The following is a 57671-nucleotide window of genomic DNA, read 5'->3' on the forward strand; positions in this document are numbered from 1 at the left end:
CGTCCGGCCGCACGTCCGTCGGCGCCTCCGGCATCGCGTCCGCCGTCCCGCCCGGCCACCGGTCCGTCAACCGGCACGTCCGCCGACGCCCCCGGCCACCCGATCCGCCGTCCCGCCCGGCCACCCGATCCGTCGGCCCGTCAGCCTGTCAGCCGGCACGTCCGTCGGCGCCTGCGGACGGCGGGCGCCCCCGTCGCCCGAGCGGCCGGCGCGGCGGTCGGGCGCCGTGGTGGGCGGGCCGTCGACGTGCCCCGGGCGGGCGCGCCCCGTCAGTCGCAGCCGCAGCCGCTGCCGGTGGCCACCGGGAGCGGGGCCGGGGCGCCGATCCGGGGCAGGCCGAGCATGACGCCCGCCGGCTTGGCCGCCTTCTCCGCGGTGCGCTTCTCCCAGGCGTCCCCCGCGCGGGTGCGGCGCACGCCGAGGACGGTGCCCTCGGCGAGGAGGTGGTGCGGGGCGGCGTAGGTGACCTCGACGGTGACCACGTCGCCGGGGCGCACCTCCTGGTCCGGCTTGGTGAAGTGGACCAGCCGGTTGTCGGGGGCCCGCCCGGAGAGGCGGTGGGTGGCGCCGTCCTTGCGGCCCTCGCCCTCGGCGACCATCAGCTCCAGGGTGCGGCCGACCTGCTTCTTGTTCTCCTCCCAGGAGATCTCCTCCTGGAGGGCGACGAGCCGCTCGTAGCGCGCCTGGACGACCGCCTTGGGGATCTGGTCGTCCATGGTCGCGGCGGGGGTGCCGGGACGCTTGGAGTACTGGAAGGTGAACGCCTGCGAGAAGCGGGCCTCGCGCACGACGTGCAGGGTCTGCTCGAAGTCCTCCTCGGTCTCGCCGGGGAAGCCCACGATGATGTCGGTGGTGATCGCCGCGTGCGGGATGGCGGCGCGGACCTTCTCGATGATCCCGAGGTAGCGCTCCTGGCGGTAGGAGCGGCGCATCGCCTTCAGGACGGTGTCCGAGCCGGACTGGAGCGGCATGTGCAGCTGCGGCATCACGTTGGGCGTCTCGGCCATGGCGGCGATCACGTCGTCGGTGAAGTCGCGCGGGTGCGGGGAGGTGAAGCGGACGCGCTCCAGGCCGTCGATGCTCCCGCAGGCGCGCAGCAGCTTGCTGAAGGCCTCGCGGTCGCCGATGTCGGAGCCGTACGCGTTGACGTTCTGGCCGAGGAGGGTGATCTCGGAGACGCCCTCGGCGACCAGGGCCTCGACCTCGGCGAGGACGTCGCCGGGGCGGCGGTCCTTCTCCTTGCCGCGCAGCGCCGGCACGATGCAGAAGGTACAGGTGTTGTTGCAGCCGACGGAGATCGAGACCCAGGCGGCGTACGCGCTCTCGCGGCGGGTCGGCAGGGTCGACGGGAACGCCTCCAGCGACTCGGCGATCTCGACCTGCGCCTCCTCCTGCACGCGCGCGCGTTCCAGCAGGACCGGCAGCTTGCCGATGTTGTGGGTGCCGAAGACGACGTCCACCCAGGGCGCCTTCTTCACGATGGTGTCGCGGTCCTTCTGCGCGAGGCAGCCGCCGACCGCGATCTGCATGCCCGGCCGGCCCGCCTTCTTCGGCGCCAGCCGGCCGAGGTTGCCGTACAGCCGGTTGTCGGCGTTCTCGCGGACGGCGCAGGTGTTGAAGACGACGACGTCCGCGTCGCCGTCCGACCCCTCGGGGGCGCGGACGTAGCCGGCCTCCTCCAGCAGTCCGGACAACCGCTCGGAGTCGTGGACGTTCATCTGGCACCCGTAGGTGCGGATCTCGTAGCTCTTGGGTGCGGGAACGTCCACTGCCGGGCTCCGGTCGCTGCTGCTGGTCATGGCTCAAGGGTAGGCGTTCCGGGGAGCGGGCCCGCTGCCCGGCCGTGGACCCGTGCGGGGCCCTCTTCCGCGTCCGGCCGGCCGTTCAGCCGCTCAGGGCGTCGACGGCGTCCTGGACGGCCGGGTGCAGGGGGAACAGCTCGTCGAGTCCCGCGATGCGGAAGAGCCGGTCCAGGGCGGGGGTCAGCGCCGCGACCGAGAAGGACGTGCCCGCCGCCTCGGCGCGGTGGAAGGCCCTGATGATCTCGGTCAGTCCGGTGGAGTCGCAGTAGTCCAGTCCCGACAGATCGGCGACGACGCCCGCGCCCGGGTTCCGCAGCGCCTCGTCCACGGCCCGGCGCAGGCCGGGGCCGGTGTAGTGGTCCAGATCACCGGTGACGCGCAGCACCACCGGACCCGCGGGGTCGGGCCGCGGAGTGATCTCCACGGCCAGCGGGCCCTCTTCCTCGGTCACCCTGTCTCCTGCCCGGCCGCTGCGATGGGGTACGCCGGGGGGCGGGTCCGGTGGCCGGGGGGCGGCGCACGGTCCGGGGAGCACATGTCCCTGGTTCCCTGCGGATCGGTCGTCCCCCCTTGACGCGCACCGGGTTCCCCGACCGGCTGGAATACTCTATCGGTCGTCAACAGCCCGCACAGAGCCTCGCCGAGATCTCCGGCAGCACGACGTCCGAGGCCACGGTGACGGTGCGGGCCCGGGCCGGAGCGAGGAGCCGTCGGCCGGGCGGAGGGGCGGGGTGGCTCTCCGTCAGGGGCAGGACGCGGCGGTGCGGCGGTGCGGCGGTCCGTCGCGGGCCGGCCGGGGCGGGCGCGGTCGGCGTCCCCGCGCGGTCGGTACGGCGAGGGTGCCGGGGGTGGACCGGCAGGACGGGAGGGTGTCGCGTGGCACGTTCGGACGACGCTGGGCCCAGGCCGCCGACGGCGGCCGGAGGCGATGTGTTCGCGGCCGACCGGGAGGTCGGCGAGGACCTCGCCCGGGTGGACTGGGCGGCGACTCCGCTCGGCCCGCCCGCCGGGTGGCAGCAGAGCCTGCGGACCGCGGTGAGCATCCTGCTCTCCTCCCGGTTCCCGATGTGGATGGCCTGGGGCGAGCGGCTGACGTTCTTCTGCAACGCCGCCTACCGGCGCGACACGCTGGGCAGCAAGTACCCGTGGGCGCTGGGACGTCCGGCGAACGAGGTGTGGGCGGAGATCTGGGACGACATCGGCCCGCGCATCGACTCGGTGCTCGACACCGGCGAGGCCACCTGGGACGAGGGCCTGCTGCTGTTCCTGGAGCGGTCCGGCTACCCCGAGGAGACCTACCACACGTTCTCCTACAGTCCGCTGCGGGACGACGCCGGTGACGTGGTCGGCATGCTGTGCGTGGTCAGCGAGGACACCGAACGGGTGATCGGCGAGCGGCGGATGGCCACCCTGCGCGACCTGGGGTCCGACCCGAGCGTCATCCGCACCGAGCAGGAGGTGCTGGCCTTCGTCGACCGGCAACTGGCCCGCAACCGGCAGGACCTGCCCTTCACCCTGACCTATCTGTTCGACGAGGAGGGGTCCGCCCGGCTCGCCGGTGCGGCCGGTGTCCCGGCCGGCCACCCGGCCGCGCCGGCGGTCCTCGCCGACGACGCCCCGGACACGGTGTGGCCGGTCGCGGCCCTGGCCGAGAGCGGGACGAGACTCGTGCCGCTCGCCGGTGACGCGTTCGCCGGCCTGCCCCGCGGCGACTGGCCCGAACCGCCCGTCCAGGCGCTCGTGGTGCCGCTGATCCAGCAGGGCGGCACGCCCTACGGCTTCCTGGTGGCGGCGCTCAACCGCTACCGCGAACTGGACGCGGGCTACCGCAGCTTCGTCGAGCTGACCGCCGGTCACATCGCGTCCGGCATCGGCAGCGCCCGCAGCTACGAGGCGCAGCAGCGACGGGCGGAGGAACTGGCCGAGCTGGACCGGGCGAAGACCGCGTTCTTCTCCAACATCAGCCACGAGTTCCGCACCCCGCTCACGCTGATCATGGGGCCGGTCGAGGAGCTGCGCGGCCGGCTGGCCGACGCGGCCGACGGGCCGGTGCGGCAGGAACTCGACGTCGTCCACCGCAACGGGCTGCGGCTGGGCAAGCTGGTCAACACGCTGCTGGACTTCTCCCGCATAGAGGCCGGCCGGATGCAGGCCCGGTACGAGCCGGTCGACCTGGCCGAGGTGACGGCCGAGCTGGCCAGCGTCTTCCGCTCGGCGGTCGAGAAGGCCGGGCTGGACTACGACGTCGACTGCCGGTCGCCGGCCGAGCCGGTGTACCTCGACCGCGGCATGTGGGAGAAGGTGGTCCTCAATCTGCTCAGCAACGCCCTGAAGTTCACCTTCGACGGCGGGATACGGGTCGGTGTGCGGGGTGAGGGCGCGCAGGCCGTGGTCACCGTGGCCGACAGCGGCACGGGGGTGCCGGAGGCGGAGATGCCCCGGCTGTTCGAGCGGTTCCACCGCATCGAGAACGCCCGCTCGCGTTCCGACGAGGGCAGTGGCATCGGGCTGGCCCTGGTGCAGGAGCTGGTGGGTCTGCACGGCGGCACCATCACCGCCGAGAGCACCGAGGGCGCGGGCACCCGCTTCACCATCCGGCTGCCGTTCGGCAGCGCCCATCTGCCGGCCGAGTCGGTGGTGCCGGAGACGGGCGGTGCCGTCGACTCCGGGACCGTCGGCTCCGGCACCGCCGGCTCCGGTGCCACCGAGGCCGGTGCCACCGAGTCCGGTACCGCCGCTCCATACGTACTGGAGGCGCTGCGCTGGCTGCCCGGCCACGGCTCCGGCGCTCACTCCGGCGGGCCGGCCGGCGGCGCCACGGCGGAGGCCGGGGGAAGGGCCGGCGCGCCGCGGGCCGCGGGGCCGGGGGGCCGGGCCCGGGTGCTCGTCGCCGACGACAACGCGGACATGCGCGAGTACCTGACGCGGATGCTCACCGGGGCGGGCTACGACGTCACCACCGTCACCGACGGTCTCGAGGCGTTCCGGTCCGTCCGCCGCGACGCCCCCGATCTCGTCGTCAGCGATGTGATGATGCCGGTTCTGGACGGCCTGGGGCTGGTGGGCAGGCTGCGCGCCGATCCGCGCACGGCCTCCGTGCCCGTGCTGCTGCTGTCGGCCCGGGCCGGGCAGGAGGCGTCGATCGAGGGCCTGCGGGCGGGCGCGGACGACTACCTGGTCAAGCCGTTCGCCGCCGCGGAGCTCCTCGCCCGGGTGCGGGCCAACGTCGAACTGGCGCGGCTGCGCACCCATCACGCCCGTTGGCGCACCGCGCTCGTCGACTCCCTCCAGGAGGCGTTCTTCGTCTGCGACGAGGCCGGGGCCGTCGTGGAGATCAACAGCGCGTTCGCCGACATCCTCGGCTACGGCCCGGAGGGCCTGCCGTACCCGCCGGTCCACCCGTGGTGGCCGGACGCCGCCGCCGATCCCGAGGCGCACCGGCGGACCCGGGAGGCGTTCGCCGGACTGCTGGAACGCGCCCGGGGCTCCTGCACCGTCCCGGTCAGCCACCGCGACGGCCACCGGCTGTGGGTGACGGTCACCTTCGCCCGGGTCGATGACCCCGACTCCGGGCGCGGCGTCACCGTCGGCACCTTCCGCGACGTCACCGCCGAGCACTACGCCGTCCAGCGCGAGACGGCGCTGGCCGCGCTGAGCACCTCCCTGTCCCTGGCGTCGAGCCTGCCGCAGGCGCTGTCGGGTGCTTTGGAGGAGCTGAAGGGGCTGTGGCGGGCCAGGGGTGTCGTGGCCGCGGTCTTCGGCAAGGGGGCCGTGCCGGCGCTGACGGCGACGGACCCGCCGCCGCGGTGGGAGGACCTGCCGGCCGCGCGGCGGGAGGCGCTGGCCGGTCTGCGCGACCGGACCCCGCTCACCCCCGTCGCCGAGGGCACCGGGGCCGGCGTCCTGCTGGAACACCCCGACGGCCCGCTGGCCCTCTGGGTCGACCTGGGCGAACACCGGCCCTTCACCCGTGAGGACCACCTGCTGCTGTCGCTGCTGGCCGGCCGGCTCGCGCAGGGGCTGGTGCGGGCGCACCAGATCGACCAGCAGCGGGAGACCGCGATCGCCCTGCAGCGCGCCATCCTCGGGCCGTCCCGGCTCCCCGACGGCTTCGCGGTCCGCTACGAGCCCGCGACTCCGCCCCTGGAGGTGGGCGGCGACTGGTACGACACCGTCACGCTGCCGGACGGACGGATCGGCATCGTCGTCGGCGACTGCGTCGGGCGCGGTCTGGAGGCGGCGACCGTCATGGGCCAGCTGCGCAGCGCCTGCCGTGCCCTCGTGCTCCAGTACTCCAGCCCCTCCCGGACGCTGATGGCCCTCGACCAGTTCGCCGCGGGCATCACGGGCGCGATGTGCACCACCGTCTTCTGCGGTGTGCTCTCCCCCGAGACCGGGCTGCTGACCTACTCCAGCGCGGGGCACCCGCCGGGCATCCTCACCCACCCCGACGGCACGATCCGGCTCCTGGACGACGGGCGTTCCCTCCCCCTCGCGGTACGTCCGGGCCGGCCGCGTCCGGAGGGCGAGTGCACGCTGCCGGCGCGGGCCACGCTGCTGCTGTACACCGACGGGCTCGTCGAGCGCCGCCGGCGCTCGCTCAGCGTCGGCATCGACCTGGCCGGCCAGGCGGTGCAGCAGGGCCGCAACGTGCCCGTCGACGAACTCGCCACGCAGGTGATGGCACAGCTCGCACCGGCCGGGGGCTACGACGACGACGTGGCCCTGCTGCTCTACCGTCACCCGTCGCCGCTGGAGATGACCTTCCCGGCCGAGTCGTCGCAGCTCGCGCCGGTCCGCAAGGCGTTGCGCGGCTGGCTCGCCCAGTGCGGCCTGCCGCCGAGCACCGTGCAGAACGTGCTCGTCGCCGCCGGGGAGGCGTGTGCCAACGCCATCGAGCACGGCCACCGGCACTCCCCGGGGGAGGCGGTGCGCCTGCGCGCCGAGGCCTGCGTCGACGACCTGCGCCTGACGGTCGCCGACAGCGGCCGGTGGAAGACCCCGCGGCCCGAGCTCAACCCCCACCGCGGCCGTGGTGTCTCCCTGATGCGCGCCATGATGCAGCACGTCACCATCACGCCCGGCCCGTCCGGCACCACCGTCGACATGCAGATGCGGATCGCCTGATGACCACCCCTCTGATCCTCACTCCCGGCCGGAACCCGGACGGCACCGCCCGGCTCGTGGCCGCCGGGGAGATCGACATGAGCAACATCGGTTCCCTGGCCGACGCCCTCGACGCGACCTCCGGCCCCCTCGTCCTGGACCTGACTGCGGTGGAGTACCTGGACAGCGCCGGGCTGAGCGTGCTCTTCGCGCACGCGGACCGCCTGGTGCTCGTCGTCGCCCCGCTGCTGGAGCCCGTCCTGAGCGTCTCGGGTCTCGCCGCGCTGACCACCGTCCGAGGCCCGGACCCGGACGACGCGCCGCCGCGGTGACCGGGGCACGGGCACGGTCCGGCGCGGCCGCCGGCGCGCCGGACGGGCCGAACGGCTCCCGCGGCCCGTGCCGGGCGCCCGGGACGAGCACGCCCGGACCGCGACGGTGCGCCGCCACCGCCCACACCACCGCGGCACCCACACATCCCGGCCGGGAGTGATGTGCATGCCGACGATCCCGGGCGCCATCGGCGCGTTCCGCCGGGACGCCGTCCTGGAGGTCGTGACCGACACCCTCCAGGTGACCGCCCAGCACCTCGACGAAGGCCGCGCCCGTCCTCTCCGTCACCGGAGACGTCGACCCGCACACGGGCCTCGACGCTGCGCTCGCACGCCCTGGCCCTCCACGAACGGGGCACCGTGCACCTCGTCCTGGACCTGGCGCAGGTCGACTTCTTGGACTCCACCGGTCTCAGCACGCTCATCGGGCTGTGGCACGCGGCCGAGGGGGCGGGCGGCTCGCTCGTCCTGGCCGCGGTGCCCAACCGTCTGGAGCGCAGGATCACCACGACCGGTCTCTCCTTGATCCTGCCGGTCCACGCCACGGTGGCCGACGCGCCGTCAGGGCGCGGCACCGACGGTTCACCCGGCGGTGCGGACGGCGGGGGCGGAACCTCCTGACGGCGCGGCCGCGCCGGGGCGGTCGGCGGTGGTGGGCGCCGTCGGTGCGGCGGCCGTCCCCGCGCGGGTCAGCCCGGCGACGTCACCTCCAGCCGCCGGACGAAGGCGTCGCTCATCGGGCGCCTCCGGCGACCGGTCCGGCGGCGGACGCGGTCCCGGCCCCCGCGCCGAGGTCGGCGGAGGCGGCCCCGGTCGCCGTGCGGAGGTCGGCGGAGGCCAGCGGGATGGGCGTGAACATGGCCGGCTCCTCGTCGGGGGTGAGGGCGGTCGGGCCGTACACCCAGTCCGTGAAGCCGTAGTCGTAGGTGTCGCGCTCCGCCATGATCGCGTTGCGCTGGAGGCGCTCGGTGCCGTCGAGGTGCCACAGCTCGCCCCAGGCGCGGGCGGTCTCCACCACGCGGCGGCAGTGCTCGACGCGGACCGCCTCGTAGGCGGCGAGGGCGGCGTCCCAGTCGGGCACGGCGGCGGCCCCGGCGCCGGACTCCGCGCGCAGCCGGGCGACGTGCCGGGCGAGCACCCAGCCGTCCTCGATGGCCATGATCGCGCCCTGGGCCATGTACTGGAGCGGCGGGTGGGCGGCGTCGCCGAGCAGCGCGATCCGGCCGTGCACCCAGGTCGCGACGGGGTTGCGGTCCAGCATCTGCCACCAGCGGTCGCGCCACATCAGCGGGATGCCCTTGCGCACGGTGTCGCAGGTGGGGGCGAACGCGGCGTCCAGCTCATCCGGTGTGCCCCAGTCGTCCCGGCCGGCCAGCGCCTTCGGCGACTCGAACACGGCGACCTGGTTGAACATGTCGCCGCCGCGCAGGGCGTACTGCACGAAGTGGCAGCGGGGGCCGACGTAGACGGTGACGTCCTTCTCGGCGATGCCGTTGTCGCGCACCTTCTCGATGGGGACGGCGGCGCGGTAGGCGACGTAGTCGGAGCTGACGACGTCGTCGCCGACGAGCTGCCGGCGGGCGACGGAGTGCAGGCCGTCGGCGGCGACGACCAGCGGGGCGGACTCACTGGTGCCGTCCTCCAGCCGGACCAGGGCGCCGCCCTCGGTGTGCTCGTAGCCGGTGACCGTCTTGTCGGTGACCAGCTCGACACCGGCCCGGCGGCAGGCGCGCAGGAAGATGCCGTGCAGGTCGCTGCGGTGGATGACCATGTACGGGAAGCCGTAGCGGCGTTCCAGGTCGCGCAGGTCGAGGCGGGTCAGCTCGCGGGCGTCGACGGCGTCGCGCATGACCATGTTCTCGGGGAGCACCCCGAGGTCCTTGGCCTCGTCGAGCAGGCCGTACTCGTGGAGGATGCGGGTGCAGTTGGGGGCGATCTGGATGCCGGCGCCGACCTCGCCGAACTCCTTGGCCCGTTCGAGGACACGCACGCGCAGCCCCTGTCGGGCGAGGGCGAACGCGGAGCTGAGACCGCCGATGCCGCCGCCGATGATGAGGACGTCGGGCTGGTCGCCGGTGGAAGGGGTGGCAGGTTTCATCGTCTTTCCTCGATCGAGTCGCATGGGTCATCGGCGGCGTTGCCGTCGACTCGGCGGTGCCCGTCGGGCGGCGGGCGCGTCGAAGGGCGGGGCAGTCGGAGCGGGGAGGCGTACGACGGCGCGGGGGCCGGCGCCGGTGCGCGGGCGCGGCACGGCGCGGCGGGCTGTCGCCGGGCGGGGGCCGGTGCCCCCGGGGAGGGCCGGCGGTGGGTGAACGGACGGCCGTTCCTCCGGTGGCCGGCCGTGGGTGGGCAGGTGGGTTCCGGGCCGCCGGCCGGCGGCCCGTCAGCAGATCGCAGGCCGGCGGTCCGACGGGAGATCGCCGGCCGGCGGTCCGTCGGGAGATCGCCGGCCGGCGGTCCGTCGGGAGTTCGCCGGCCGGCCCGCGCGGGCGATGGCGGAGCCCGCGCGGGAGTCGGCCCTGGCGTACCGGGCCGGCGGGGAGCCGGTCCGGACGCGGCGGGTCAGAGCCAGGGGCCGATCTCCGGCGCGGGCGCGCCGGCGGCGGTGGTCAGGGCGTGGGCCCGTCCGGTGAGGTAGGCCGTGACCTGGAACAGGGGTCCGGCCAGCACGGTCGGGGTGCCCTCGCCGGGCAGGTCCCAGCTGTCCGCGGTGTCGGTGGCGTCCAGCCGCAGGGCGGGCCCGGCGGTGTTCCGGGAACGCTTGCCGACGACGTCGTCGCAGAGGGCGGCGAGGAAGCCGTCCGGCAGGTCGGCGAAGGAGAGGCCGGTGCCGAGGTCGACCGCGTGGACGCACACCTCGCGCGAGCGCATCCAGGGCAGCTCGGTCGCGGGGACGGTGCGGCCCTGGACGGTGACGACCTCGTTGTCCCACTGCTCGTCGTCGAGGGCGGCGGTGGACGCGGCCAGCTCGCCGGCGGAGCGGCGCAGCCACTCGGTCAGCTCGGCGGCCGGGAGGACGGAGCCCTTCTCGATCCCGGCGGCGCGCTCGTCGGGTGAGGCGTACATCGGGGTCGGCTCGCCGGTGGCGGCCCAGTGGACCAGGTTGCCGAGGGCGTCGGCGTTGGCGGCGACGTGGGCGATCACGTTGCCCCGGCTCCAGCCGGGCAGCGCGCCGGCCTCGGCGATCGCGGCGTCGTCCAGGCCGGCGGCGCCGAGGAACAGCTCGGTGCCGAGGCGTTCCCAGGCGCGGGCGTCGTCGAAGGTGCGGGCCGGGCGGCCCATCAGACCGCACTCTCCTTGACGACCTTGTTCTCCAGGCGGCCGATGCCCTCGACCTCGGTGACGACGGTCTCGCCGCCGAGCAGGTAGCGCGAGGGCCTGCGGGCGTGGCCGACGCCGCCGGGGGTGCCGGTGGCGATGACGTCGCCGGGGTTCAGGCGGATGACCGTCGACACGTACTCGACCAGCGCGACCGGGTCGAAGAGCAGGTCGCCGGTGTTGTCGGACTGCATGACCTCACCGTCGACGGTCAGCGTGACGTCGAGGGCGGGGCGGACGCCGCCGGGCAGGTCGTCCGGGGTGACCAGGTAGGGGCCGACCGGGGTGGAGGAGTCCCACATCTTGCCCTGGAGCCACTCACGGGTGCGGAACTGCCAGTCGCGGCAGGTGATGTCGTTCAGGACGGTGAAGCCGGCGATGGCCGCCTCGGCCTCGGCGCCCCGGGCGCGGCGCACCCGCTTGCCGACGACGACCGCGAGCTCGACCTCCCAGTCGAACTCCTCCGTCTCGTCGGGGCGCAGGATGTCGTCGCCCGCGCCGATCAGGCAGTCGGCGAACTTGGCGAACAGGGTGGGGTGCTCGGGCAGGTCGCGGCCCATCTCCTGGATGTGGTTGCGGTAGTTGAGACCGACGCACACCACCTTGGAGGGGGCCGGCACGACCGGCGCGAAGTCGGCGTCCGCGACGGCGTATGTGGTGGCGGCCCCGGCGGTGACGGCGGCGGCGCGCTCGGCCCAGCCGTCCTCGGCCAGCAGTGCGCCCACGTCGGGGACCCCGAGGTCGACCAGGACGTCACCGTCGAGCCGGACGGCCCGGGTGGTGCCTTCGGTACGGATGGTCGCGAGCTTCATCGGGTGGTTCCTTCCACATGGGTGCGGTCGAGGCGCAGCGCTTCGAGGATCGGGGAGTCGCTGAAGCGGAACAGGTCCAGTGCTCCGGAGTCGGAGTCGGTGGCGCCCGCCTCGGAGCGGACCGAGAACGGCTGCCAGGACGGCACGACGAACAGGTCGCCCCGGGTGACGGACCAGGAGGTGTCGCCGACGGTGACCGTGCCGGAGCCGTCGAACACCTGGTAGACCGAGGAGCCGGTCTCCTTCGCCGGGGCGGTCTCGGTGCCGCGGGCGACGCGGTGCATCTCGGCGCGGATCGTGGGGAGCACGTCGGCGCCGGTCGCCGGGTCGGTGAACCGGACGGCGGCGTGACCGTGTTCTACGGTGCCGCCGAAGCCCTCGGCCTCCAGGGCGAGCTGGTCGGCCAGGGCGCGGTCGGTGTGCTCCCAGCGGTACGCGAGCAGCGGTGAGCCGGGGGTGGGCTCGCCCGCGGCAACGGGGCGCAGGCCGGGGTGGCCCCACAGGCGCTCGGCGCGCGACCGGTCGGGGGTGGTGCGCTCGGCGTCGCTGATCTCGTCGCGGCCGAACTCGAAGAACTGGGCCTCGGTGGCGCACTGGAAGGGGATGTCCAGGCCGTCGATCCACGCCATGGGCTCGGCGGTGGCGTTGTGGTGGGCGTGCCAGTTCCAGCCCGCCTGCGGCAGGAAGTCGCCGCGCCGCATGGCGACCGGGTCGCCGCCGACGACCGTCCACACGCCCTCGCCCTCGACGACGAAGCGGAAGGCGTGCTGGGTGTGCCGGTGCTCGGGCGCGTCCTCGCCGGGCATCAGGTACTGGATGGCGGCCCAGAGGGTCGGGGTGGCGAAGGGCCGGCCGCCGAGCGACGGGTTGGCCAGGGCGATGGCGCGGCGCTCACCGCCCCGGCCCACCGGGACCAGCTCGCCGGCCTGGGCGGCGAGCGCGCGCAGCTGCTCCCAGCGCCACAGGTGCGGCACGGCCCGCGAGCGCGGGTGGGCGGGCATCAGGTCGCCGATCTCGGTCCACAGCGGGACGAGGAGTTCCTGTTCGAAGCCCCGGTACAGGTCTTCCAGTGCCGGGGTGACCTCGGGCTGGCCCGGCGCCGGGACGGCTTCCAGGCGGACGGGGGAGCCCGTGGCGATGTCGGGTGCGAGGGAGGTGTCGGTCACGGGCCCAGCGTGCGCCGCGTTCACCTGGAAGACATGTAGATTCTGGAGGACAGAACCGAGTGGGGGCGAGCGGAACCGGGAGGCCGCGTTGGACAAGCCGCTGAAGAACCCGCCGCCGTACGCCATCAGCAGCGTCGACCACGCCCTGCGGGCCGCGGCGATGCTCCAGCTGGAGGGCGGACTGACCGTGTCGCAGGTCGCCGAGCGCCTCGGGGTGGCCCGGTCGACCGCGCACCGGCTGCTGGCGATGCTCGTGTACCGGGACTTCGCCGTGCAGGACGAGAAGCGGGTCTACCGCGCGGGTCCCGTCCTGGAGCTGGCCGCGCACTCGCAGTCGCAGGTGTCCCGGCTGCGCGCGGTCGCCCTGCCGCACCTGCACCGGCTGGTCGGCCTGCTGGAGGAGACCGCCAACCTGACGATCCGCACCGGGGACACCGCCCGGTTCATCGCCAGCGTGGAGTGCGCGCAGGCGCTGCGCGTGGGGTCCCGCGAGGGCATGGTCTTCCCCGCGCACCGCACGACCGCCGGGCTACTGCTGCTCGCGGAGCTGACCGAGGACGAGCTCCGGGAGGTGTACGCCGTCGAGCGCTACCACGACCGGCCCGGCGAGCGGCCCGACCTCGCGGCGCTCGCCACGGACCTGGAGCGGGCGCGCCGCGGCGGGTTCGTGGTGAACCAGGACCGCTCCGAACGGGGTCTGGTGGCCGTCGGCGTACCGGTGCGCGGCACGGACGGGGTCGCCCTGGCGGGGGTGTCGGTGTCGATGCCGGGCGTGCGCTACGCCCCGGGCCGGCTCCAGTCCCTGGTCGCGACCCTGAACGCGGCCGCCCGCGGCATCGAGACCGACCTGCCCGCGAACTGACCCGAACGGACCGCACAGACGGGCGGCCGATCGCCCGGCACCCCGCACCGCCAGGGACGGTCCCCCAGAGGGCGCCGTCCTACGGCCCGTACGGCGGTGCGGGATGGCCGCCGACGACGTCCTGGAGTCAGCGGTCGTCCCGCAGTGCGCCCAGCCGACGCCGACGCCGGCGCGCACGGCCCGTACGACGGTGCGGGCGGGGGCGGACCGCTCCCGCCCTGCGGCGGCGGCCCGCACGGGTCGCCCGGCCGACCGGTGCATCAGCTCGTACGCCCGGCGCGCGCACCAGCCCGTACGCCGGTTCACGCGTGGCAGACGAACCGTCCGGTCCTGCGGCGGCCCGCCCGCCGGTCCCGCGGCGCCGGCTCGGCGCTCCCGTGCCCGCACGGGCCTCCCGCGTCCCGGATCCGACGGCTCCGGCGTGGTGGCCGCGAGGACCTGCGGCCTGCGGACCTGGCCGGCGGCCGTCGGCCGTCCCGGGGCGGCGGGCCCGGCGCGGTGTGGGTGAGGGCCGCCGTGGAAGTGCCGGCACCGGCGGCGCACCCCGGGGCCGGGGCTGCGGGGCGGTGCCCCAGGGCCGGGGCTGCGGGCCGGTGCCCCAGGGCCGGGGCCGCAGGCCGGCACCCGGGCCAGGACCACAGGCCGGCACCCGGGCCAGGACCACAGGCCGGCACCCGGGCCAGGACCACAGGCCGGCACCCGGGCCAGGACCGCAGGCCGGCACCCGGGCCAGGACCGCAGGCCAGCACCCCGGGGCCAGCACCACAGGCCAGCACCCCGGGCCAAGACCACAGCCCGGCACCCCGGGCCAAGACCACAGCCCGGCACCCCGGGCCAAGACCACAGCCCGGCACCCCGGCTCGCCCCGCCCTGTTCCCCTGGCCCTCCGCATCCTCACCATGGAGGTCCCGATCGGGCACGGCGACGGTCGGTGGCGAGGCGGCCGGGGGGAACGGCCGGCGACGGGGGGACTGTCTGTGGATGCCGACAACGTCGACGCGTTCGTGCTGACCGCCGTCGAGCCGGAGTACCGGGCCGTCGTCGGGCATCTCGAACCCGGCCGGAGCAGACGGAGCGCCGACGGCGCCGCGTACGAGGTGGGGCACTTCCACGGGGAGCGGGGCCGTCTCAGGGTCGCCGTGCAACTGGGCGGCGCCGGGAACGAGCTGGCCGCGGCGCTGGCCGAGCGCGCGGTCGCCCGACTGCGCCCCGCCGTCCTGCTGTTCGTGGGGGTCGCGGGCGGCCGCAAGGACGTCCGGCTGGGGGACGTGGTGGCCGCCGACACGGTCTACGGCTACGAGAGCGGCAGGGACGAGGCCGACGGCTTCCGGCCCCGGATCAAGTCCTGGCCGTCGTCGTTCGCGCTGGTGCAGAGGGCGCGCCTGGTCGCGGCCGACGGCCGGTGGCGGCGCCGTATCCGGCCGTCTCCCCCGCGGCCTCCGGCGGCGTACGTCGGGGCGCTGGCCGCGGGCGCGAAGGTGGTCGCCGACGCCGGGTCGACGTCCGGCCGGCTGCTGCGCGAGGTGACGGGCGACGCGCTGGCCGTCGAGATGGAGGGGCTCGGCCTGCTCACCGCGGCCCGGATCAACCCCCGGGTGCAGGCACTGGTCGTGCGGGGCGTCTCCGATCTCCTGGGCGACAAGGACGAGGGGCACGACGCCCACTGGCAGCCGGTGGCCGCCCGGCACGCCGCCGCGTTCGCCTTCGAGCTGCTCGCCCTGACCGAGGCGCGCGTCACCACCACCCCGCCGCAGGGGCTGACCGCCCGTCAGACGGGTGAGCTGGCCACGCTGCTGCTGGGCGTGCCCGGCATCGACTCTCCGGCGTCCTGGCAGATGCTCCTCGACCAGCTTCCGCGCATAGGCGTCATGACGAGCCGCCAGCAGAATTCCCGCCTGGAGGCGGTGTCCCTGGTGCGGACCTGTGAGGATCTGGACGGGTGGCAGTCGCTGCTGGACGCGCTCGAGGCGCTGTGGCCCGACACACCCGCCGTGCGGCAGGTACGCCACTACCTGGACGAGCACCGGCTCGTCTGACACCGGGTGGCGCCGGACCCTTCCCCGCGCGCGGACCCGGTCTTCACATGACGCTCGAAGGAGTGAGGGATGACTGCCTACGGGGGCGGCGGTCTCGGACTCGTGAAGGAGTTCGCGGACGCCCTGGGCAAGTGCGGCGGACTGCAGGAGCGCGGCTCGCGGGCCCTGTGCCTGCGGCTCATGGCCAAGGAACACGGCACTCCGCCCGCCGTGCGGGAGTACGACGTGACCCAGTACTTCCTCCTCGACCTGGCAGCCGTCTGCCTGGAGAACCCGCGCACCATGCGGGCCCTGCCGGAGGCGCTGTCGGCCCTCAACGAGGACGTCGAGGAAGTGCGGGCGCTCACCGACAGCCTGCTGGCCGACCCCGTCCTCCCGCCCGACGACGTCCTCACCCTCCGGCCGCTCCTGGACGGCTTCGCCCTGCCCAACCTGCCCGCGCTGTGCCGCAGGGCCGTCGCCGACCTGCGTCCCGTCCCCCCGTACGGCGACGCCTGGAGCGCCTTCGAGAGCCTCAGCCGGTTCAACGCCCGCCCCGACGGGCTGCCGCCCACCCTCGCCTTCGTCGAGTACGTGGCGGCCGAGGCCCCCTACGAGCGCGGCATCGCCCTGCGGGCCTGGAACGACGCACGGGCCCACGCCCTGTCGCTGCTGACCGAGCTGCGCAGCCTCCGGCAGCAGGTGGCCTACGCCCACACCCCCGAACCCGGCAACGCCTACCTGGTCATCCGGCTGCTGCGACGCGAGGAGCCGGGCCGCTACCAGCTCACCTCGTGGCGGCACTACGACCCCGACGAACCGACCTCCTGGCGTCCCCGGCAGGAGGGCAGTGTGGAGGTGGCGCTGGCCGAGGTGGAGCGGGTGGTCGAGCGGCTGGTGTTCGAGGCCGACGAGGACTGGGCGCGGGACGCCAACCGCCTCCACGTCGAGTTCGTGCTCGGGCCGGAGGACCTGAACCTGCCGGTGCACCGCTTCCGCACCGAACTCGACAGCGACCCGCCGTCCTCGCTGAGCGTCGGCTACTGCGTGGTCGTCCGCAGTCTGCAGCGCTGCCGCACCCCGCGGGCCGTCCTCGCTGAGCGTCGGCTACTGCGTGGTCGTCCGCAGTCTGCAGCGCTGCCGCACCCCGCGGTGGCACCGGGCGTGGCGGCAGCGCTGGGCGGCCGTCACGGACACGCCCGAACCGGCCCGGCCGCTCGTGGTGGGGGGCCGTCGGCCGGAGGACCCCCGGCACGGGGACGTCTCCGGGCTCGACGCCCGCCTGAAAGGCGACCGGTCGATCGGCTGCCTCGTCCTGTCCCAGCCTCCGGAGGGCTCGACCGATGGGGCGCAGGAAGCACTCGTGGGACTTCGGTGCGGGATACCCGCACTGGTGTGGGACGCCCGTAACCCCGCGGCGCGTAGGGGAGTTGAGAAAACGGACGAGACCGTATACGGCTTGCTCCGCAACCTTTCAGGGCTCCGTGAGGCCGTGACAGAATGACGCATCGAAGCCCACGGGGGTTCCTTGAACGGCCGCGACGATCATCCGGGGCACCACGCCGTCCTCCTGTGGGACGACCCGACCAGGCCGATCGAGAACCCCCAGCCGCTGACCGGACCGGACCAGGGGGTGGACGGTCGATGACCGGCACGGCACGATCCGAGGGGACCGGCACGGGGGCCTCGTCCGCACGTGTTCCGCGGTCCTGGTGGGTCTACTGGGGTACCGAGCTGCCCCTGCACGACATCGAGCTGACCGACCTGCTGCCCCCGGCGCCGCCCTGGCGGACGTTCACCGGCGGCTCCCCTCCCCCTCCGCGCAGCGGGACGCGGAAGGAGCCGGGCCGGCCGGGTCCGTCGAACCGCCGCCGCCCCAGGAGGACGAGGCCGAAGTGCGGCGCCGGCTCGGCGCGAGCCCCGTGGGCACACCGGCCGACGCCGCGGAGACCGACCTGGTCAACGCCGCGCTGATCCTGCGCCGCCCGCTCCTGGTGACGGGCCGGCCCGGTACGGGCAAGTCGGCCCTGGCATACCGCATCAGCCGGGAGTTACGGCTGGGACGGGTGCTGCGCTGGCCGGTCACCTCGAAGACGACGCTGAAGTCCGCCCTGTACCGGTACGACGCCGTCAGCCGGATCCACGCCGCCGCCACCTCGGACGGCTTCGGGGTGCCCGGCGAGGGGGACACCGCCGACCCCACGACGGACATCGGCTCGTTCCTCGCGCTCGGCCCGCTGGGCACCGCGCTGCTGCCGTACCGGCTCCCGCGCGTGCTCCTCGTGGACGAATTCGACAAGAGCGACATGGACCTGCCGAACGACCTGCTCGACGTCTTCGAGGCGGGCGAGTTCACCGTCCCCGAGCTGGCGCGGATGCGCAGCCGCCGGCCGGTGGTGGAGGTCCAGTCCGACGACCCCGGCCGCACCGCCCTGATCCGCGACGGCCGGGTGCGGTGCCGGGAGTTCCCCCTCGTCGTCATCACCAGCAACGGCGAGCGCGAGTTCCCGCCCGCCTTCCTGCGCCGGTGTCTCCACCTGCACGTGGAGGAGCCGCGGCTGGACCGGCTGGCCGGCATCGTGGCCGCTCATCTCGGCCCCCAGGACGCGGACCCCAGGGTCGCCGAGCTGGTACGGCTGTTCGCGGAGCGCAGCGCGCAGGAGAGCGGACTGGCCACGGACCAGCTGCTCAACTCGATCTGGCTCGCGGCGTCGGGAGCGTACTCCCGTGGCGCCGACTGGGAGGCACTGCTGCGCGCCGTCTGGCACCGCCTCGACGGCGTGACAGAGACGTGACGCGCGAGGGCGGCGGCGAGGGAGTCGGGAAGGAGCCGTTCGGCGCCTCGTGGTCGGAGATAGCCGACGCGCTGATCCTGCTCACCGCCGGGGCCGGGGAAGAGGACCGCGACGGATACGGCGGCGCCGCGGAACCGGTGGCAAAGAGGCCGGACGATCCGCCGCCGGCGGACCCCGCGCCGGGCGACGCGGACGGCATCCCGGACCCCCCTCCCCCGCCGGCGTCCTCCGGCGCCGACGGCCCGGAGGAGCCGCCCGGGCCGGGAGGGCACCCTCCAGATCTTCGAGGACGAACGGGCCGACCTGGACTCCCAGCGCGGCGAACTCCTCGCCGCGGGCGTCCCCGTCGACTACCCGGAGCCGGTCGCCGCCGCCTGGAACATGTCCCTCGGACGGCTGGCCGAGCGCCACGCGGGGGCCCACCAACTGCTGCAGGTGTGCTCCTTCTCGGATGGAGCAGGACCGCCTCCACGGCCGGCCGGTTCGCGGTCTCCGCCGCGGCGAGGAGGTCCCAGGCGCGTTGTGCCGCCGGTAAGGAGGGGCCCGGCGGAGGATGCCCGTCGAGCGTCTCGACCAGGGCCCGCAGCAGGACCAGCCGCCGGCTGCGCTGGCCGGACCGCAGCACCGCGACGGTGTCCCGGCCGCCGCCCCGGGCGAGGTCCACGAGATGCTCCGTCGTCAGCCGGTGACGGGCCGGAGCGGGGGTCGACGGGCCGGGGTCGGGCCCGGTTCCCCCGGTTCCCCCCACGGAGGAGGCGGCTCCCTGGTCCGACACGGTTCTCCTCACCACGGACCGGCCCGGGGCACTCGGGCCACGTCAGCAGCCGACCGACGAGTTGTCCAGGGTCGGCGGTTCGTCGACGAGCGCGAGCAGACGGCGGGCCTCCTCGACGAGCCCGGCGGACGCGAGGGAGCCGACGGCTGCCAGCGGCACTTCCGAGAGATCCACCAGCTCGGTCTCGACATCGGGTGCCGACAGATCCACAGCTCGTCCCCCTTGTCAGACCGGCGGCACAGGCGTCCCCCTTCATGGTTACGCATTCCAGGGGCTTGCGAAAGATGGTGGCCCGCCAGGAGCGCCACAAATGGCCAATGCCGGCACCGAGCCGTCAGGGGTCGATCAGACCCGCCCGGATGGCGTAACGGGTGAGTTCGAGACGGTCGCGCATGCCCAGCTTCCGGAGGAGGTTGGCGCGGTGCCGCTCGACCGTCTTCGCGCTGATGAAGAGGAGCACGCCGATCTCCTTCGACGTGTGGCCCTCGGCGACGAGTTTGAGGATCTCCTCCTCGCGTTCGGTGATGGGCCGCTCGGGCAGCCCCTCGATGCCGTACCCCAGGTGCAGCCGCTCGAGGTAGGAGCGTACGAGCGCCCGTTCCGCGCCCGGGTAGATGAAGGGTTCGTCACGCATGACCGCCCGGCACGCCTCGACGAGGTCGCGGTCGGCGACCGACTTCAGGACGTAGCCGCCGGCGCCGGCCCTGAGGGCCTCGAAGAAGTACTGCTCGTTGTCGTACATGGTGAGGATGAGGATGCGCAGGCCGGGGAGGCGGCGGGAGAGTTCCCGGGCCGCCTGGAGCCCGGTGGTGCGGGGCATCGCGATGTCGAGGACGGCCAGGTCGATGTCGCCGGCCCGGGCCCGCTCGACGGCCTCGGCCCCGTCCCCGGCCTCGGCCACGACCGTCAGGTCGGGTTCACCGTCGAGGATGAGCCGCACCCCCCGGCGCACCAGTGTGTGGTCGTCGGCGAGCAGCACACGGACCGGCGGGACCGGAGGTACGGGCGAGACAGGAGGAGGAGGCGCGGCCGAAGCTGCGGGCGGAGCCAGGTCCGCCGGAGCCAGGTCCGCCGGTGCGACGGGCGGGGCGGGCGCGGGCGGCGAGGCAGGCGCGGGCGACGGAGCGGACGCGGCCAGCGACCCGGGCGCGGGCGGCGACCCCGGCGCGGCCAACGACCCCGGCGCGGCCAACGACCCCGGCGCGGCCAACGACCCGGACGCGGACGCGGCCAGCGGAGCGGACGCGGCCGGCGGCGTGTCGCGGGTCATCGGCGGCCGCCGGGGGTGGCCGCGGGGCGGTCACGCAGGGCGGCGGCGGCCCGGAACCGGCCCGCCCCACGGCCGACGGCTCGGGCGCCGCATGCCGCGTCGGCGGGAAGCCACCCCTCGGTGCCGGTCCACGGGCCTTCCCCGGTCACCGTTCTCGGGCCCTCCCCGGTCACCGCCCTTGCGCCCTCCCCGGTCACTGGCCCCTGGCCCTCCCCTCTCCCGGCCCGCCCGATCCGCAGCCGTACGTCCGTCCCGCCGTCGGCGCCGGGCGTGAGGGTGAGCGTGGCTCCGACCAGCAGGGCCCGTTCGCGCATGCCGCGGATGCCGGCGCCCTCGGCCGCGGGGCCGAGACCGGTGCCGTTGTCCCGGACGAGGAGTTCCACACCGTCGGCGACCGGGCGGAGACTGAGGTCGGCGCGGTCGGCGCCGGAGTGCCGGGCGGTGTTGGTGAGGGCCTCCTGGGCGACGCGGTACAGCACCAGTTCCGTCTCCTCGGTCAGCGGGGGCAGGCCGCCGCGCAGGTCGCGCCGGACTGTCAGCCCGTGGGTGGTGAACTCGGCCGCGAGAGAGCGCAGGGCGCTCGTCAGGCCGAGCTCGTCGAGGACGCCGGGGCGCAGGCGCCGGGCGATGCGGCGGATCTCGTCGAGGCCGGCGCGGGTGGCCTCCTGCGCCTGGCCCACCTCCTCGCGCAGTCCCTCCGGGACGCGGTCGGCGACCCGCTTGAGCTGGAGGAGCACGGCGGTGAGGGTCTGGCCGACCTCGTCGTGGAGTTCCCGGGCGATGCGGTGGCGCTCGCGTTCCTGCGCGGACAGGGCGCGCGCGGCGCTGGTGGCGCGTTCGGCCTCCAGCCGGTCGAGCATGGCGTTGTAGGTCGTGATCAGTTCGGCCGTCTCCACCGGCCCGGAGACGACGGCCCGGGCCCCGGGGTGCAGCAGGTCGGCGTCGGCCATGGCCCGGCCCAGCCGCCCCAGCGGGGCCAGACCGACGCGCAGGACGACCGCGTTGACGGCGAGCAGCGCGGCCAGGCCCGCCACCACGACGAGCACCTCGCCGGGCAGCACGGGCGTGGAGACGGTGATCGGCCCGAGGAGCAGCGCGGTGGCCACGACGAGGCCGGCGGCGTTGAGGGCGAAGATCCGCCAGAACAGCGACATGTGCGCGGATCCTCCTCTCCCGGGCCCCGCCGTCCGCCGGGTCCTCGTCCATGGCACCGCCGTGACCAGCCTCTCCGTCCCGCACCGACCCTGTCCATCCGTCGCGACACCCATGTCGCCACCGTACGGGGGGATGGCAGCATGGCTGCTCCGGGCACCCGTGGGCGGTCGGCCGCGACGGGATCCCGGCCTCGGGAACACGACCGCACCGGCACCACGTCGACCACGACGTCGGCCCTCACTTCCACAAGGAGAAGAAACGTGTCTGCTCCGCGTCTTCGCACGACCCCGCTGCCAGGGATCGGCGTCCAGTACGACCTCGTGACGCGGGAGCAACGGCACCTGTCCGTGGTGGCGCACCGCGACGGCAACCGGACGGTGAGCGTGTACCGCGCCGACGACCCGGACTCCTGCGCCCAGTCCCTGCGGCTGACCGGCTCCGAGGCGGGCGCGCTGATCGACGCGCTCAAGCCCTCCCACCACAGCGCGAGCCTGCTGTACACCACGGACCTGGGACTGGTCGCCGAGCGCGTGGAGGTGACCGCGACCTCGCGCTGGAACGGGCGGCTGCTGGGCGACACCCGGATGCGCACGGAGACCGGCGCCTCGATCGTGGCGGTGCTGCGGCGGGCCGAGGCCATCCCGTCACCGGCGCCGGACTTCCGGCTGGCGGGCGGCGACACCCTCATCGTCATCGGCACCCGTGAGGGCGTGGACGCGGCCGCGGCGATACTCGGGCGGGGGTGAACCGGTGCATTCCTCCGCCGTCCTGCTGATCGAGTTCGGTTCCATCATCCTGGGCCTCGGCCTGCTCGGCCGGTTGGCGGCCCGTTTCCGGTTCTCGCCCATCCCCCTGTACCTGCTGGCCGGTCTGGCCTTCGGTGAGGGCGGGCTGCTGCCGCTCGGCGCGAGTGAGGAGTTCGTGGCCATCGGCGCCGAGATCGGCGTCATCCTGCTGCTGCTCATGCTCGGCCTGGAGTACACGGCGAGCGATCTGGTCTCCAACCTCAAGGCGCACTACCCGTCCGGTCTCGTGGACTGCGCCCTGAACGCCCTGCCGGGTGCGGTCGCCGCACTGCTGCTCGGCTGGGGGCCGGTGGCCGCCGTGGTCCTGGCCGGCGTCACCTGGATCTCGTCGTCCGGGGTGATCGCCAAGGTCCTGGGCGACCTGGGCCGGGTCGGGAACCGGGAGACCCCGGTGATCCTGAGCGTCCTGGTGCTGGAGGACCTGGCGATGGCGGTCTACCTGCCGATCGTCACCGCGCTGGTCGCGGGGGTCGGTTTCGCGGCCGGCAGCGTGACCCTGGCGATCGCGCTGGGCGTCGCGGGTCTCGTGCTGTTCGCGGCGGTGCGCTACGGCCGGGTCATCTCCCGGTTCGTGTCGAGCGACGACCCGGAGAAGCTGCTGCTCGTCGTCCTGGGCCTGACGATCCTGGTCGCCGGTGTGGCGCAGCAGCTCCAGGTGTCGGCGGCGGTGGGCGCCTTCCTGGTGGGCATCGCGCTGTCCGGAGAGGTCGCCGAGGGCGCGCACACCCTGCTGAGCCCGCTGCGGGACCTGTTCGCCGCCGTCTTCTTCGTCTTCTTCGGGCTGCACACGGATCCGGCGAGCATCCCGCCGGTCCTGCTGCCGGCCCTCGCGCTGGCCGTCGTCACCGCGGCGACGAAGATCGCCACCGGCTACTGGGCGGCCCGGCGTGCCGGGATCTCGGTCCGGGGCCGCTGGCGCGCGGGCGGGGCGCTGGTGGCGCGCGGCGAGTTCTCGATCGTCATCGCCGGGCTGGCGGTCACCGCCGGTATCGAGCCCTCGCTGGGCCCGCTGGCGACGGCGTACGTCCTGATCCTGGTCGTCGTGGGACCGCTCACCGCCCGCTACACGGAACCGCTGGCGTCGTGGTGGACGCGGCGGCGGGGCACGCCCCAGGGCCCGGCGCGGCCGCCGGCCGAGGTACGGGCCGGATCCCGCGTCGGGGACTGACGGCGGGCGGACCCGTCCGGACGCCGGTCGGGCCCGCCCCGGCGCCCCCGGTGGGCACGGTACGCGCGTCCCCGCCCCTCAGTCCGCCCCGCCCGCGCCCCACCCCTGGCGCCGCAGCACCGCCGACACGTCCGGGGCCTCGTAGTGCTCGCCCTTGAGGACCTTGCCGTCGGCGCGGCGGGCGATCCGGCCGTCGGGGCCCCGCTTGGTCATGTTGGAACGGTGGATCTCGGCTATCACCGCGTCGAGGTCGATGCCGTGCACCAGGGCCGTCCCGTAGGCGACGTAGACCACGTCGGCCAGCTCGTGCGCCAGCCGGTCCAGCGGGCCGCTCACCGACACCTCGGCGACCTCGGCGGCCTCCTCGGCGAGCAGCTCCCCGCGGTGCGCGGCGAGCCGGGGCGACACCTCGGTGGGCGTACTGCGGACGTCGAGCCCACAGGCTCGGTGGAACTCACGGACCAGGTCGGCGGGCGAGGAACTCATGCACCGACTGTAGCGACGCCCACTGACACCCCGCCCACGCCATTGACACCCTGCCCACGACCGTCCGCCGCCTGCCCACCGCGCGCGTGTGGACCCGCCCCGACCGGTCCACCGCGTGTGGACCCGCCTCGGCCGGTACACGGCGTGTGGACCCGCCCCGGCCAGTCCGCCGGGTGCGAACCCCACCCCCGTCGGTCCACGGCGTGTGCACCCCGCCCTGGTCAGTCCCCGTCCCGGCCTGGCAGGATCGCGCCCATGTCCAAGGTGTTCCCCCCTGTCGGCAGGCGCCGGGCCCTCCAGGGCGCGGCCGTCGGCGCCGTCGTGCTCGGGCTGCTGCTGTGGTGGCTGCTGCCCCTGGGCGAGGATCCGCCGAGCGGCTCGATCACCTTCAGCACGGGCACGACGAGCGGCGTCTACTACGAGTACGGCAGCCGTCTGCGCACCGAGCTCGCCGAGGACATGCCCGGCCTCGATGTGAACCTGACGACGAGCAACGGATCGCAGGAGAACGTCGCGCGCGTGGCGGAGGGCCGCGCGGACTTCACCATCGCCGCGGCCGACGCGGTCGCCACGTACGAGGCGCAGTACCCCGGCTCGGCCGCCCGGCTTCGCGGTGTGGCCCGGCTGTACGACGACTACGTCCAGCTCGTCGTGGCGCGCGACTCGGACGTCCGGTCCGTCGCCGACCTGAAGGGGAGGACGGTCGCGACGGGCCTGCCCCGCTCGGGTGTGCGACTGATCGCCGACCGGGTGCTCAAGGCGGCGGGCCTGGACCCGGCGAAGGACCTCAGCGCGGTGTCGGAGGGCATCGACACCGGGCCGGAGAAGCTGAAGCAGGGCACGATCGACGCGTTCTTCTGGTCCGGCGGGGTGCCGACGGCCGGGCTGGCGAAGCTGGCGGACGGATTCAGCTTCCGGTTCGTGCCGATCGACGCCGCACTGGTCGCCAAGATGCACGAGCAGGACGACACCACGGGCTACTACCGGGCCACGAACATGCCCGAGTCGGCCTACCCCACCATCCAGAACGGCGCCACCGTGGCGACGATCGCGGTGTCCAACCTGCTGATGACCCGCACGGACACCGATGCCCGGCTCACCGAGTGGCTGACCCGGACCGTGATCAAGAGCCGGGACGGCATCGGGGCGCACGTCCACTCCGCCCAGCTGGTCGACCTGCGCACCGCCATCTACACCGACCCGCTCCCCCTGCACGAGGGCGCACGACGCTACTACCGATCCGTCAAACCGTAGACCGGTCGGTCAAGCCGCCGGTCCGTCAAACCGTAGACCGGTCCGTCAAACCGTAGACCGGTCGGTCAAGCCGTAGAACGGTCCGTCAAGCCGTAGAACCGTCCGTCAAGCCGCAGGACGGAGCCTCTCTGCTCCAGGCCGTGGACGCGCCGGCCCGTGCCGTGGACGGACCCGGCCCCGGAAGGCTCAGGCCAGGGGGCGCGACCGCGGCACGGACACCGTCACCCTCAGCCCGGTGGGCTCGTGACGGTCGTAGGACAGCGAACCGCCGCCGGCCGCGAGCAGGGCCCGGGAGATGGACAGGCCGAGGCCGGAGCCCTTGATGTTCTGGTGGCGGCCGCTGCGCCAGAACCGGTCGCCGACGCGCGCGAGTTCCTCGTCGGTCAGACCGGGGCCGTTGTCCGTGACGACGACGGTGGAGGTCTCGCCGTCGGCCGCGACCGCCACCTCCACGCTCTCGCCCTCCGGGGTGAACTTCACCGCGTTGTCGATCACCGCGTCCAGGGCGCTGGACAGGGTGACCGGGTCGGCCCAGGCCGTGGTGGGCGGGCATTCGCCCAGCAGACGGACGCCCTTGGCCTCGGCCGTGGGCGCCCAGGCCGCGACGCGCTCGGCGGCCAGCGCGCCGATGTCGGTGACCCGCAGGTCGGCCTCGCTGTGCTCGGCCAGGGCGAGGTCGAGCAGGTCGTCCAGGACCTGGGCGAGGCGCTTTCCCTCGTTCTGGACGGAGGCGATCTCCTCGTTGCCCTCGGGGAGTTCGTAGGCGAGCAGCTCGATGCGCAGCAGCAGCGCCGCGAGCGGGTTGCGCAGCTGGTGGGAGGCGTCGGCGACGAAGGCGCGCTGCTGCTCCAGCACGTCTTCGACGTTGTCCGCCATCTCGTTGAACGACCGGGCCAGGCGTCTGAGTTCCGGCGGGCCGCTGGCGACCGCGACCCGGGACTTCAGACGACCGCTCGCGATGGCGTGGGTGGTGGTGTCCAGGACGCGTACGGGCTTGAGCACCCAGCCGGTCAGCTGGAGGGCCGCTCCTATGGCGAGCAGCATCGCGGCGATCTCGCCCGCGCCGATCACCAGCCACCCGTGCAGGATCCGCGACCGCATCGCGCCGGTGGGCGAGTCGGTCACGACGACGGCGACGACGTCACCGTCGCGGATCACCGGGGACGCCACCACCAGGCGGTTGCGCTGCCACGGCCACACCTGCCGCGGGTCGTGGCTCCGGCGGCTGAGGAAGGCCTCCTCGTACGCGTCCCTGACCTCGCCCGTCTCGGGGAGGTACCAGTCCCTCGGCGCATGGGCCATGGGGGTGTCGCTGCGGTAGAAGACACCGGCGCGGATGCCGTAGACCTCGTAGTAGCTGGTCAGCTCGCGGGCCAGGGTCGCGCGCCGCTCGTCGTTGGACGTGGACGCCTCGCCGGAGCCGGCGGGCGGGGTGGTGACGAACTGGGCGAGGGCCGCGAACCGCGCGGTGTCGTCGATACGGTCCACGACGACCTTCTGCTGCTGTGCGCCGGCCACGCTGACGGCCAGGGGCACGCCGAGCGCGAGCAGCACGGCCGCCATCAGCACGATGAGCAGCGGCAGGAGACGTGTGCGCAACGGTCCCCGCTACCCGGCCGGGGCGACGAGCCGGTAGCCGACGCCGCGTACGGTCTCGATCAGCGCGGGCATGCGCAGTTTGGCCCGCAGGGAGGCGACGTGCACCTCCAGGGTGCGTCCCGTCCCCTCCCAGCTGGTGCGCCACACCTCGCTGATGATCTGCTCCCGGCGGAAGACGACGCCGGGGCGCTGCGCGAGCAGGGCCAGGAGGTCGAACTCCTTGCGGGTGAGCTGGACCACCGTCCCGTCCACGGTGACGCGTCGGGTGGGCAGCTCGATCCGCACCGGCCCGAGGCTCAGCGCGCCCTCGCCGGCCTCGGCCGGGTCCTCGGGGACGGTGCGCCGGCTGACGGCGTGGATCCGGGCGAGGAGCTCCCCGGTGTCGTAGGGCTTCACCACGTAGTCGTCGGCGCCGAGGTTGAGGCCGTGGATGCGCGAGCGCACGTCGGAGCGGGCCGTCACCATGATGACCGGGGTGGAGGTGCGTTTGCGGATCTTGCCGCAGACCTCGTAGCCGTCCTGGTCGGGCAGGCCGAGGTCGAGCAGGACGACGCCGAAACCGGGGCCTTCCGGGACCAGCGCCCGGAGCGCCTCCTCGCCGCTGCGCGCGTGGGTGACGTCGAAACCGTGCCGCCTCAGGACCGCGGACAGCGCGGCGGCGACGTGGTTGTCGTCCTCGACGAGCAGCAGCCTCATCCCGGCCCCCTTCGGTTCATCGGTCGTACGGCCCCGCCCTGTAGACCCGGTCGTACACCCGGGGCGTTCGGTTCCGCGCGCGACAGCGGTGCGCACCCCCGTGCGCACCATGGCAGTCACGCTGATGGACGAGGACGCCGTCAAGTGCGTTCCGGTTGCGCGCCGCTTCCGTTATCCGGCCGATACGCAGGCGGATCACCGGTGCTACGACACGTGTCCGATTGCTATCGGATCGTGATGCTCAGATCTTTCTCAGATGTAATGACGCTGGTCGAGACTGGTTACTACTGTCCTCCGAAACCGAGGAGGACGGAGCCTGAGAGCGATGACCGAAGTATCGGTGGCCAAGGAAGACGCGGCCGCGCCCGGCGAACTGGTCGCCCTGAAGAGCGTCAACAAGCACTATGGCGCGTTGCACGTTCTCCAGGACATCGATCTGACGATCGAGCGCGGTGAGGTCGTCGTGGTCATCGGACCCTCCGGGTCCGGGAAGTCCACCCTGTGCCGCACCATCAACCGCCTGGAGACGATCGACGCGGGGACGATCACCATCGACGGGAAGCCGTTGCCCCAGGAGGGCAAGGCGCTGGCCCGGCTGCGCGCCGACGTCGGCATGGTCTTCCAGTCGTTCAACCTGTTCGCGCACAAGACGGTGCTCGAGAACGTGATGCTGGGCCAGATCAAGGTCCGCAGGACCGACAAGAAGCAGGCCGCGGAGAAGGCCCGAGAGCTGCTGGACCGGGTCGGCGTGGGAACCCAGGCCGACAAGTACCCCGCGCAGCTCTCCGGCGGACAGCAGCAGCGCGTCGCGATCGCTCGGGCGCTGGCCATGAATCCGAAGGTCATGCTCTTCGACGAGCCGACCTCCGCCCTGGACCCGGAGATGATCAACGAGGTGCTGGAGGTCATGCAGCAGCTCGCCCGGGACGGCATGACCATGATCGTCGTGACCCATGAGATGGGCTTCGCCCGGTCGGCCGCGAACCGCGTGGTGTTCATGGCGGACGGCCGCATCGTCGAACAGGCCACGCCCGACCAGTTCTTCAGCAACCCGCGCAGCGACCGCGCCAAGGACTTCCTGTCGAAGATCCTGCACCACTGACGCGCCCCGGCGCGCCCGACGACCTGCGTCACCCGCCTTTCGACGGCCCGTATCCCTTCGTCACCCGAAGGCACCACCCAAAGGAAGTTCACGATGAAGCTTCGCAAGGTCACCGCCGCCTCGGCCGCCGTCCTCGCCCTCGCCCTGTCCGCCACCGCGTGCGGCGGTGACGACAAGGACGCCTCCGGCGGCTCCGGGTCCAGCGGCGGCGAGAAGATCAAGATCGGTATCAAGTACGACCAGCCCGGTATCGGCCTGAAGGAGCCGGACGGTTCCTTCTCCGGTTTCGACGTCGACGTGGCGACGTACGTGGCGAAGCAGCTCGGCTACGACGCGGACCAGATCGAGTTCGTCGAGACCAAGAGCGCCGACCGCGAGAACGCGCTCGCCCGTGGCGACGTGAAGTTCATCGTGGCCTCGTACTCGATCAACGACGAGCGCAAGCAGAAGGTCGACTTCGCCGGCCCGTACCTGCTGGCCCACCAGGACCTGCTGGTCAAGGCAGACGCCGACATCGCCAAGGGTGCGGACCTCAACGGCAAGAACCTGTGTTCGGTGACCGGCTCGACGTCGGCGCAGAACGTCAAGGACAAGATCGCGCCGAAGGCCAACCTGCGTGAGTACAGCGGCTACTCGGAGTGCGTCGCCGGTCTCCAGAGCGGCGCGGTCGACGCGCTGACCACGGACGACTCGATCCTCGCGGGCTTCGCCGCGCAGGACAAGTACAAGGGCCAGTTCAAGCTGGTGGGCGAGAAGCTCAGCAACGAGAACTACGGCATCGGTGTCAAGAAGGGCGACACCGCCACCGTCGACAAGATCAACACCGCGCTGGAGAAGATGGTCTCCGACGGCTCCTGGGAGAAGGCGGTCGACGCCAACTTCGGCCCGGCGAACTACGAGAACGAGCCGGCGCCGAAGATCGGTGTCGTCGTCAAGTAAGGCGTCGTCACATGAGGCGTCCTCCGCACGCCATGCGGCATTCGCTGCCGTAGGTCCGGCCGGTGCTCTCCCGTCGTCCGCCCGAAGGGCGGGCCGACGGGAGGATGCCGACCCGACCCGGAATCCCGCGGCCGACGTGGGGTTCCGCGGGCGCGCCGCCGCCCGCCGCGATCACGGCGGCGGCGCGTCCGCCCTCCCTCCACGTACGCCACACACCCGGAAGCGCGGGAGATCGTGTTCGACTTTCTTGAAGGCTACGACGTCCTCGCGGCGTTCTGGATGACGGTCAAGCTGACCCTCCTCTCCGCCGTCGGCTCCCTGGTCTGGGGCACCCTGCTGGCCGCGATGCGGGTCAGCCCGGTCCCGCTGATGCGCGGGTTCGGCACCGCCTACGTCAACATCGTCCGGAACATCCCCCTGACCGTCATCATCGTGTTCACCTCGCTCGGCCTCGCCGACATCTTCGGCATGACGATGGGCGCGGCCGACGACTTCAAACTGCAGGGCTTCCGTCTCGCGGTGCTCGGTCTGGTCGCCTACACCGCGGCCTTCGTCTGCGAGGCGATCCGGTCCGGCATCAACACCGTGCCCCTCGGCCAGGCCGAGGCGGCGCGCGCGATCGGGCTGAGCTTCACCCAGACACTGTCGCTCATCGTGCTGCCACAGGCGTTCCGCTCGGTCATCGGCCCCCTGGCCAACGTCCTGATCGCCCTGACCAAGAACACCACGGTGGCGGCCGCGATCGGCGTGGCCGAAGCCGCCTACCTGATGAAGGAGATGATCGAGAACGAGGCCCAGACGGTGGCCATCGGCACGGTCTTCGCCTTCGGTTTCGTGGTCCTGACCCTTCCCACCGGCCTGCTGCTCGGCTGGCTCGGCAAGCGACTGGCGGTGAAGCGATGAGCTCGGTCCTCTACGACACTCCCGGACCCCGCGCCCAGCGGCGCAACGTCCTCCTCTCGGTCCTCTTCGTGGTCCTCCTCGCCCTGGCGCTGTGGTGGATCTGGCAGAAGATGGACGCGAAGGGGCAGCTCGAGTGGGCGCTGTGGGAGCCGTTCACCACCTCCCAGGCGTGGACGACCTACCTGCTGCCCGGCCTCGGCGACACCCTGAAGGCCGCGGCGCTCTCCATGGTCATCGCCCTCCCGCTGGGCGCGTTCTTCGGCATCGCCCGCATGTCCGACCACCGCTGGGTGCGCGTCCCGGCCGGCGTGGTGGTCGAGTTCTTCCGGGCCATCCCGGTGCTGCTGCTGATGCTGTTCGCCAACGAGTTCTACGTCCGCTCCACCGGCGTCAGCAGCGAGGACCGGCCCCTGTACGCCGTCGTCACCGGCCTGGTGCTGTACAACGCCTCGGTCCTCGCCGAGGTCGTCCGGGCCGGCATCCTCGCCCTGCCCAGGGGCCAGACGGAGGCCGCGTACGCGATCGGCCTGCGCAAGGGCCAGACGATGACCAGCATCCTGCTGCCGCAGGCGGTCACCGCGATGCTGCCGGCCATCGTCAGCCAGCTCGTGGTCATCGTGAAGGACACCGCGCTGGGCGGCGTGATGCTCGGGTTCACCGAGCTGCTGAACGCGCGCAGCACGCTGGCGGCCAACTACGCCAACGTCATCCCCAGCTTCATCGTCGTGGCGATCATCTTCATCGTCCTGAACTTCCTCCTCACCTCCTTCGCCTCCTGGCTGGAGGGCCGGCTGCGGCGCAGCAAGCGCGGCACAGGCGCGGTGCTGGCGCCCGAGGAGGTCGAGGACAATCCCGCCGCGGTCCCGGGCACGTACGGGACCGGCGCGGGCGGCACGGTCTGACGTCCGATCAAGTGGTGTGACCTGTACGGAGGCAGTGGCGTGCTCGCCACTGCCTCCGTCGCTTGACGCAAGCGGTGGCAATGGGTTGCATACGTTCTGTGATCGTGCACCCTGCTCCAACCTCTTGTTCACCCACGTCCCTGAGGACACCGTCGCGGGCAGGGGGCGCCACGCCGTGGAACCGGTGATCATCGTCGGAGCGGGGCCCGTGGGGCTCACGCTCGCCCTGGCACTGGCACGTCAGGAGGTTCCCTCGATCGTCCTCGACGAGGGCCCGGGCAAGGACGAGCCGCGCCTCGCGCGCACCGTCGTCCTGCGCCAGGACACCACGGCCCTCGTCGAGCGCCTCACCGGAACGTCCCTGGCCGGGGCCGGAGTGCGCTGGACCGGATGGCGGGCGATGCGGCGCCGGCAGGTGACGCGCGAGATCACCTTCGAGGACGACGGACCGGCCCCGCTGCACCTCGCCCAGCACGCGCTGACGGGCGCCCTGCGCGCGGCCCTCGCGCGCGAGCGGCTGGTGCGGATCGCCGTGGACAGCCGCCTGGACACCATGGAGCAGGAACCTTCCGGCGTCACGGCCCACACCCGGGGCCCCCGGGGCACGTGGTGGCGCGGGAGTTACCTGGTCGGCTGCGACGGCCCCCGCTCCACGGTCCGCAAGCTCCAGGACATCCGCTTCCCCGGCCGTACGGCGGTGGAACGGCACGCCGTCGCCGCGCTGCGCACGGAACTCCCCTGGACCGGGAAGGCGTTGCTGCACCGGATGCCGCCCTGGCGGACGTCCGGGCCGTTCGCCGGGGAGGTGACCGGGCGTCCGCTGCCGGACGGTGTCTGGCGGCTGGACTGGCTGCTGCCTCCCGGCAAGGACCTCGTCACGCCCGAGCTGCTGGTCGGCCGGATCCGCGAGACCCTCACGGGCTGGAGCGGCGAGACGGCCCCCGCGTACGAACTGCTCGACACCGGGGTGCACACGGTCCACCACCGGCTGGCCCGCCGCTGGCGCGCGGGACGGGTCTTCCTCGCCGGGGACGCCGCCCACCTGCTCGGCGCGCTCGGCACCCAGGGCCTCGACGAGGGACTGCGGGACGCCGACAACCTCGCCTGGAAGCTGGCCCTCGCCTGGCACCACGGGCCGCACGAGGGACTGCTCGACAGCTACCAGACGGAACGCCGCGCGGTGGTCGCCGCCCGGCTGCGCGCCGCCGACCAGGCACTGCCGCTGCTGCGGGGCGGCGGCGGCATAAGGGCGTACGTCCCCGGCTCCGGCCGCGGTCACGACACGCTGCTCACGGACGGTCATCTGGGCCGCGGTCCGCTGGGCGCGCCCGGCACGTACGCCGCCTCCCCCCTCGCCCCCGGGCACCTGGAGTCGGAGGTCTCCGTGGACACGCTCCCCGGCTCGCCGGTGGACGACGTACGGGTGACGGCGGAGGACGGCTCCTCCGTACGGCTGCACGACCGGCTGGGCCGGGGCGCCCTGCTCGTCCTGCTGATCGCACCGGGCACGGGGGTGTGGGAGCGCAAGCACTGGGTGGGCGCCGGGGTCATGCCCCGGCTCGCCGCCGCCGTGACGGCGCTGCCCTGTCCGGCCGAGCTGCTGGTGGCCGAGAGCTACCCGGGGGCCGCCGCCCACACGGTCCTGCTGATCCGGCCCGACGGCCATCTCGTCGCCGCGCTGGGCGGGGTGCGTCCGGCCGACCTGTACGCGGCGGCGGAGGCGGCGGTGGGCGGTCCGGTCGGCGCCGAGGCCGGAGCCGGGGCCGACGCCGGGGCGGGCGCCGAGGCCGGGGCGGGGGCGAAGTAGCGGTACGAGCGACGGCCCACGCGATCGACGGCCGCCCGCCGGCACGCGCTGTCACCGTGCGGTCCGCATGGTGACAGCGAGTTGACCGGTGTGCACCGGCATGGTGTACTCCGGATCGTGACCGACACCTGTGTGCGCCTGTGGCGGAGGGTCCATATGGACCTCGTCCGCTACGCGGGCTGCGTGTGTCGTCCGTCCTGCTGAATTCGCATCTTTTCTCCCCCTGCGCGCCCCGTCGAGCGCTCCCGCGCCGCCGCGCGCTCCTCCGCGAACGTTCCCAGGACGGTACACGTGTCTGTCTCCCCCTCCGTCGACCCTGCCTCCGCCCCTGCCGCCGCGCCCGTCGACGCGCCCACGCAGGCGGACCTCCTCGACTTCGTCCGGCGTACGGCCGCCGACGCCGATCTGATCGCCTCGCTCCCCCTCGACCCCGAGGGCCGCACCTGGGTGCGCCTGGAGGGGCCCGGCGGCAGCGAGGCCTGGCTGATCGGGTGGCCGCCCGGCACCGGCACCGGCTGGCACGACCACGCCGACTCGCTGGGCGCCTTCCTCACCGCGCGGGGCGAGCTGAAGGAGCACTCGCTCGCCGCGCGGCTGCCCACCGACGGCTGGAAGACCCTGGAGCTGACGGAGGGGGTGGACCGGGAGCGCCGGCTTCCGGCCGGAAAGGGCCGCGCCTTCGGGCACCATCACGTCCACGAGGTGCTCAACGAGTCCACGGAGGAACACGCGATCTCCGTGCACGCCTACTACCCGCCGCTGCCCCGCATCCGCCGCTACAGCCGCACCGGGCAGGTCCTGCGCCTGGAGCAGGTCGAGCGCCCGGAGGACTGGCAGTGAGCGGTGAGCGGCCCCCGGGCATCGACGAGCTGCTCGAACAGGTGCGTTCCGGGTACGCGCGCGTGGAGGCCCGGGAGGCGTACGAGGCCGCCCGCGCGGGCGAGGCGCTGCTCGTGGACATCCGGTACGCGGCCCTGCGCGAGCGGGACGGTCTGATCCCGGGAGCCCTGGTCGTCGAGCGCAACGAACTGGAGTGGCGCCTCGACCCGCAGGGCAGTCACCGCGCCCCCGAGGCCACCGGCCACGACCTTCGGATCGTCGTGGTCTGCAACGAGGGCTACGCGTCGAGCCTCGCCGCCGCCTCCCTGCACCGGCTGGGGCTGCACCGGGCCACCGACCTGGTGGGCGGGTTCCAGGCGTGGCGGGCGGCGGGGCTGCCGGTGACGCCGTAGAGCGGGGCCCCACGCGCGCGTGGGGCTCAGCCGGCCGGCGGGCAGTACAGCGGGGCGGTGTCCGCGTTGTCCTCGGTGACGAGGCGGACGGGTGTGGCCTCGATCTTGTCGGCCCGCTCGTTGCGGAGCAGGGAGATGACGTTCTCCACCGCCAGCTCGCCCGTGTCGGCGGCCGAGTTGGAGACGGTGGCGGAGAACCGGCCGTCCTTGAGCGCGGCCAGCGCCTCGTCGGTGCCGTTGACCGTCACGATCCGGACGTCCTTCGCGCCGGCCGCGTCGAAGGCCTGCCGGGCGGCGAACGCCATCTCCTCGTTGGCGACGAACGCGTAGTCCAGGTCGGGACGGTCCCGCACCATGTCCGCGGCCACGGTCCGCGCCGTGTCGGGGTCGTACATGCCGGGCAGGCTGGCGACGACCTCGGCGCTGTCCGGAAGCCGGTCGGTGAAGGCGTCGACGAGAACGTCGGAGGCGGCGCCGGGGGCTCCCGCGATCACCCCGACCGACACCGCGCGGCCGCCGGCGTCCTTCTCGATCCACTCGGCGTCCAGCTTCCCCACCTCCTCCAGGTCGACGACGACGGCACCGAGGATGTCGGAGGTGTCGTCGGGAGTGACCGAGGTGAGGAAGATCGGCACCCCTGCCTTCCTGGCCTCGGCGATGTCGTTCTCGAGGGCGTCGACGTCGACGGTCTGCACGATCAGGGCGTCGACGTCCGAGGCGATCAGATCCTCGATGTTGGCGGCCTCCGTCGCGGCGTCCTGACGCGAGTTCGCCGTGAGCAGCTCCACGTTGTTGTTGCGGGCCGTGAGCCGGACGGACTCCTGCAGACAGGTGTGGAACTCGGAGGTGCCGCCGTTGACGAAGCCGAGCGTGATCTGCCCGGTGACGCCGCCCGTGGACTCCTGCGGCGCCCACAGTCCGCAGCCGCTCAGCAGGCAGATGCCGAGGGCGGAGGCGACCAGCGGTCTTCGGGAGCGGACGGACACGGGCATGGCTGTGCGCCTTTCGGGACGTGCGGGTGAAGTGAGAGGGACGTGCGGGTGCAGTCGGATCTGCGGGTGGAGTGGGACCTGCGGGTGGAGTGGGGCGTGCGAGGTGACGTGAGATGTGCGGGCGGCGTGGGATGTGCGACGTGGAGTGGGATGTGCGGGTCGCGGCGGCTGTGCGGGCATGAGGGTCGTACGAGGCCGGGGGTTCGCACGGGACCGAGGGCTCCCTGCGGCGGCGCGACGGAGGCAGACGGTACAACCGGGCCGTCGGACCTCACCCTCCCGGGAACGCAAGGTAATCCTGCGCTCCGCGGGGGGCTCGTCCGGCGCGGCATCCCCTAGCCTCGAACGCTCGACGGGCGGGGCGGGCCGCTCCGCCCGGGTCACTCCGCCCGGGTCACTCCGCCCGGGTCACTCCCTGGCCGTGGCCACCGTCACCGCGCGGATCCTGAGCGCCACACGGCCGGGCAGCGCGGTCGCGACGAGCGCGAGGAGCGCGACCCCGGCGACGACCGTGACGTAGGCGAGGGGCGCGACCGAGGGCGCCGCACGCGCCGTCATGCCGACGCTGAACGCCGTCCGGACGGACAGGGCGACGGCGCTGCCCAGGGTCGTGGCGAGGAGCAGCAGGGACAGGGCCTCGATGCGGAGCATGCCCAGCACCTGACGGCGGCTCGCCCCGGCGAGACGCAGCAGCGCGAACTCCCTCACCCGTTCGGAGACGGACATGGCCAGCGTGTTGACGACGGCGATGGCCGTGAAGGCCAGGATGCGAGGTGCCGCCCATCGCGCTGCCCATGCTGACGAGCTTGGTGCGGGCCGCGGCGGCGTCCAGGAACTCGACCCGGCCTCGGGCGTCTCCGGCACTGACCTGTGCGCTGGTGCCGCGCAGCGCCGCGGCCACGTTCTGCCGCAGCCGCCCGGCGTCGACGCCCGCCTTCGGGACCACTCCGAGGTGGGCACGCTCGGCCAGGTCCCGGTCGACGACGACGTCGGTGACGGCCCGGGGCGCGGTGCCCGCGGTGAGCCGGTACGGCGTCAACTCGGCGGACTCCCAGGCGTGCCCGTGGGAGGGCCGGTCGGCAACCGGGGAGAGGGCACGGGTGTCCGTGCCATCACCGGTGCCGGTACTGCCGTTGCCACCGGGCCGATTGCGGTCACCGTCGGCGTCGGCGTCAACGGCTCGGCGAGGAAGGTGAGTTCCGGGATGACTCGGGCGACCCCGGGGGTGCCGGTGAGGGGCCGGCCGAGGTCGGCCGGGAGCCAGGCGCGCTCGGCGATGGGCTTGGCCTTGTGCTTGACCTTGGTCTTGCCCTTCTTGTGCTTGACGGTGGTCTGGTGGACGTTCTGGTCCCCGGAGACGACGACCGGGGCCGCCGCATAGCGCTCGGTCCGGATGGTGCCGCGCAGTCCCGTCTCCAGGAGGTGCCGCACGCGGTGATCAGGGCGGCCGCACGCATCCCCACTCGGGCCGTGAAGTCCGCACCCCGACGGTGGAGTCATCAACTCGGGAACGGCGAACGGCGGCCCGACGCCCCCGTCAGGGGCCGGGGCCGGGGCCGGAGGCCGGGGCCGGGGCCGGGGCCGGAGGCCGGGGCCGGGGCCGGGGCCGGGCCTGGCCTCAGAAGTCCCCGTCCTCGAGGAACTCCGTGTCCTCGCCCTCCTCCTCCAGCGCCTGCCGGACCACGCGCAGGGCCATGCCCTGGGAGTAGCCCTTGCGTGCGAGCATCCCGGCGAGGCGGCGGAGCCGTTTGTCGCGGTCGAGGCCGCGGGTCGAGCGCAGTTTGCGGTCGACGAGTTCGCGGGCGGTCGCTTCCTCACGCTCGGAGTCGAGCTGGGAGACCGCCTCGTCGATCAGCGTGGAGTCGACACCCTTGGTCCGCAGTTCCTGCGCCAGTGCGCGCCGGGCCAGTCCACGGCCGTGGTGCCGGGATTCCACCCAGGCGTCCGCGAAGGCGCTGTCGTTGATGAGCCCGACCTCCTCGAAGCGGGAGAGCACCTCCTCGGCAACGTCGTCCGGAATCTCCCGCTTGCTCAGCGCGTCGGCGAGTTGTTTCCGCGTGCGCGGGGTCCCGGTGAGCAGGCGCAGGCAGATCGCCCGCGCCCGCTCAGCCGGGTCCCCTGAAGGCTCCCCCTTCCCGGCCCTCGACGAGGTGAAGGTGCCTTCGTCCTCCGTGGACGGTTCCCCGAAACCGCGCCGACGGCGTCCACGCTCGCCGCGTGCACCGCCCCGGCCGCCGTCACCGCCCCGCTCGGCCCGGTCGCCACCCCACCCGCTCCTGCCGTCCCGGCGCCGGCCGTCGTCGTCGGTTCCTTCGCGGTCGGTTCCGGCGCTCCTGTAGCGGCGGCCGTCGGCCGTCCGGTCGTCGCCGCCCCGGGCGAGGCCGGCGCCGTCCCGGCTCCCCGGCTCCCGGGGGACGCCGGGGTGGGCGTCGTACTCGGCCCAGTCCGTTCGTCGTGTCACGGGTCAGCTCTTGGCAGCCGTGGCCTTGGTCTTGGCGGCCTTGGCGGCGGGAGCGGGAACCGTCTTGGCGTCGTCGACGGCCGTGCCCGTGGCGGCCGCCGCGTCCGCGCCCGGCTCGGCGGCGGGCTCCTCCGGGCGCACACCGACGCCCAGCTTCTCCTTGATCTTCTTCTCGATCTCGTTGGCGAGGTCGGGGTTGTCCTTCAGGAAGTTGCGGGCGTTCTCCTTGCCCTGGCCGAGCTGGTCGCCCTCGTACGTGTACCAGGCACCGGCCTTGCGGACGAAGCCGTGCTCCACGCCCATGTCGATCAGACCACCCTCGCGGCTGATGCCCTGGCCATAGAGGATGTCGAACTCGGCCTGCTTGAAGGGCGGCGCGACCTTGTTCTTGACGACCTTGCAGCGGGTGCGGTTGCCGACCGCCTCCGTGCCGTCCTTCAGGGTCTCGATGCGGCGGATGTCGATGCGCACCGAGGCGTAGAACTTCAGCGCCCGGCCACCGGTCGTGGTCTCGGGGGAGCCGAACATCACACCGATCTTCTCGCGGAGCTGGTTGATGAAGATCGCGGTGGTCTTGGACTGGTTGAGCGCGCTGGTGATCTTCCGCAGGGCCTGGCTCATCAGGCGGGCCTGCAGACCGACGTGGCTGTCACCCATCTCGCCCTCGATCTCCGCGCGCGGGACGAGCGCGGCGACGGAGTCGATGACGATCAGGTCGAGGGCACCGGAGCGGACCAGCATGTCCACGATCTCCAGGGCCTGCTCGCCGTTGTCGGGCTGGGAGAGGATGAGGTTGTCGATGTCGACGCCGAGCTTGCGCGCGTACTCGGGGTCGAGGGCGTGCTCCGCGTCCACGAAGGCGACCTGGCCGCCGGCCTTCTGGGCGTTGGCCACGGCGTGCAGGGTCAGCGTGGTCTTACCGGAGGACTCCGGTCCGTAGATCTCCACGACGCGGCCACGCGGCAGACCGCCGACGCCGAGGGCCACGTCGAGCGCGGTCGACCCGGTCGAGATGACCTCGATGGGCTCCTTGGACCGCTCGCCCATGCGCATGACCGCGCCCTTGCCGAATTGCCGTTCAATCTGTGCGAGTGCGGCGTCCAGGGCCTTCTCGCGGTCGGTTCCTGCCATGGGTTCCACCCGGTTTGCTTGAGTCGATCGCTTCACGTCAAAGACGCTAACGCCTGCCACTGACAATGCGCCCCGACGCCGGTCCGGCCTGTGGATAACTCGGTTGTCTTCCTACCCAAACCAGGACGAAATCCCCACCGAGAGCCCCGCCGGAACCCCAATGAGAATAGATGTTCGATTTTCGTGTCAAGCGCACCACGCGGCACACCGAGCACTGCCCGGACATGTACGCCCCGCCCCCCGACGCCCCGCCCCGCGACGCCCGACCGCCCCCGACGCCCCGCCCCGCGACGCCCGACCGCCCCCCGACGCCCCGCCCCGCGACGCCCGAGCGGCCCTCGATGCCTCGGTCCCCGGTCCTCGACGTCACAGATATGCGGCTCGTGGCCGCATGGCCCCGAGCCGCGTGGTCGCGGCTCGTCAGCCGGACTCCCGTTGCCGCCCCGCGATGCGTTCCCGTGACCTGGACCACAGTTGTCGCGCCCGCGTGAGCGGCCCCGGCCCCTCGCCCCGTCTGCGGTGGCCGTGCACCCGGGGGTCGTCCGTGACGTCGTACCGCTTCACGTACGCGCCCAGGAACGCCTGCAGTGTGGCGACCGCGGGGATGGCGATCAGCGCGCCGACCGCGCCGAGGAGGGCCGTGCCGGCGACGACCGAGCCGAAGGCCACGGCAGGGTGGATGTCGACGGTCTTCGAGGTCAGCTTGGGCTGGAGCATGTAGTTCTCGAACTGCTGGTAGACCACGACGAAGACCAGCACCCACACCGCGTACAGCGGGCTGACCGTGAAGGCGATCAGCATGGGGAGCGCACCCGCGAGATACGTGCCGATGGTCGGGATGAACTGCGACACCACCCCCACCCACACCGCGAGGACCGGCGCGTACGGAATGCCGAGCGCCTCCAGCAGGATGTAGTGGGCGACTCCGGAGATCAGCGCCATCAGTCCGCGCGAGTACAGGTAGCCGCCGGTCTTGTCGACGGCGATCTCCCACGCGCGCAGCACCTCGGCCTGCCGCGCGGGCGGCAGGACGGAGCACAGCGCGCGGCGCAGCCGGGGTCCGTCGGCGGCGAAGTAGAACGAGAACAGCCCGATCGTCAGCAGCCGGAAGAGGCCGCCGAGGACCTGTGTGGACACGTCCAGGACACCGGCGGCGCTGTTCTGCGCGTACCTTCTCAGCCAGTCCGAGTGGAGCAGGCCCTCCTGGATGTCCACGCGTCTGAGCTCGGTGTGGAACGTGGTGTTGATCCAGTTGATCACTGAGTCGAGGTACTCCGGGAAGCCCTCGATCATCTTGATGATCTGTCCCGCGAGCATCGAGCCGAGCAGCGTGAAGAAGCCCGCGACCACGATCAGCAGACAGAAGACGACCAGGAAGGTGGCGAGCCCCCTGCGCATGCCGTGGGTGGCCATCCGGCTCACCGCGGGTTCGATGGCCAGGGCCAGGAAGAACGCGATGAGGATGTTGGTCAGCAGACCTATGACCTGGTGGAAGGCCCATGTGCCCAGCTGGAAGGCGCCGACGAGGGCGAGCGCGAGCACCATCGCGCGCGGGAGCCATCGCGGCATGCGCGCGCCCGACGCGGCCATGCCGCCGGCCGGAGGCAGGGCGGGCGTCGTCGTGTCCGACGGGGAGGTGTGCGGGCCGGCCTGCCCGGACTCGTCAGTGGGTGCCACGGCTCAAGTCTCGCCCACCGCACCGACAATCGGAGCGCCCTCTGCGATCTTCACCGCTGATCAGTGCTTCTCCCGCGGAACGTTCATCACCGCGCACACCACGCGCCACACGTCCTTCGCGTCCCAGCCGGCCGCCAGCGCCTCGTGCACCGTCCGCCCACCGAGCTCGGCCATCACGTGATCGCGCGCGAAGGTGTCGGCGTAGCCCGTACCGAAGTGCTCCGCCATCCGCTGCCAGAAGACCGTCAACCGCATGACACCAGTATCCCGCCCCCGGGGGGTGGCCCCGGCCGTGGCCGCCTGCCGACACCGCTTTCCGTCCTACGGTCTGCTCCATGGCCGAAACCGGAGCATCCCCACTCCCCCCGGCGCCCCCGGCGCCCACCCCGCTCTTCCGCGCCGAGCACTTCGTCTGGCTCACCGCGCGCGTGTTGGAGCAGCGCCTCTTCGCGTACCACTTCCTCAACGGCGGCGCCGAACCCGCGGAGACCGCACTCGACGCCTACCGCAACGAGGACGGTGGATACGGCCACGCGCTGGAGCCCGATCTGCGCGGGCCCGTCAGCCAGCCCCTGCACGTGGTGCGCGCGCTGCGCGTCCTGGACTCGCTGGGCCGCTGCGCGGGCCGGCGCGTGGAACAGGTGTGCCGCTACCTCACTTCCGTCTCCAACCCCGACGGCGCGCTCCCGGCGATCCGTCCCGGCCAGCGCGGCTATCCCGCTGCTCCGTTCGTCCCGATCGTGGACGACCCGCCCAGTGAGCTCCTGGCCACCGGTCCGGCGGTGGGCCTCCTGCACGGCAACGAGGTCTGGCACGCCTGGCTTTTCAGGGCCACCGACTTCTGCTGGCAGGCGGTGGACTCCCTGGAGACGTCCCACCCCTATGAGATCCAGGCCGCCGTGGCGTTCCTCGACTCCGCGCCGGACCGCCCGCGCGCGGAGGCGGCCGCCGACCGTCTCGGCCGCCTGGTCCGGGCCCACCGGCTCGCCGTGCTGGACCCGGACCGTCGCGACACGCACCCGGTCCCGCCCGGCTACGCGCCCGGCGAACACCACTTCCCCCACGACTACGCCCGCACGCCCGGCTCTCTCGCGCGCGCGTGGTTCACCGACGACGAGATGGAGCGGTCCCTGGACTTCCTCGCCGCCGACCAGCAGCAGGACGGCGGCTGGCCGATCCGATGGCGCCGCTGGGCACCGGGAACCGCCCTGGAGGCACGTCCCGTGGTGACCATCGAGGCCCTGCGCACCCTGAGGTCTTACGGACGCCCCATCGGCTGACGCCGGACCACGTCCGCACCACGGCCGGCCGCCCCGCCCATCACCACCCCCGCCATCCACCACCACCCGGCCGCCACCACCCCCGCCGCCGACCGCCCCGGCAGCCTCCGCCGCCGAACCGTCACCACCACCCGACCGCCACCACCGTCCTCCGAGGGCCGGCATCCCGGCCGTCGCGCTCTCCCCCCGACAGGCTTTCCGCCCCTCACTCCCGGCCGGGCCGCTCTCATCCCCCCACGGCCCGCACCCCGGCCGTCACCACCACGGCCGCCGCGACGACGAGCAGGAACGGCGCCCGTAGGGCGAGCGCCACGGCTGCCGCGGCGAGCCCCGCCGTCCTCGCGTCCAGCACCAGCGCCCGCCCGTCGGCGAACGTCTGCTGGGCCGTGAGGGCGGCGAGCAGGGCCACGGGCAGGAGGGCCGCGAGCCTCCGCACCAGGGGCCGCTCGAGCACCCCGGCGGGAACGAGCAGCCCGGCGAGCTTGACGGCGTAGCAGCCGAGGGCGGTCGCCACGATCGCGATCCAGATGGTCATCGCCCACCCTCCTGACGGTTCCGCGTACGCCCCGCGCGGCGGCCCTCGCCCCAGAGGGCGAGCGGTGCGGCGAGCGCGGCCACCAGGACCGGCACACCGCCGGGCAGGACGGGCAGCAGACCGAGCCCCAGCACGACCGCGAGAGCGGCCGCGGCCCGGTCGGTGCGGGTCTTCAGCATGGGGGCGAGAAGCGCCAGGAACACGGCCGGGCCGGCCGCGTCGAGCCCCCAGGCGTCGGTGTCCCCGAGTGCCTCGGCCCCCAGGGCGCCCAGCAGCGTGGTGAGGTTCCACAGCACATAGAGGCTGAGCCCGGTGACCGTGAAGCCGATCCGCGCACCCCGCCGGTCGCGCTGCGCCAGCGAGACGGCCGTCGTCTCGTCGATCACCCACTGGGCGGCGAACGGACACACCGCCGCGCGCGGCAGGGCCAGCACCTGCGACAGGCGCAGGCCGTAGAACGCGTTGCGCACGCCCAGGAAGAAGGCGCCGGCGGCCGCCGTGAGGGGGCTGCCGCCCGCCGCGAGCGCCCCGACGAGCGCGAACTGGGACGCGCCCGTGAACACCAGCAGGCTGAGCGCACAGCTCTGCCACACGGTGAGGCCGCTGCCCGCCGAGGTCACCCCGAAGGCGAACCCGGAGAGGCCGACGGCGACCCCGACGCCGAGGGCGTCCCGTACGACGGCGGCGTCGGGCCTGCCGTGCCGGCGGCCGCCGCCGGTGTCCGGGCGAGCTGTCTGTCGTGCTTTTCCTGCCTGTTCTGCCACGCGTCGGACGGTAGGAGCGGTCACCGCCGCGCGTCTTGTACGTTCTTGCGCTCGCGCTGGTAGGCGCCCGGCGGCACTCCCACGATCCGGGCGAAGTGACGGTTGAGGTGCGGCTGGTCCGTGAACCCCACCGCGAGCGCCGCCTCCGCGGGTGCCCTGCCCGCTTCCAGCAGCCGCCGCGCCCGACGGACCCGCGCGTCGGTGAGCCAGGTGTGGGGCGGCATCCCGTAGGTGTCGCGGAATGCGCGCAGCAGCGCGAACGGACCGGTCTCCAGCTCCCGCGCGAGCTGCTCCAACGTCGGCGGGTCGGCCATCCGCTCCTCCAGCACGGCACGCGCGCGTACGGCGACCAGGCCCCCGGCCGTAGGCACCCGCCGAACGGGCAGTGACCCGCCGTTCGACCGCAGCAGCCGCGTCACGGCCACGCGCAGCAGCGTGTCGGCGGCCAGCGCGTTGCCCTCGTCGGCGGCCCGCAGCACCTGGTGCACCAGCCGGACGGCCTGCGGATCGTCGAGCACCGGGCGCACGAAGCCCGGCGTGCCGCGCAGGCCGGTCGTCTCGGCGGCGATGCCGGCCACGACCTCCACGGAGGGGTACACGGCGCCGTACCGCCACCCCTCGGGGACCCCCGCCCGTCCGGTGTGCGGCGTATCGGGGTTGACCAGCGCGAGCGCGCCGGCCCCCGCGTACTGATCACCCCCACCGTGGTGGAAGACCTCCACGCCCTCGGCGATCCCGGCGATCACGAAGTGCTCGTGGGTGTGCCGCACGAAGTTCTTCCGCACGTACCGGGCGCGCAGCAGGTCGACCCCGGGCAGCTCGGCGTACCGCCAGTGCCGCGCCACCTCACCCGATCCCGCCATACCCCCATTCTGCGCACCCTCCGCCCGACCCCGCCCCCACCCCGCCCGCTCGTCCCCCTACCCCGCCCGGCGCGCCTCCGCCCGACACCCCCGGTCCGGCCCGGCGCACCCGCCCGTCGCCCCGCGCCGCACCCCCGCCCCGGCCCTGTTGTCAGACCTCGGGTGCACGATGGACGCATGGTCAGCAACGCGCACCGAGCCCTGGACGGCTTCTCCCCCGCGACCCGCGCCTGGTTCACGGGGGCGTTCTCCGCGCCCACCGCGGCCCAGGCGGGCGCCTGGCAGGCCCTCCACGAGGGCTCGGACGTGCTGGTGGTGGCCCCGACCGGCTCCGGCAAGACCCTCGCCGCGTTCCTCGCCGCCCTGGACCAGCTGGCCTCGACGCCCCCTCCGGCCGACCCGAGGAAGCGCTGCCGCGTGCTGTACGTGTCCCCGCTCAAGGCCTTGGCCGTGGACGTGGAGCGCAATCTTCGCAGCCCTTTGACCGGTATCCGCCAGGAAGCCGTGCGCCTGGACCTGCCCGAGCCCGAGGTCAAGGTCGGCATCCGCTCCGGCGACACCCCCGCCGCCGAGCGCCGCGCCCTGTCCACCCGCCCCCCGGACATCCTGATCACCACCCCGGAGTCCCTGTTCCTGATGCTGACGTCGGCCGCCCGCGACGCGCTGACCGGCATCGAGACGGTGATTCTCGACGAGGTGCACGCCGTGGCCGGCACCAAGCGCGGCGCCCACCTGGCGCTCTCGCTGGAGCGCCTGGACGAGCTGCTGCCGAGGCCGGCCCGCCGCATCGGCCTCTCGGCGACCGTCCGTCCGGTCGACGAGGTGGCCCGCTATCTCTCCCCGCGACGGAAGGTGGAGATCGTCCAGCCCGAGTCCGGCAAGGAGTTCGACCTCTCGGTCGTCGTCCCGGTCGAGGACCTGGGCGAGCTGGGCGGTTCCCCGGTCGCGGACGGCTCCGAGGGGGCGGAGCGCCCCTCGATCTGGCCGCACGTCGAGGAGCGGATCACCGACCTCGTCCAGGCGCACCGCTCCACCATCGTCTTCGCGAACTCCCGCCGCCTCGCCGAGCGCCTGTGCAACCGCCTCAACGAGATCGCCTACGAGCGGGCCACCGGCGAGCCGCTCGACGAGCACCACGCCCCGGCGGAGCTGATGGGCGGCTCCGGCGCGGCCCAGGGCGCCCCGCCGGTCATCGCACGCGCCCACCACGGCTCGGTCTCCAAGGAGCAGCGCGCGCTCGTGGAGGAGGACCTCAAGGCGGGCCGGCTCCCCGCCGTCGTGGCGACCTCCAGCCTGGAGCTGGGCATCGACATGGGCGCGGTCGACCTGGTCGTCCAGGTCGAGTCCCCGCCCTCCGTCGCCTCGGGCCTCCAGCGCGTCGGCCGGGCCGGCCACCAGGTGGGGGCCGTCTCCACGGGCGTGGTCTTCCCCAAGTACCGCGGCGACCTCGTCCAGGCGGCGGTGGTCACCGAACGCATGCGCACCGGCGCCATCGAGTCCCTCAGGATTCCCGCGAACCCCCTGGACGTACTCGCCCAGCAACTGGTCGCCATGACGGCGATGGACGCCTGGCCGTTCGACGACCTGCTCGCCACGGTCCGGCGTGCCGCGCCCTTCGCCGCACTGCCGGAATCCGCCTTCACGGCCGTCCTCGACATGCTCGCCGGCCGCTACCCCTCCGACGCCTTCGCGGAGCTCCGCCCGCGCGTGGTGTGGGACCGCGTCACCGGCACGATCACCGGCCGCCCGGGGGCGCAGCGGCTCGCGGTGACCTCCGGGGGCACCATCCCCGACCGCGGCCTGTTCGGCGTCTTCCTCGCCGGCGCCGACCCGAAGAAGGGCGGCGGCCGGGTCGGCGAGCTCGACGAGGAGATGGTCTACGAGTCGCGGGTCGGTGACGTCTTCACCCTGGGCACGAGCTCCTGGCGCATCGAGGACATCACCCGCGACCGCGTCCTGGTCTCCCCCGCCCCCGGGGTCCCCGGCCGTCTCCCGTTCTGGAAGGGCGACCAGCTGGGCCGCCCGCTGGAGCTGGGCCGCGCGCTGGGCGCCTTCCTGCGCGAGGTCGGCTCCCTGCCCGAGGACGACGCCCGCCTGCGCCTGCTCACCGCCGGCCTGGACGCCTGGGCGGCCGACAACGTGCTCTCCTATCTGAGCGAACAGCGCCAGGCCTGCGGCCACGTCCCGGACGACCGCACGATCGTCGTGGAGCGCTTCCGCGACGAACTCGGCGACTGGCGGGTCGTCGTGCACTCCCCCTTCGGCGCCCAGGTCCACGCCCCCTGGGCCCTCGCCCTCGGCGCCCGGCTCTCCGAGCGGTACGGCATGGACGCCCAGGTCATGCACGCCGATGACGGCATCGTGCTGCGCCTGCCGGACGCCGACCTCATGGGGCTGGAGCTGCTCGACCAGGAGCCGGTGAAGGCGGGCGCGGAGTACGACGCCGCGCAGGCGCCGGTCGGTGCGGCGGACGTCGTCTTCGACAAGGGCGAGGTCGACCAGGTCGTCACCGACCAGGTCGGCGGCTCCGCCCTGTTCGCGGCCCGCTTCCGCGAGTGCGCCGCCCGCGCCCTGCTGCTGCCGCGCCGCAACCCCGGCAAGCGGACCCCGCTGTGGCAGCAGCGCCAGCGCGCCGCCCAGCTGCTCCAGGTGGCGAGCGAGTTCGGCTCGTTCCCCATCGTCCTGGAGGCGGTCCGCGAGTGCCTCCAGGACGTCTTCGACGTCCCGGGGCTCGTCGAACTGATGGGCGACCTGGAGTCCCGCAGGGTACGTCTGGTGGAGGTCACCACCCCGGAGCCGTCCCCCTTCGCCCGCTCCCTGCTGTTCGGCTACGTCGCCCAGTTCCTCTACGAGGGCGACTCCCCGCTCGCCGAGCGCCGCGCGGCAGCCCTCTCCCTGGACTCGCGTCTGCTGGCCGAGCTGCTCGGTCAGGCGGAGCTGCGCGAGCTGCTGGACGCGGAGGTCCTCACCGAACTGGAGCGGGAGCTCCAGTGGCTGACCGAGGACCGCCGGGTGAAGGACGCCGAAGGCGTCGCGGACGTGCTGCGCCTGCTCGGCCCGCTCACCGACGCCGAGCTGGCCGAGCGCGGCGCGGAACCCGACTGGGCCCGGGAGCTGGCGGCCGCCCGCCGCGCCATCCGGGTCCGTGTCGCCGGCGCCGACCACTGGGCGACGATCGAGGACGCGGGCCGGCTGCGCGACGCCCTCGGCACCGCCCTGCCGGTCGGAGTCCCGGAGGCCTTCACCGAGCCGGTCAAGGACCCGCTGGGCGACCTTCTGGCGCGGTACGCCCGCACCCACGGCCCGTTCACGTCGGCCACCGCCGCCGGCCGCTTCGGCCTGGGCGTAGCGGTCACCGAGGGCGCCCTCCAGCGCCTCGCGGCGGGCGGCCGGGTGGTCCAGGGGGAGTTCCACCCGGCCGGCATCGGCCAGGAGTGGTGCGACGCGACCGTCCTGCGCAGGCTGCGCCGCCGCTCCCTGGCCGCCCTGCGGCACGAACTCGAACCCGTACCGCCCGCCGCCTTCGCCCAGTTCCTGCCCCAGTGGCAGCACATCGGCAAGGGCCACGCCCTGCGCGGCGTCGACGGCCTGGTGCGCGCCGTCGAGCAGCTCCAGGGGGCGTCCGTGCCGGCCTCCGCCCTGGAGAAGCTCGTCCTGCCGTCCCGTACGACCGACTACGCCCCGGCGATGCTCGACGAACTCACCGCCTCCGGGGAGGTGCTCTGGGCCGGTGCGGGCGCGCTCCCCGGCAAGGACGGCTGGGTCTCCCTGTACCTGGCGGACGCGGCCCCCCTGCTCCTGCCCGCGCCCCATCCGCTGGAGCTGACGGCACTGCACCAGTCCGTCCTGGACGCCCTGGCCGGCGGCTACGGCCTGTTCTTCCGCCAGATCGCCGACCAGGTCCGCACCACCACGCACCCCGAGGCGACCGACCCGCAACTCGCCGACGCCGTCTGGGACCTGGCCTGGTCTGGCCGGCTCACCAACGACACGCTCGCGCCGATGCGCGCCCTGCTGGGCTCGGGCCGCACCGCCGGCTCCACGGCCCACCGCGCCAAGCGCGCGGTCCCGCGCGGGCGCTACGGCTCACTGACGGCCGCCGCGCGGTCGGCCTCCCGCAACGGCCCTCCGACCGTCGCCGGCCGCTGGTCGCTCCTGCCGGCCCACGAACCCGACCCCACCGTCCGCGCCCACGCCGTCGCCCGCGCCCTGCTCGACCGCCACGGCGTGGTGACCCGGGGCGCGGTCTCGGCCGAGGGCATCGAGGGCGGCTTCTCGGCGACGTACCGCGTCCTGTCCGTCTTCGAGGAGAGCGGCCAGGCCCGCCGCGGCTATGTGGTGGAGGGCCTCGGCGCGGCACAGTTCGCCATGGACGGCGCCGTGGACCGGGTCCGCGCCGTCGCCAACGCCCGCGACCGGGACGAGACGCTGCCCGCCCCGGCCCCGGAGAGCGGCGCTCCCGACGACTTCGCCTTCCCCGACACCGCTCCCTCCGACGATCTCGGCTGGGACGTCCCCGGCCTCGACGGAGCCTTCGACTCCCCGGCGGCGGCCCCCACCGCCCCAAGCGGCCGCCTCTCCCCGCGCGACCTCGCCTCCCCCGGCGCCGGCGGCCCCCGCGGCGGCAACGGCTTCCCGTACACCTCGGAATTCTCCGACCGCCACCGGCGTACGCCCTCCCCCGCGTCGCGCGCCGTGGTGCTCGCCGCGGCCGATCCCGCGAACGCGTACGGCGCCGCCCTGTCCTGGCCCGAGCCGCCCACCGGCGCCGGGCACAAACCCGGCCGCAAGGCGGGTTCCCTGGTGGTGCTCGTGGACGGCGAGCTGACCCTCTACATGGAGCGCGGCGGCAAAACGCTGCTGGCCTGGCCCACCACCGCGGACGGCGAGGGCGCCGTCCGCGACGACCCGCGCCTGCACGCGGCGGCGGAAGCCCTCGCCGCCGCCGCCCGCGCGGGCTCCCTGGGCACCGTCACCGTGGAACGCGTCAACGGCGCCTCGGCCCTGACCGCTCCGCTGGGCACCTTGCTGGAGGGCGCCGGCTTCATCGCGACGCCCCGCGGCCTCAGACTCAGGGCCTGAGGCCGCCCGGCCGCGGCTCCGTGCCACCCTTGACCCATGCCCGAAGGCGACACGGTCTGGCAGGCCGCGAGGCGGCTGCACACCGCCCTCGCGGGGAAGGTGCTGACCCGTTCCGACCTGCGCGTGCCCAAGTACGCCACCGCCGATCTCACCGGCCGTGCCGTCCTGGACGTCACCCCGCGCGGCAAGCACCTCCTCACCCGCGTCGAGGGCGGCCTGACGCTCCACTCCCACCTGCGGATGGACGGCTCCTGGAAGGTGTACGCGAACGACCAGCGCTGGACGGGCGGTCCGGCCCACCAGATCCGGGCCGTCCTAGGCACCGACGACCGCACCGCGGTCGGCTACCGCCTCCCCGTCCTGGAACTCCTGCGCACCTCCGAGGAGGAGCGGGCCGTCGGCCACCTCGGCCCCGACCTGCTGGGCCCCGACTGGGATCCGGAGCGGGCCCTCGCCAACCTCCTCGCCGACCCGGCCCGCTCCCTCGGCGAGGCCCTCCTCGACCAGCGCAACCTCGCCGGCATCGGCAATGTCTACAAGTGCGAGCTCTGCTTCCTCCTCGGCGCCACCCCCTGGCTGCCCGTCGGCGCGCTGCCCGCCGACCGCGCGGCGAAACTGCCCGTCCTCGCGCAGCGGCTCCTGGAGGTGAACCGCGACCGCCCCACCCGCGTCACCACGGGCCGGCGCGGCCAGGACCTCTTCGTCTACGGCCGCGCACGCCACCCCTGTCTGCGCTGCGGGACGCCCGTGCGGGTGGCCGACCAGGGCGACGGCTCCCGCGAACGCCCGACGTACTGGTGCCCGAGCTGCCAGACGGGACCCGCCCCGGCCCCGGGCTCCCCGGCCGCCCGCCGTGTCCGCTCACACCCTGCCGTTTGACGCCCCACCGGTCGACGAGAAGGTCGCGCGCTCCTTGCGAGGCTGCGCGACCGTGCGCCCCCCACCGGACGCACCGCGCCCTTCACCGGCGCCGCAAACGGCCGAGGCCGCGCCTGCGCCACCGCCCACTCCCCATCCTCATCCCACTCCCCATCCCACTCTCCGGCACCGCCCGGCCGCCCCGCCGCCCCCGCCAGGCAGCCGCCCACCGCCCGTCGGCGACCGCCCCCACCGCCCGCCCCTTGGCCGCACAGTGGACCGGCAGCAGACTCAGGCCCCACCCCCCGGCGGCGACGGCCCCTTCCAGCACCCCGGCCTCGGGCACCACGGCGAGCCGCAGCACAGCCCACCACCACAGGACCCCGAGCCCGAGGCAGGCCACCCGGCCCACTGTCCGGCCCGCCACGGCCGTCACCTCCTCCCACCCGGCCCACTGTCCGGCCCGCCACAGCCGCCACCTCCACCCCGTCACCGCGGAACCGCCACGACCGCCACGACCGCGAGGACCGCCACCCCACCCCGCCACCACCGGCCCGACGCGGGCGGACCACTGCCTTCGCCCGGCAGGACGGCGAAGCGCCCACCCGTACCACCGGGAGGGCGCACCACCGTCGCGCGGACCACTCTTCACACCTCACATCACACGTTCTCCGCCTGGAACATCCAGTGATGCTTCTCCAGATCGGCGGTGATCCCGATGAGGAGGTCCTGGCTCACCGGATCGGGGTCCTCGGTGGCCGCGACCCGGTCCCGCATCCGGGTGATCACCGCACCGAGCGCCGCCACCAGGGCGCCCACCGCGTCCGCGTCCTTGATCCATCCCTGGGACACCGTGTCGATGCCGCTGCCGGAGGCGACCGTCGCCGCCCGGCCGTCGGGCGACACACCGAGCGCCGAGGAACGCTCCGCCACCGCGTCGGTGTGCGTGCGGGCGCTGGCCACGACGTCGTCGAGCTGGAGGTGGATGGACCGGAAGCGGGGCCCGACGACATTCCAGTGGACCTGTTTGGCGACGAGCGAGAGGTCGATCAGGTCGACCAGCGCCCCCTGCAGTGCTTCGGCGACGGTCTTGAGATCGGCGTCGGGCAGCGGGCTCTTCACGGCGTTCATCCATACCTCCGGGTGGGTCGGCTCCCGTCATGCCCCTCCACGATGACCGCAGCACGCATGACCGGCAAACGGACCTGAATCAGCCCGAGCCCACCCGAACCAGAAAGCAGCGCCTGAACCGGCACAAGAGACCACGGTCCTCGCTGGCCCGCCCCGCCCGCCCGCACACGCACCGCACCCCGGACAGACCACCGCAGGCAAACACCCCGGACAGGCACCCTGGACGGACAAGGACCCATGCAAAAACCCCGACCGCTCCCCTCCGGCCTGATCCGGAGAAGCCCCGGCCGGGGCCTCACACACGCAGTGAGCGACTCACCCGCACTCGCGCCGTACGCCTCGCACACACCCGCCGGCCGGCACAGCCGCCGAGGGGCACCTCAGGCGGCGACCACGTCCACTGCCTCGGCGGGCGCCTTGATGGTCACCCGCTCCGGCGGCACACCGGTCACCGACACGGAACCCAGCATCGGACGAACCGGCGTGGGCACAGGCTCACTGGGGGTGGCCGCAGCGGACTGGGCCAGCTCGGCGAGGGCGAGCTCGTCGCTCACTTCCCGCATGAGCTCGGACATCCGTACGTCCAGCGCGTCGCAGATGGCGGCGAGCAGCTCGGAGGAAGCCTCCTTCTGCCCCCGCTCCACCTCGGAGAGATAGCCGAGCGAGACTCGGGCGGACGAGGAGACTTCGCGCAGAGTACGGCCCTGGCGCTGGCGCTGCCGACGCAGCACGTCACCCAGCAGGCGACGGAGCAGAATCATCGGTGGCTCCCTCCTCGGACCGCGTAGCCGCATCCTTCACGCCCCACCGTACCGCCTTGCGCTGCGGCCGTGCGGGGAGCGATGTCGTGTTCACTCAGGGCTGCAAACATCAAAACCCCCCGTTCTGTTCCGTATCCTGTGCCCGCTCATTCCCGGTCTGTTCGCCCGCGAGCTCCCTCAGAAGCACTGCGAGTACGCTCCGTACACTCTCTCTACGAATTTCCGCACGGTCGCCGTTCAACCGCAGGGCCTCCACTTTTCCGCCAGAGGCAGAACCGGAGTCCGCCCCTGACGGCCCGTCCACGGCCACGTAGACCGTCCCGACCGGCTGCCCGTCCTGGGGGTCCGGACCTGCGACGCCGGTCGTCGCGATGCCCCAGTCGGCACCCAGCGCCTTGCGCACCCCGGCCGCCATCTGGGCCGCTACCTGCGGGTCCACCGCCCCCCGGGCAGCCAGCAGATCACCGTCGACCCCGAGCAGCTCCTGTTTCAGGGCGGTGGCGTAGGCCGTCACCGACCCCCGGAAGACCTTGGACGCGCCGGGGACCGCTGTGATCTCCGCGGCCACCAGGCCACCGGTCAGCGACTCCGCGACGGCCAGCGTCCGACCCGTCACGATCAGTAGTCGGACCACGTCGGCGGCCGTGGAACTCACCCTTCCGTCTCCTGCGCCGCCGTCCTGCGCTCGGCGATCCCCTGCCTGCGCAGCAGGATGGCCTGTCTCACATAGTCGAGCCCGGTCACCACGGTCAGCACGACCGCCGCGGCCATCACCCAGAAACGCAGGGTGGCCAGCCAGCCCGTCAGCGCCAGGACGTACATGCCGACGGCGACGCCCTGGGTGAGCGTCTTCAGCTTGCCGCCCCGGCTCGCCGGGATGACGCCGTACCGGATGACGAGGAAACGCAGCAGGGTGATCCCGAGTTCCCGGCCCAGGATCACGATCGTCACCCACCACGGCAGATCCCCGAGCGCGGAGAGGCAGATCAGAGCCGCCCCCATGATCGCCTTGTCGGCAATGGGATCGGCGATCTTCCCGAAGTCGGTGACGAGGTTGTACGTCCGCGCCAGATGACCGTCGAACAGGTCGGTGATCATGGCCACGGCGAAGGCCGCCCAGGCGAGCGCGCGCCACGCCGGGTCGTAGCCGCCGTCGGCCAGCATCAGCGCGACGAAACCCGGCACGAGGACCAGCCGGAGCATCGTCAGCAGATTGGCGACGTTCCAGACGCTCGCCTGGTTGACGGCCGCGGCCGCCAGCTTGCCGCCCCGCGGCGCCTTGCCGACACCCGGGGTCTCGTCGTCGGCGGACGCGCCCGCAGCGGCCGCGGCGCCCTTCGCCGGTGAGGCGCCGCCCGCGGCCGATGCCGGGACACCCGTCATCTGTCCGTCTCCTCACGACACCCGATCGAGCCCGGCAGGGGCTCGGCCACCAGGTCGACACCTTCCGTACCGACCACTTTCGCCTCGACCATACGACCGACGGCCAGTCCCTCGCCCGACGTGAGCAGCACCTGGCCGTCCGTCTCCGGTGCCTGGTGCCCGCCGCGGCCGTGGACGCCCTCGTCGTCCACCGACTCCACGAGCACGCGCACGGTTTCCCCGAGGCGTTCCTCGGCGCGCTGCGAGACGAGTTCCTCGGCCAGCCGGGAGACCCGGGCGAGCCGCTCGGCGACCACGTCCTCGTCGAGCTTGTTGTCGTACGTCGCGGCCTCGGTGCCCTCCTCGTCGGAGTAGCCGAAGACGCCGATGGCGTCCAGCCGCGCGTGGTCGAGGAACCGCTCGAGCTCCGCCAGGTCGGCCTCGGACTCGCCGGGGAAGCCGACGATGAAGTTGGAGCGGACGCCGGCCTCGGGCGCCTTGCTCCGGATGGTGTCGAGCAGTTCCAGGAAGCGGTCGGTGTCGCCGAAGCGGCGCATCGCGCGCAGCACGTCGGGCGCGGAGTGCTGGAAGGAGAGGTCGAAGTAGGGGGCGACCTTGGGGGTCGAGGTCAGCACGTCGATGAGGCCGGGCCGCATCTCGGCCGGCTGGAGGTAGCTGACGCGCACCCGCTCGAGGCCGTCGACCTCCGCCAGCTCGGGCAGCAGCGACTCCAGCAGGCGGATGTCGCCGAGGTCCTTGCCGTAGGAGGTGTTGTTCTCGGAGACCAGCATGATCTCCTTGACGCCCTGCTCGGCCAGCCACCGCGTCTCGTTCAGCACGTCGCTCGGGCGGCGGGAGATGAAGGAGCCGCGGAAGGAGGGGATGGCGCAGAAGGTGCAGCGCCGGTCGCAGCCGGAGGCCAGCTTGACCGAGGCGACCGGGGCGCCGTCGAGACGGCGGCGCAGGGGCGCGCGGGGGCCGGAGGCCGGGGCGAGCCCGTCGGGGAGGTCCGCCGGAGCATGTCCGGGGAGCGCGACGCCGGCGGCCGAGTCCTGCCGCTCCGCCGGGCTGATCGGCAGCAGCTTGCGCCGGTCGCGCGGGGTGTGGGCGGCGTGGATGCCGCCGGACAGGATGGTCTGGAGGCGGTCGGAGATGTCGGCGTAGTCGTCGAAGCCCAGGACGCCGTCGGCCTCCGGAAGCGCCTCGGCGAGGTCCTTGCCGTACCGCTCGGCCATGCAGCCCACCGCCACGACGGCCTGGGTTCTGCCGTGCCCCTTGAGATCGTTCGCCTCGAGGAGGGCGTCGACGGAGTCCTTCTTGGCGGCGTCGACGAAACCGCAGGTGTTGACGACGGCGACGTCCGCGTCCGCGGCGTCCTCCACGAGGTGCCAGCCGTCCGCCTCCAAACGGCCTGCGAGCTCCTCCGAGTCCACCTCGTTACGGGCGCAGCCAAGGGTGACGAGTGCGACGGTACGGCGTTCAGGCATGGGCTCAAGACTACTTCGTCCGGCTGACAGCCCTCGCCGACGGGGTTGGCGATCTTCCTGCGCGCGGGGCCGACGGGTGTCGCCGGCCCCTCACGCGGCGGGTACGCCCGTCACCCGGCCTCCGGGTCGCCCTTCGTGTACGTCAGCCGCTCCACGGCCCCCGGGCGGAAGTCGTCGTCGATCTTCTTGCCGTTGACGTACAGCTGGATCGCGCCGGCGTCCCCGAGGACCAGGTTGATCTTCTCGCTGTCCTGGAAGGTCTTGGTGTCCCCCTGCTTGAGCAGTCCGTCGAAGAGCAGCCGCCCGTTGTGGTCCTTGGCGGAGATCCAGCTCTTGCCGTCGGTGGCGCTGACCTGGACGGTCACCTTGTCCTGGGGGGCGGCGGCGATGGCGCTGTCGGAGGGCTCGGGCGTCTCGTCGAAGCTCTTGTCGCTCTTGGGGGTGGGCGGGGCGGGGGCGCTGGTGGTCGGCGCGGCGCCGTCGGCGACGTCCGTGGTGCCCTCGTCGCCGCCCTTGAACGCGGTGAAGCCGACGAACCCGACCACGGCGACGATCGCGGCGACCATGGCCGCGGTCCAGTTCGGCCCGCGCCGCTCGGGCCGGATGCGCTCCGCCTCGAACAGGGGTGCGGCCGGCGTCGGCGCCGGACGGCCGCCATGGGTGGCGTCGAACTGTTCGATCAGCGGGGCCGGGTCCAGCCCGACGGCCCTGGCCAGGGTCCGGATGTGCCCGCGCGCGTAGACGTCCCCGCCGCAGGGGGCGAAGTCGTCCGACTCGATGGCGTGGACGATGGCGATACGGACTCGGGTGGCGGTACTGACGTCGTCGACGGTCAGTGCGGCCGCGATGCGCGCCTGCTGCAGGGCGCGGCCGATGGAGGGGCGGGCATCCTCAGGAACGTCTTCGAACGGACGCTCGTCTTCAGGAGAGTTGCCGAGGGACACGGGGGCGCCTTTCGAGCGTGTAGCCACCTGTGCTGGAGGTTCAGTCTAGGAGGGGGGCGAAAGGGAGGGGCAACCGGTCGGTGGGGCATTTACGCCATCGGAATGGCCGGACACCCCGATGACGGGCCAGGTGCGGAGCCCAGGGTGAACGCCACGCCTGTCCAGTCGCTCAACTTGACGTACGCCGAGGGGAAACGGTTGCCCACAGCTCCCTAACGGGTGCGTCACGAACGCCCGCTGCCCCCGCGAAGAAACGACTATCCTTCAGTTTCCCCTCGGATCACCGCGAGCACGCCGTCCAACTCGTCGGGTTTCACAAGAACGTCACGAGCCTTCGACCCTTCGCTCGGCCCGACGACACCCCGCGACTCCATGAGGTCCATCAGCCGGCCCGCCTTGGCGAAGCCGACGCGCAGCTTGCGCTGGAGCATGGACGTCGACCCGAACTGTGTGGAGACGACCAGCTCGGCCGCCTGGCACAGCAGGTCGAGGTCGTCGCCGATGTCCTCGTCGATCTCCTTCTTCTGCTTGGACCCGACGGTGACGTCGTCCCGGAAGACGGGCGCCATCTGGTCCTTGCAGTGCTGCACGATCGCCGCGACCTCGGCCTCGGTGACGAACGCGCCCTGCATACGGGTCGGCTTGTTCGCCCCCATCGGCAGGAACAGCCCGTCGCCCTTGCCGATCAGCTTCTCGGCACCGGGCTGGTCGAGGATGACGCGCGAGTCGGCGAGCGAGGAGGTGGCGAACGCGAGCCGCGAGGGCACGTTCGCCTTGATCAGGCCGGTGACGACGTCGACGGACGGCCGCTGCGTGGCGAGCACCAGATGGATGCCGGCCGCGCGCGCGAGCTGGGTGATCCGCACGATCGCGTCCTCGACGTCCCGTGGCGCGACCATCATCAGGTCGGCCAGCTCGTCGACGATCACCAGCAGGTACGGGTACGGCTGGAGCTCGCGCTCACTGCCCTCCGGCGACTTGACGGTGCCCTCGCGCACGGCACGGTTGAAGTCGTCGATGTGCCGGTAGCCGTACGCCGCCAGGTCGTCGTAGCGCAGATCCATCTCGCGCACGACCCACTGGAGCGCCTCGGCGGCCCGCTTGGGGTTGGTGATGATCGGCGTGATCAGGTGCGGGATGCCCTCGTAGGCGGTCAGCTCGACGCGCTTGGGGTCGACGAGGATCATCCGGACGTCCTCGGGGGTCGCCCGCATCATGACCGAGGTGATCAGGCAGTTGATGCAGGACGACTTGCCCGAGCCGGTCGCGCCGGCCACCAGCATGTGCGGCATCTTCGCCAGTGAGTGCATGACGTACCCGCCCTCGACGTCCTTGCCGAAGGCGACCAGCATCGGGTCGTCGTCCTCCGCGGACTCCGCCAGCCGGAGCACGTCACCTAGGTTGACCATCTCCCGGTCGGTGTTCGGGATCTCGATGCCGACCGCCGACTTGCCGGGGATCGGGCTGATGATCCGCACGTCGGGGCTGGCGACGGCGTAGGCGATGTTCTTCGTCAGCGCGGTGATCCGCTCGACCTTCACGGCGGGGCCGAGCTCGACCTCGTAGCGCGTGACCGTCGGGCCGCGGGTGAAGCCGGTGACGGCGGCGTCGACCTTGAACTCGGTGAAGACGTTCGTCAGGGAGGCGACGATCGCGTCGTTGGCCGCGCTGCGCGACTTGCCCGGGCCCCCGCGCGTGAGGAGGTCGAGCGAGGGCAGCGCGTAGGTGATGTCACCGGAGAGCTGGAGCTGCTCGGCACGCGGCGGCAGGTCGCGCGGCTCCTCGGGGGCCGACTTGGTGAGGTCGGGCACCACCCCGGTCCTCGACTTCTCCTGCCGGGGACGCGCGGCCGGGACCGGTGCGGTCGGCTCGCGGTCGCCCGTGCCCACGCCCTGGGTGAGGTCGGCGACGACCGGCGAGGGCGGCATGCCGTGCAGCACGGCGCCGTCGAGGTCGGCCGCGGCGGCCGCGGCGATGTCCACCGCGTCCGGCTGCCGGTCCATCGCGGGCTGCGGCACCGCCGAGCGCCGGGGCCGGCCGC

47 protein-coding genes and 3 pseudogenes (1 of these 50 only partly in view) are annotated in these 57671 nt (G+C 73.5%); 22 read left to right on the forward strand and 28 right to left on the reverse strand.

All coding sequences use genetic code 11. The features are described 5' to 3' along the window. Positions 1-269: 269 nt before the first annotated feature. On the reverse strand, positions 270-1799 hold the full coding sequence (gene miaB, locus ACIP67_RS33510; RefSeq protein WP_401696861.1) for a tRNA (N6-isopentenyl adenosine(37)-C2)-methylthiotransferase MiaB: 1530 nt from the start codon (positions 1797-1799) through the stop codon (positions 270-272). Between the two features lie 85 nt (positions 1800-1884). Beyond that, entirely contained in the window at positions 1885-2253 is a 369-nt protein-coding gene (locus ACIP67_RS33515) for an STAS domain-containing protein (protein ID WP_401696862.1), read from the reverse strand. 425 nt (positions 2254-2678) lie between these two features. Here ACIP67_RS33515 and ACIP67_RS33520 point away from each other — a divergent pair, with 425 nt between their 5' ends. The 3 genes from ACIP67_RS33520 to ACIP67_RS33530 all read left to right on the forward strand — a co-directional run bounded on the left by ACIP67_RS33520 (position 2679) and on the right by ACIP67_RS33530 (position 7861). Then, positions 2679-6929, forward strand: coding sequence for a SpoIIE family protein phosphatase (locus tag ACIP67_RS33520; RefSeq protein WP_401696865.1), 4251 nt, complete (start codon positions 2679-2681; stop codon positions 6927-6929). Further along, the gene (locus ACIP67_RS33525; RefSeq protein ID WP_401696867.1) at positions 6929-7240 is read left to right on the forward strand and encodes an STAS domain-containing protein; all 312 of its coding nucleotides are present in this window, start codon (positions 6929-6931) and stop codon (positions 7238-7240) included. The genes ACIP67_RS33520 and ACIP67_RS33525 overlap by 1 nt, the downstream gene beginning before the upstream one ends. A 360-nt stretch (positions 7241-7600) precedes the next feature. Next, the gene (locus ACIP67_RS33530; protein ID WP_401696869.1) at positions 7601-7861 is read left to right on the forward strand and encodes an STAS domain-containing protein; all 261 of its coding nucleotides are present in this window, start codon (positions 7601-7603) and stop codon (positions 7859-7861) included. A 112-nt stretch (positions 7862-7973) separates the two neighbouring features. Here ACIP67_RS33530 and ACIP67_RS33535 read toward each other — a convergent pair whose 3' ends face one another. The 4 genes from ACIP67_RS33535 to ACIP67_RS33550 all read right to left on the reverse strand — a co-directional run bounded on the left by ACIP67_RS33535 (position 7974) and on the right by ACIP67_RS33550 (position 12536). After that, complete coding sequence (locus ACIP67_RS33535) at positions 7974-9338, reverse strand: FAD-dependent oxidoreductase (protein WP_401696871.1); 1365 nt, start codon at positions 9336-9338, stop codon at positions 7974-7976. A 464-nt stretch (positions 9339-9802) separates the two neighbouring features. Further along, positions 9803-10522: a maleylpyruvate isomerase family mycothiol-dependent enzyme gene (locus tag ACIP67_RS33540; protein WP_401696873.1), complete on the reverse strand. Its 720-nt coding sequence runs from the start codon at positions 10520-10522 to the stop codon at positions 9803-9805. Then, on the reverse strand, positions 10522-11370 hold the full coding sequence (locus tag ACIP67_RS33545) for a fumarylacetoacetate hydrolase family protein (RefSeq protein WP_401696876.1): 849 nt from the start codon (positions 11368-11370) through the stop codon (positions 10522-10524). Before ACIP67_RS33545 ends, ACIP67_RS33540 begins: the two co-directional genes overlap by 1 nt. Further along, a complete protein-coding gene (locus ACIP67_RS33550; RefSeq protein WP_401696878.1) occupies positions 11367-12536 on the reverse strand; it encodes a cupin domain-containing protein in 1170 nt (389 codons plus the stop codon). The genes ACIP67_RS33545 and ACIP67_RS33550 overlap by 4 nt, the downstream gene beginning before the upstream one ends. An 88-nt stretch (positions 12537-12624) precedes the next feature. Between ACIP67_RS33550 and ACIP67_RS33555 the strand changes: the two genes are divergently transcribed. The 5 genes and pseudogenes from ACIP67_RS33555 to ACIP67_RS33575 all read left to right on the forward strand — a co-directional run bounded on the left by ACIP67_RS33555 (position 12625) and on the right by ACIP67_RS33575 (position 18208). Continuing rightward, a complete protein-coding gene (locus tag ACIP67_RS33555; RefSeq protein ID WP_401696881.1) occupies positions 12625-13398 on the forward strand; it encodes an IclR family transcriptional regulator in 774 nt (257 codons plus the stop codon). A 977-nt stretch (positions 13399-14375) separates the two neighbouring features. Then, the gene (locus ACIP67_RS33560; protein ID WP_401696883.1) at positions 14376-15434 is read left to right on the forward strand and encodes a hypothetical protein; all 1059 of its coding nucleotides are present in this window, start codon (positions 14376-14378) and stop codon (positions 15432-15434) included. Between the two features lie 69 nt (positions 15435-15503). Beyond that, positions 15504-16100 (forward strand): annotated as a pseudogene (locus ACIP67_RS33565) (hypothetical protein); the annotation flags it as partial. A 427-nt stretch (positions 16101-16527) separates the two neighbouring features. Continuing rightward, on the forward strand, positions 16528-16917 hold the full coding sequence (locus ACIP67_RS33570; RefSeq protein WP_401696950.1) for a hypothetical protein: 390 nt from the start codon (positions 16528-16530) through the stop codon (positions 16915-16917). Positions 16918-17308: 391 nt separating this feature from the next. Continuing rightward, on the forward strand, positions 17309-18208 hold the full coding sequence (locus tag ACIP67_RS33575; RefSeq protein WP_401696886.1) for an AAA family ATPase: 900 nt from the start codon (positions 17309-17311) through the stop codon (positions 18206-18208). An 817-nt stretch (positions 18209-19025) separates the two neighbouring features. On the opposite strand, the gene ACIP67_RS33580 is transcribed toward ACIP67_RS33575, so the two are convergent. The 3 genes from ACIP67_RS33580 to ACIP67_RS33590 all read right to left on the reverse strand — a co-directional run bounded on the left by ACIP67_RS33580 (position 19026) and on the right by ACIP67_RS33590 (position 21407). Then, on the reverse strand, positions 19026-19193 hold the full coding sequence (locus ACIP67_RS33580; protein ID WP_401696888.1) for a hypothetical protein: 168 nt from the start codon (positions 19191-19193) through the stop codon (positions 19026-19028). Positions 19194-19317: 124 nt separating this feature from the next. Next, positions 19318-19962 carry a response regulator gene (locus ACIP67_RS33585; protein WP_401696889.1) on the reverse strand — a complete coding sequence of 215 codons (645 nt, stop codon included), beginning with the start codon at positions 19960-19962 and terminating at the stop codon, positions 19318-19320. 287 nt (positions 19963-20249) lie between these two features. Next, positions 20250-21407 (reverse strand): histidine kinase, encoded by a 1158-nt coding sequence (locus tag ACIP67_RS33590; RefSeq protein WP_401696892.1) that lies wholly within the window; start codon positions 21405-21407, stop codon positions 20250-20252. A gap of 261 nt (positions 21408-21668) precedes the next feature. Here ACIP67_RS33590 and ACIP67_RS33595 point away from each other — a divergent pair, with 261 nt between their 5' ends. Beyond that, a complete protein-coding gene (locus ACIP67_RS33595) occupies positions 21669-22154 on the forward strand; it encodes a cation:proton antiporter regulatory subunit (protein WP_401696894.1) in 486 nt (161 codons plus the stop codon). A 4-nt stretch (positions 22155-22158) separates the two neighbouring features. Then, complete coding sequence (locus ACIP67_RS33600) at positions 22159-23382, forward strand: cation:proton antiporter (protein ID WP_401696896.1); 1224 nt, start codon at positions 22159-22161, stop codon at positions 23380-23382. Positions 23383-23460: 78 nt separating this feature from the next. Here ACIP67_RS33600 and ACIP67_RS33605 read toward each other — a convergent pair whose 3' ends face one another. Beyond that, on the reverse strand, positions 23461-23868 hold the full coding sequence (locus ACIP67_RS33605) for a MazG nucleotide pyrophosphohydrolase domain-containing protein (protein ID WP_401696898.1): 408 nt from the start codon (positions 23866-23868) through the stop codon (positions 23461-23463). Between the two features lie 255 nt (positions 23869-24123). Between ACIP67_RS33605 and ACIP67_RS33610 the strand changes: the two genes are divergently transcribed. After that, entirely contained in the window at positions 24124-25122 is a 999-nt protein-coding gene (locus ACIP67_RS33610; RefSeq protein ID WP_401696900.1) for a TAXI family TRAP transporter solute-binding subunit, read from the forward strand. 186 nt (positions 25123-25308) lie between these two features. Here ACIP67_RS33610 and ACIP67_RS33615 read toward each other — a convergent pair whose 3' ends face one another. Next, positions 25309-26721 carry an ATP-binding protein gene (locus ACIP67_RS33615; RefSeq protein ID WP_401696902.1) on the reverse strand — a complete coding sequence of 471 codons (1413 nt, stop codon included), beginning with the start codon at positions 26719-26721 and terminating at the stop codon, positions 25309-25311. A 9-nt stretch (positions 26722-26730) separates the two neighbouring features. Further along, positions 26731-27417 (reverse strand): response regulator transcription factor, encoded by a 687-nt coding sequence (locus ACIP67_RS33620; protein WP_389515850.1) that lies wholly within the window; start codon positions 27415-27417, stop codon positions 26731-26733. Positions 27418-27742: 325 nt separating this feature from the next. Between ACIP67_RS33620 and ACIP67_RS33625 the strand changes: the two genes are divergently transcribed. The 8 genes from ACIP67_RS33625 (at position 27743) to ACIP67_RS33660 (ending at position 34302) form a co-directional block, all read left to right on the forward strand. Continuing rightward, on the forward strand, positions 27743-28519 hold the full coding sequence (locus ACIP67_RS33625) for an amino acid ABC transporter ATP-binding protein (RefSeq protein WP_401696905.1): 777 nt from the start codon (positions 27743-27745) through the stop codon (positions 28517-28519). 93 nt (positions 28520-28612) lie between these two features. Beyond that, the gene (locus tag ACIP67_RS33630; RefSeq protein WP_401696907.1) at positions 28613-29458 is read left to right on the forward strand and encodes a glutamate ABC transporter substrate-binding protein; all 846 of its coding nucleotides are present in this window, start codon (positions 28613-28615) and stop codon (positions 29456-29458) included. 234 nt (positions 29459-29692) lie between these two features. Further along, a complete protein-coding gene (locus ACIP67_RS33635; RefSeq protein ID WP_401696908.1) occupies positions 29693-30361 on the forward strand; it encodes an amino acid ABC transporter permease in 669 nt (222 codons plus the stop codon). Beyond that, positions 30358-31263, forward strand: coding sequence for an amino acid ABC transporter permease (locus tag ACIP67_RS33640; protein ID WP_401696909.1), 906 nt, complete (start codon positions 30358-30360; stop codon positions 31261-31263). The genes ACIP67_RS33635 and ACIP67_RS33640 overlap by 4 nt, the downstream gene beginning before the upstream one ends. A gap of 175 nt (positions 31264-31438) precedes the next feature. Then, positions 31439-33070, forward strand: coding sequence for an FAD-dependent monooxygenase (locus tag ACIP67_RS33645; RefSeq protein ID WP_401696911.1), 1632 nt, complete (start codon positions 31439-31441; stop codon positions 33068-33070). A 132-nt stretch (positions 33071-33202) separates the two neighbouring features. Beyond that, on the forward strand, positions 33203-33274 hold the full coding sequence (locus ACIP67_RS33650; RefSeq protein WP_309544753.1) for a putative leader peptide: 72 nt from the start codon (positions 33203-33205) through the stop codon (positions 33272-33274). Between the two features lie 87 nt (positions 33275-33361). Then, positions 33362-33910 (forward strand): cysteine dioxygenase, encoded by a 549-nt coding sequence (locus tag ACIP67_RS33655; RefSeq protein ID WP_401696913.1) that lies wholly within the window; start codon positions 33362-33364, stop codon positions 33908-33910. Continuing rightward, positions 33901-34302, forward strand: a complete 402-nt coding sequence (locus ACIP67_RS33660; protein WP_401696951.1) for a rhodanese-like domain-containing protein — start codon at positions 33901-33903, stop codon at positions 34300-34302. The genes ACIP67_RS33655 and ACIP67_RS33660 overlap by 10 nt, the downstream gene beginning before the upstream one ends. Before the next feature lie 26 nt (positions 34303-34328). Here ACIP67_RS33660 and ACIP67_RS33665 read toward each other — a convergent pair whose 3' ends face one another. From ACIP67_RS33665 to ACIP67_RS33690, 6 genes and pseudogenes are all read right to left on the reverse strand, one after another. Continuing rightward, positions 34329-35294, reverse strand: a complete 966-nt coding sequence (locus tag ACIP67_RS33665) for a sugar ABC transporter substrate-binding protein (protein WP_401696915.1) — start codon at positions 35292-35294, stop codon at positions 34329-34331. 408 nt (positions 35295-35702) lie between these two features. Continuing rightward, positions 35703-36745: pseudogene (locus ACIP67_RS33670) on the reverse strand (FtsX-like permease family protein); the annotation flags it as partial. 167 nt (positions 36746-36912) lie between these two features. Continuing rightward, positions 36913-37755 carry a recombination regulator RecX gene (recX, locus tag ACIP67_RS33675; protein ID WP_401696917.1) on the reverse strand — a complete coding sequence of 281 codons (843 nt, stop codon included), beginning with the start codon at positions 37753-37755 and terminating at the stop codon, positions 36913-36915. Between the two features lie 3 nt (positions 37756-37758). Continuing rightward, positions 37759-38886 (reverse strand): recombinase RecA, encoded by a 1128-nt coding sequence (gene recA / locus ACIP67_RS33680; protein WP_401696919.1) that lies wholly within the window; start codon positions 38884-38886, stop codon positions 37759-37761. Between the two features lie 420 nt (positions 38887-39306). Continuing rightward, positions 39307-40563 (reverse strand): AI-2E family transporter, encoded by a 1257-nt coding sequence (locus tag ACIP67_RS33685; protein WP_401696921.1) that lies wholly within the window; start codon positions 40561-40563, stop codon positions 39307-39309. Positions 40564-40623: 60 nt separating this feature from the next. Next, a complete protein-coding gene (locus ACIP67_RS33690) occupies positions 40624-40818 on the reverse strand; it encodes a DUF3046 domain-containing protein (protein ID WP_389515871.1) in 195 nt (64 codons plus the stop codon). Positions 40819-40898: 80 nt separating this feature from the next. On the opposite strand from ACIP67_RS33690, the gene ACIP67_RS33695 reads away from it, so the two are divergent. Further along, positions 40899-41843: a hypothetical protein gene (locus tag ACIP67_RS33695; protein ID WP_401696923.1), complete on the forward strand. Its 945-nt coding sequence runs from the start codon at positions 40899-40901 to the stop codon at positions 41841-41843. Positions 41844-42069: 226 nt separating this feature from the next. On the opposite strand, the gene ACIP67_RS33700 is transcribed toward ACIP67_RS33695, so the two are convergent. The 3 genes and pseudogenes from ACIP67_RS33700 to ACIP67_RS33710 form a co-directional block, all read right to left on the reverse strand. After that, positions 42070-42378 (reverse strand): AzlD domain-containing protein, encoded by a 309-nt coding sequence (locus ACIP67_RS33700; protein WP_401696925.1) that lies wholly within the window; start codon positions 42376-42378, stop codon positions 42070-42072. After that, positions 42375-43142 (reverse strand): AzlC family ABC transporter permease, encoded by a 768-nt coding sequence (locus tag ACIP67_RS33705; RefSeq protein ID WP_401696927.1) that lies wholly within the window; start codon positions 43140-43142, stop codon positions 42375-42377. Before ACIP67_RS33705 ends, ACIP67_RS33700 begins: the two co-directional genes overlap by 4 nt. A 23-nt stretch (positions 43143-43165) precedes the next feature. Further along, a pseudogene (locus tag ACIP67_RS33710) lies at positions 43166-44005 on the reverse strand (AraC family transcriptional regulator); the annotation flags it as partial. Between the two features lie 177 nt (positions 44006-44182). On the opposite strand from ACIP67_RS33710, the gene ACIP67_RS33715 reads away from it, so the two are divergent. Together ACIP67_RS33715 and ACIP67_RS33720 are read left to right on the forward strand one after the other, a co-directional pair. Beyond that, a complete protein-coding gene (locus ACIP67_RS33715; protein WP_401696929.1) occupies positions 44183-49087 on the forward strand; it encodes an ATP-dependent helicase in 4905 nt (1634 codons plus the stop codon). Positions 49088-49123: 36 nt separating this feature from the next. Next, complete coding sequence (locus tag ACIP67_RS33720; RefSeq protein WP_401696932.1) at positions 49124-49966, forward strand: Fpg/Nei family DNA glycosylase; 843 nt, start codon at positions 49124-49126, stop codon at positions 49964-49966. 639 nt (positions 49967-50605) lie between these two features. On the opposite strand, the gene ACIP67_RS33725 is transcribed toward ACIP67_RS33720, so the two are convergent. The 7 genes from ACIP67_RS33725 to ACIP67_RS33755 all read right to left on the reverse strand — a co-directional run. Then, entirely contained in the window at positions 50606-51076 is a 471-nt protein-coding gene (locus ACIP67_RS33725; protein WP_401696934.1) for a Dps family protein, read from the reverse strand. 380 nt (positions 51077-51456) lie between these two features. After that, positions 51457-51837 carry a helix-turn-helix domain-containing protein gene (locus ACIP67_RS33730; protein WP_167997591.1) on the reverse strand — a complete coding sequence of 127 codons (381 nt, stop codon included), beginning with the start codon at positions 51835-51837 and terminating at the stop codon, positions 51457-51459. A 109-nt stretch (positions 51838-51946) separates the two neighbouring features. Beyond that, entirely contained in the window at positions 51947-52492 is a 546-nt protein-coding gene (locus ACIP67_RS33735) for a CinA family protein (protein ID WP_401696935.1), read from the reverse strand. Further along, positions 52489-53220 (reverse strand): CDP-diacylglycerol--glycerol-3-phosphate 3-phosphatidyltransferase, encoded by a 732-nt coding sequence (pgsA, locus tag ACIP67_RS33740; protein WP_401696937.1) that lies wholly within the window; start codon positions 53218-53220, stop codon positions 52489-52491. The genes ACIP67_RS33735 and pgsA overlap by 4 nt, the downstream gene beginning before the upstream one ends. Further along, on the reverse strand, positions 53217-54686 hold the full coding sequence (gene rimO / locus ACIP67_RS33745; RefSeq protein WP_401696939.1) for a 30S ribosomal protein S12 methylthiotransferase RimO: 1470 nt from the start codon (positions 54684-54686) through the stop codon (positions 53217-53219). Before rimO ends, pgsA begins: the two co-directional genes overlap by 4 nt. Before the next feature lie 110 nt (positions 54687-54796). Beyond that, positions 54797-55630 (reverse strand): helix-turn-helix domain-containing protein, encoded by an 834-nt coding sequence (locus ACIP67_RS33750; RefSeq protein WP_401696941.1) that lies wholly within the window; start codon positions 55628-55630, stop codon positions 54797-54799. 257 nt (positions 55631-55887) lie between these two features. Continuing rightward, positions 55888-57671, reverse strand: the 3' portion of a protein-coding gene (locus ACIP67_RS33755) for a DNA translocase FtsK (protein ID WP_401696943.1). 925 nt of this gene lie beyond the right edge of the window; 1784 of the gene's 2709 nt are visible here — the last part of the coding sequence; the start codon falls outside the window, past its right edge — the gene reads right to left on this strand; it ends in the stop codon at positions 55888-55890.

It is taken from the genome of Streptomyces sp. NPDC088812 (genome assembly GCF_044750285.1).
Taxonomy (GTDB): domain Bacteria; phylum Actinomycetota; class Actinomycetes; order Streptomycetales; family Streptomycetaceae; genus Streptomyces.

Excerpts from the sequence above, each read along its gene's own strand:
- miaB (WP_401696861.1), bottom strand. The coding sequence starts at position 1,799 with ATGACCAGCAGCAGCGACCGGAGCCCGGCAGTGGACGTTCCCGCACCC.
- ACIP67_RS33525 (WP_401696867.1), top strand. The coding sequence starts at position 6,929 with ATGACCACCCCTCTGATCCTCACTCCCGGCCGGAACCCGGACGGCACC.
- ACIP67_RS33535 (WP_401696871.1), bottom strand. The coding sequence starts at position 9,338 with ATGAAACCTGCCACCCCTTCCACCGGCGACCAGCCCGACGTCCTCATC.
- ACIP67_RS33540 (WP_401696873.1), bottom strand. The coding sequence starts at position 10,522 with ATGGGCCGCCCGGCCCGCACCTTCGACGACGCCCGCGCCTGGGAACGC.
- ACIP67_RS33545 (WP_401696876.1), bottom strand. The coding sequence starts at position 11,370 with ATGAAGCTCGCGACCATCCGTACCGAAGGCACCACCCGGGCCGTCCGG.
- ACIP67_RS33590 (WP_401696892.1), bottom strand. The coding sequence starts at position 21,407 with ATGTCGCTGTTCTGGCGGATCTTCGCCCTCAACGCCGCCGGCCTCGTC.
- ACIP67_RS33605 (WP_401696898.1), bottom strand. The coding sequence starts at position 23,868 with ATGAGTTCCTCGCCCGCCGACCTGGTCCGTGAGTTCCACCGAGCCTGT.
- ACIP67_RS33610 (WP_401696900.1), top strand. The coding sequence starts at position 24,124 with ATGTCCAAGGTGTTCCCCCCTGTCGGCAGGCGCCGGGCCCTCCAGGGC.
- ACIP67_RS33620 (WP_389515850.1), bottom strand. The coding sequence starts at position 27,417 with ATGAGGCTGCTGCTCGTCGAGGACGACAACCACGTCGCCGCCGCGCTG.
- ACIP67_RS33625 (WP_401696905.1), top strand. The coding sequence starts at position 27,743 with ATGACCGAAGTATCGGTGGCCAAGGAAGACGCGGCCGCGCCCGGCGAA.
- ACIP67_RS33630 (WP_401696907.1), top strand. The coding sequence starts at position 28,613 with ATGAAGCTTCGCAAGGTCACCGCCGCCTCGGCCGCCGTCCTCGCCCTC.
- ACIP67_RS33640 (WP_401696909.1), top strand. The coding sequence starts at position 30,358 with ATGAGCTCGGTCCTCTACGACACTCCCGGACCCCGCGCCCAGCGGCGC.
- ACIP67_RS33665 (WP_401696915.1), bottom strand. The coding sequence starts at position 35,294 with ATGCCCGTGTCCGTCCGCTCCCGAAGACCGCTGGTCGCCTCCGCCCTC.
- recA (WP_401696919.1), bottom strand. The coding sequence starts at position 38,886 with ATGGCAGGAACCGACCGCGAGAAGGCCCTGGACGCCGCACTCGCACAG.
- ACIP67_RS33690 (WP_389515871.1), bottom strand. The coding sequence starts at position 40,818 with ATGCGGTTGACGGTCTTCTGGCAGCGGATGGCGGAGCACTTCGGTACG.
- ACIP67_RS33695 (WP_401696923.1), top strand. The coding sequence starts at position 40,899 with ATGGCCGAAACCGGAGCATCCCCACTCCCCCCGGCGCCCCCGGCGCCC.
- ACIP67_RS33700 (WP_401696925.1), bottom strand. The coding sequence starts at position 42,378 with ATGACCATCTGGATCGCGATCGTGGCGACCGCCCTCGGCTGCTACGCC.
- ACIP67_RS33715 (WP_401696929.1), top strand. The coding sequence starts at position 44,183 with ATGGTCAGCAACGCGCACCGAGCCCTGGACGGCTTCTCCCCCGCGACC.
- ACIP67_RS33720 (WP_401696932.1), top strand. The coding sequence starts at position 49,124 with ATGCCCGAAGGCGACACGGTCTGGCAGGCCGCGAGGCGGCTGCACACC.
- ACIP67_RS33725 (WP_401696934.1), bottom strand. The coding sequence starts at position 51,076 with ATGAACGCCGTGAAGAGCCCGCTGCCCGACGCCGATCTCAAGACCGTC.
- ACIP67_RS33730 (WP_167997591.1), bottom strand. The coding sequence starts at position 51,837 with ATGATTCTGCTCCGTCGCCTGCTGGGTGACGTGCTGCGTCGGCAGCGC.
- pgsA (WP_401696937.1), bottom strand. The coding sequence starts at position 53,220 with ATGACGGGTGTCCCGGCATCGGCCGCGGGCGGCGCCTCACCGGCGAAG.
- rimO (WP_401696939.1), bottom strand. The coding sequence starts at position 54,686 with ATGCCTGAACGCCGTACCGTCGCACTCGTCACCCTTGGCTGCGCCCGT.